Annotated in this window: 50 protein-coding genes (2 of these 50 running past the window's edge); 22 read left to right on the top strand and 28 right to left on the bottom strand. The window is 74.2% G+C overall.

What is annotated here, in order from left to right; translation table 11 throughout:
• The 4 genes from IG88_RS0108570 to IG88_RS0108585 form a co-directional block, all read left to right on the top strand.
• A protein-coding gene (locus tag IG88_RS0108570) for a CehA/McbA family metallohydrolase (RefSeq protein ID WP_031036927.1) crosses the window boundary here: on the top strand, window positions 1–456 show its final stretch. It extends 1,065 nt beyond the left edge of the window; the window shows 456 of its 1,521 coding nt (coding positions 1,066–1,521); its start codon lies off the left edge, out of view; it ends in the stop codon at window positions 454–456.
• Window positions 457–658: 202 nt separating this feature from the next.
• Entirely contained in the window at window positions 659–1,078 is a 420-nt protein-coding gene (locus IG88_RS0108575) for a nitroreductase family deazaflavin-dependent oxidoreductase (protein WP_031036930.1), read from the top strand.
• 93 nt (window positions 1,079–1,171) lie between these two features.
• The gene (locus IG88_RS0108580) at window positions 1,172–4,144 is read left to right on the top strand and encodes an AfsR/SARP family transcriptional regulator (protein WP_031036933.1); all 2,973 of its coding nucleotides are present in this window, start codon (window positions 1,172–1,174) and stop codon (window positions 4,142–4,144) included.
• Between the two features lie 213 nt (window positions 4,145–4,357).
• Window positions 4,358–4,549 (top strand): hypothetical protein, encoded by a 192-nt coding sequence (locus tag IG88_RS0108585; RefSeq protein WP_031036935.1) that lies wholly within the window; start codon window positions 4,358–4,360, stop codon window positions 4,547–4,549.
• A gap of 167 nt (window positions 4,550–4,716) precedes the next feature.
• Here IG88_RS0108585 and IG88_RS0108590 read toward each other — a convergent pair whose 3' ends face one another.
• The 3 genes from IG88_RS0108590 to IG88_RS0108600 all read right to left on the bottom strand — a co-directional run bounded on the left by IG88_RS0108590 (window position 4,717) and on the right by IG88_RS0108600 (window position 8,716).
• Window positions 4,717–5,262 (bottom strand): hypothetical protein, encoded by a 546-nt coding sequence (locus IG88_RS0108590; RefSeq protein WP_031036938.1) that lies wholly within the window; start codon window positions 5,260–5,262, stop codon window positions 4,717–4,719.
• A 56-nt stretch (window positions 5,263–5,318) separates the two neighbouring features.
• Entirely contained in the window at window positions 5,319–7,721 is a 2,403-nt protein-coding gene (locus tag IG88_RS0108595; protein ID WP_031036939.1) for a PQQ-binding-like beta-propeller repeat protein, read from the bottom strand.
• Between the two features lie 212 nt (window positions 7,722–7,933).
• Window positions 7,934–8,716, bottom strand: coding sequence for a VOC family protein (locus IG88_RS0108600; protein ID WP_063760601.1), 783 nt, complete (start codon window positions 8,714–8,716; stop codon window positions 7,934–7,936).
• Window positions 8,717–8,850: 134 nt separating this feature from the next.
• On the opposite strand from IG88_RS0108600, the gene IG88_RS0108605 reads away from it, so the two are divergent.
• From IG88_RS0108605 to IG88_RS0108615, 3 genes are all read left to right on the top strand, one after another.
• Entirely contained in the window at window positions 8,851–9,486 is a 636-nt protein-coding gene (locus IG88_RS0108605) for a TetR family transcriptional regulator (protein ID WP_031036945.1), read from the top strand.
• 264 nt (window positions 9,487–9,750) lie between these two features.
• Window positions 9,751–10,176 (top strand): pyridoxamine 5'-phosphate oxidase family protein, encoded by a 426-nt coding sequence (locus IG88_RS0108610; RefSeq protein ID WP_031036947.1) that lies wholly within the window; start codon window positions 9,751–9,753, stop codon window positions 10,174–10,176.
• A gap of 51 nt (window positions 10,177–10,227) precedes the next feature.
• Entirely contained in the window at window positions 10,228–10,893 is a 666-nt protein-coding gene (locus tag IG88_RS0108615) for a pyridoxine/pyridoxamine 5'-phosphate oxidase (RefSeq protein ID WP_031036950.1), read from the top strand.
• A 7-nt stretch (window positions 10,894–10,900) separates the two neighbouring features.
• Here IG88_RS0108615 and IG88_RS0108620 read toward each other — a convergent pair whose 3' ends face one another.
• Entirely contained in the window at window positions 10,901–11,518 is a 618-nt protein-coding gene (locus IG88_RS0108620) for a GNAT family N-acetyltransferase (protein WP_031036953.1), read from the bottom strand.
• A gap of 99 nt (window positions 11,519–11,617) precedes the next feature.
• Between IG88_RS0108620 and IG88_RS0108625 the strand changes: the two genes are divergently transcribed.
• Entirely contained in the window at window positions 11,618–12,823 is a 1,206-nt protein-coding gene (locus tag IG88_RS0108625; protein ID WP_031036955.1) for a flavin-containing monooxygenase, read from the top strand.
• 22 nt (window positions 12,824–12,845) lie between these two features.
• Here IG88_RS0108625 and IG88_RS0108630 read toward each other — a convergent pair whose 3' ends face one another.
• Together IG88_RS0108630 and IG88_RS0108635 are read right to left on the bottom strand one after the other, a co-directional pair.
• Window positions 12,846–13,805: a hypothetical protein gene (locus IG88_RS0108630; RefSeq protein WP_234332081.1), complete on the bottom strand. Its 960-nt coding sequence runs from the start codon at window positions 13,803–13,805 to the stop codon at window positions 12,846–12,848.
• 20 nt (window positions 13,806–13,825) lie between these two features.
• Window positions 13,826–15,136 carry an MFS transporter gene (locus IG88_RS0108635; protein ID WP_031036960.1) on the bottom strand — a complete coding sequence of 437 codons (1,311 nt, stop codon included), beginning with the start codon at window positions 15,134–15,136 and terminating at the stop codon, window positions 13,826–13,828.
• Window positions 15,137–15,207: 71 nt separating this feature from the next.
• On the opposite strand from IG88_RS0108635, the gene IG88_RS0108640 reads away from it, so the two are divergent.
• Window positions 15,208–16,233: a GlxA family transcriptional regulator gene (locus IG88_RS0108640; RefSeq protein ID WP_031036963.1), complete on the top strand. Its 1,026-nt coding sequence runs from the start codon at window positions 15,208–15,210 to the stop codon at window positions 16,231–16,233.
• Window positions 16,234–16,537: 304 nt separating this feature from the next.
• Here IG88_RS0108640 and IG88_RS0108645 read toward each other — a convergent pair whose 3' ends face one another.
• Both IG88_RS0108645 and IG88_RS0108650 read right to left on the bottom strand, forming a co-directional pair.
• A complete protein-coding gene (locus tag IG88_RS0108645) occupies window positions 16,538–17,005 on the bottom strand; it encodes an ATP-binding protein (RefSeq protein WP_031036966.1) in 468 nt (155 codons plus the stop codon).
• 495 nt (window positions 17,006–17,500) lie between these two features.
• Window positions 17,501–17,881 (bottom strand): STAS domain-containing protein, encoded by a 381-nt coding sequence (locus tag IG88_RS0108650; protein WP_031036969.1) that lies wholly within the window; start codon window positions 17,879–17,881, stop codon window positions 17,501–17,503.
• Between the two features lie 320 nt (window positions 17,882–18,201).
• On the opposite strand from IG88_RS0108650, the gene IG88_RS0108655 reads away from it, so the two are divergent.
• A complete protein-coding gene (locus IG88_RS0108655) occupies window positions 18,202–18,783 on the top strand; it encodes a sigma-70 family RNA polymerase sigma factor (RefSeq protein ID WP_031036972.1) in 582 nt (193 codons plus the stop codon).
• Window positions 18,780–20,042, top strand: a complete 1,263-nt coding sequence (locus IG88_RS0108660; RefSeq protein WP_031036974.1) for a zf-HC2 domain-containing protein — start codon at window positions 18,780–18,782, stop codon at window positions 20,040–20,042. Before IG88_RS0108655 ends, IG88_RS0108660 begins: the two co-directional genes overlap by 4 nt.
• A 192-nt stretch (window positions 20,043–20,234) precedes the next feature.
• Here IG88_RS0108660 and purU read toward each other — a convergent pair whose 3' ends face one another.
• Window positions 20,235–21,128, bottom strand: a complete 894-nt coding sequence (gene purU / locus IG88_RS0108665; RefSeq protein ID WP_031036977.1) for a formyltetrahydrofolate deformylase — start codon at window positions 21,126–21,128, stop codon at window positions 20,235–20,237.
• A 47-nt stretch (window positions 21,129–21,175) separates the two neighbouring features.
• Window positions 21,176–21,676 (bottom strand): SCO4402 family protein, encoded by a 501-nt coding sequence (locus IG88_RS0108670; RefSeq protein WP_031036981.1) that lies wholly within the window; start codon window positions 21,674–21,676, stop codon window positions 21,176–21,178.
• Between the two features lie 116 nt (window positions 21,677–21,792).
• Between IG88_RS0108670 and IG88_RS0108675 the strand changes: the two genes are divergently transcribed.
• A complete protein-coding gene (locus IG88_RS0108675; protein ID WP_031036984.1) occupies window positions 21,793–23,112 on the top strand; it encodes an ABC transporter substrate-binding protein in 1,320 nt (439 codons plus the stop codon).
• A 50-nt stretch (window positions 23,113–23,162) separates the two neighbouring features.
• Here IG88_RS0108675 and IG88_RS0108680 read toward each other — a convergent pair whose 3' ends face one another.
• Window positions 23,163–24,863, bottom strand: a complete 1,701-nt coding sequence (locus IG88_RS0108680; RefSeq protein ID WP_031036988.1) for a hypothetical protein — start codon at window positions 24,861–24,863, stop codon at window positions 23,163–23,165.
• Between the two features lie 201 nt (window positions 24,864–25,064).
• Complete coding sequence (locus tag IG88_RS0108685; protein WP_031036989.1) at window positions 25,065–26,450, bottom strand: hypothetical protein; 1,386 nt, start codon at window positions 26,448–26,450, stop codon at window positions 25,065–25,067.
• Window positions 26,451–26,754: 304 nt separating this feature from the next.
• On the opposite strand from IG88_RS0108685, the gene IG88_RS0108690 reads away from it, so the two are divergent.
• The 3 genes from IG88_RS0108690 to IG88_RS0108700 all read left to right on the top strand — a co-directional run bounded on the left by IG88_RS0108690 (window position 26,755) and on the right by IG88_RS0108700 (window position 29,957).
• Window positions 26,755–27,408: a bifunctional DNA primase/polymerase gene (locus tag IG88_RS0108690; protein ID WP_031036991.1), complete on the top strand. Its 654-nt coding sequence runs from the start codon at window positions 26,755–26,757 to the stop codon at window positions 27,406–27,408.
• 132 nt (window positions 27,409–27,540) lie between these two features.
• Entirely contained in the window at window positions 27,541–28,317 is a 777-nt protein-coding gene (locus tag IG88_RS0108695; RefSeq protein WP_031036995.1) for an ABC transporter ATP-binding protein, read from the top strand.
• Window positions 28,314–29,957: a hypothetical protein gene (locus IG88_RS0108700; RefSeq protein ID WP_051851838.1), complete on the top strand. Its 1,644-nt coding sequence runs from the start codon at window positions 28,314–28,316 to the stop codon at window positions 29,955–29,957. Before IG88_RS0108695 ends, IG88_RS0108700 begins: the two co-directional genes overlap by 4 nt.
• A gap of 27 nt (window positions 29,958–29,984) precedes the next feature.
• Here IG88_RS0108700 and IG88_RS0108705 read toward each other — a convergent pair whose 3' ends face one another.
• Window positions 29,985–30,881 (bottom strand): alpha/beta fold hydrolase, encoded by an 897-nt coding sequence (locus tag IG88_RS0108705; RefSeq protein ID WP_031036998.1) that lies wholly within the window; start codon window positions 30,879–30,881, stop codon window positions 29,985–29,987.
• 358 nt (window positions 30,882–31,239) lie between these two features.
• Window positions 31,240–31,932 (bottom strand): metal-dependent transcriptional regulator, encoded by a 693-nt coding sequence (locus tag IG88_RS0108710; protein WP_030399315.1) that lies wholly within the window; start codon window positions 31,930–31,932, stop codon window positions 31,240–31,242.
• 233 nt (window positions 31,933–32,165) lie between these two features.
• Here IG88_RS0108710 and IG88_RS0108715 point away from each other — a divergent pair, with 233 nt between their 5' ends.
• Both IG88_RS0108715 and IG88_RS0108725 read left to right on the top strand, forming a co-directional pair.
• A complete protein-coding gene (locus tag IG88_RS0108715; RefSeq protein ID WP_031037000.1) occupies window positions 32,166–32,921 on the top strand; it encodes an SIS domain-containing protein in 756 nt (251 codons plus the stop codon).
• A gap of 164 nt (window positions 32,922–33,085) precedes the next feature.
• On the top strand, window positions 33,086–34,552 hold the full coding sequence (locus IG88_RS0108725) for a PAS domain-containing protein (RefSeq protein WP_051851839.1): 1,467 nt from the start codon (window positions 33,086–33,088) through the stop codon (window positions 34,550–34,552).
• 401 nt (window positions 34,553–34,953) lie between these two features.
• Here IG88_RS0108725 and IG88_RS0108730 read toward each other — a convergent pair whose 3' ends face one another.
• The gene (locus IG88_RS0108730) at window positions 34,954–36,054 is read right to left on the bottom strand and encodes a citrate synthase 2 (protein WP_031037022.1); all 1,101 of its coding nucleotides are present in this window, start codon (window positions 36,052–36,054) and stop codon (window positions 34,954–34,956) included.
• 239 nt (window positions 36,055–36,293) lie between these two features.
• On the opposite strand from IG88_RS0108730, the gene pdxH reads away from it, so the two are divergent.
• Window positions 36,294–37,007 carry a pyridoxamine 5'-phosphate oxidase gene (gene pdxH, locus IG88_RS0108735; RefSeq protein WP_031037024.1) on the top strand — a complete coding sequence of 238 codons (714 nt, stop codon included), beginning with the start codon at window positions 36,294–36,296 and terminating at the stop codon, window positions 37,005–37,007.
• 109 nt (window positions 37,008–37,116) lie between these two features.
• Here pdxH and IG88_RS0108740 read toward each other — a convergent pair whose 3' ends face one another.
• The 9 genes from IG88_RS0108740 to IG88_RS0108780 all read right to left on the bottom strand — a co-directional run bounded on the left by IG88_RS0108740 (window position 37,117) and on the right by IG88_RS0108780 (window position 49,159).
• Entirely contained in the window at window positions 37,117–37,785 is a 669-nt protein-coding gene (locus IG88_RS0108740) for a TetR/AcrR family transcriptional regulator (protein ID WP_051851840.1), read from the bottom strand.
• Window positions 37,761–38,516: an enoyl-CoA hydratase family protein gene (locus IG88_RS0108745; RefSeq protein ID WP_031037028.1), complete on the bottom strand. Its 756-nt coding sequence runs from the start codon at window positions 38,514–38,516 to the stop codon at window positions 37,761–37,763. The genes IG88_RS0108740 and IG88_RS0108745 overlap by 25 nt, the downstream gene beginning before the upstream one ends.
• The gene (locus IG88_RS0108750; protein ID WP_031037030.1) at window positions 38,513–40,081 is read right to left on the bottom strand and encodes a 4-coumarate--CoA ligase family protein; all 1,569 of its coding nucleotides are present in this window, start codon (window positions 40,079–40,081) and stop codon (window positions 38,513–38,515) included. Before IG88_RS0108750 ends, IG88_RS0108745 begins: the two co-directional genes overlap by 4 nt.
• A 28-nt stretch (window positions 40,082–40,109) precedes the next feature.
• Window positions 40,110–41,258 carry an acyl-CoA dehydrogenase family protein gene (locus tag IG88_RS0108755; protein ID WP_031037032.1) on the bottom strand — a complete coding sequence of 383 codons (1,149 nt, stop codon included), beginning with the start codon at window positions 41,256–41,258 and terminating at the stop codon, window positions 40,110–40,112.
• 43 nt (window positions 41,259–41,301) lie between these two features.
• On the bottom strand, window positions 41,302–43,146 hold the full coding sequence (locus tag IG88_RS0108760; protein ID WP_031037034.1) for an acetyl/propionyl/methylcrotonyl-CoA carboxylase subunit alpha: 1,845 nt from the start codon (window positions 43,144–43,146) through the stop codon (window positions 41,302–41,304).
• 8 nt (window positions 43,147–43,154) lie between these two features.
• The gene (locus IG88_RS0108765; protein ID WP_031037037.1) at window positions 43,155–44,753 is read right to left on the bottom strand and encodes an acyl-CoA carboxylase subunit beta; all 1,599 of its coding nucleotides are present in this window, start codon (window positions 44,751–44,753) and stop codon (window positions 43,155–43,157) included.
• Window positions 44,750–46,420 (bottom strand): acyclic terpene utilization AtuA family protein, encoded by a 1,671-nt coding sequence (locus IG88_RS0108770; protein ID WP_031037039.1) that lies wholly within the window; start codon window positions 46,418–46,420, stop codon window positions 44,750–44,752. The genes IG88_RS0108765 and IG88_RS0108770 overlap by 4 nt, the downstream gene beginning before the upstream one ends.
• Entirely contained in the window at window positions 46,417–47,211 is a 795-nt protein-coding gene (locus IG88_RS0108775; RefSeq protein ID WP_031037043.1) for a TIGR03084 family metal-binding protein, read from the bottom strand. Before IG88_RS0108775 ends, IG88_RS0108770 begins: the two co-directional genes overlap by 4 nt.
• 136 nt (window positions 47,212–47,347) lie before the next feature.
• Entirely contained in the window at window positions 47,348–49,159 is a 1,812-nt protein-coding gene (locus IG88_RS0108780; RefSeq protein WP_031037051.1) for a serine/threonine-protein kinase, read from the bottom strand.
• Window positions 49,160–49,347: 188 nt separating this feature from the next.
• Between IG88_RS0108780 and IG88_RS0108785 the strand changes: the two genes are divergently transcribed.
• Window positions 49,348–49,758, top strand: a complete 411-nt coding sequence (locus IG88_RS0108785; RefSeq protein ID WP_031037054.1) for an SRPBCC family protein — start codon at window positions 49,348–49,350, stop codon at window positions 49,756–49,758.
• A gap of 24 nt (window positions 49,759–49,782) precedes the next feature.
• Here the strand turns inward: IG88_RS0108785 and IG88_RS0108790 are convergent, their stop codons facing one another.
• Window positions 49,783–50,472: a TetR family transcriptional regulator C-terminal domain-containing protein gene (locus IG88_RS0108790; RefSeq protein ID WP_031037057.1), complete on the bottom strand. Its 690-nt coding sequence runs from the start codon at window positions 50,470–50,472 to the stop codon at window positions 49,783–49,785.
• A 92-nt stretch (window positions 50,473–50,564) separates the two neighbouring features.
• Between IG88_RS0108790 and IG88_RS0108795 the strand changes: the two genes are divergently transcribed.
• The 3 genes from IG88_RS0108795 to IG88_RS0108805 are packed head-to-tail and all read left to right on the top strand — an operon-like array spanning window position 50,565 to window position 54,542.
• Window positions 50,565–52,058 carry an APC family permease gene (locus IG88_RS0108795; protein ID WP_037835564.1) on the top strand — a complete coding sequence of 498 codons (1,494 nt, stop codon included), beginning with the start codon at window positions 50,565–50,567 and terminating at the stop codon, window positions 52,056–52,058.
• Window positions 52,058–53,158 (top strand): alcohol dehydrogenase catalytic domain-containing protein, encoded by a 1,101-nt coding sequence (locus IG88_RS0108800; protein WP_031037061.1) that lies wholly within the window; start codon window positions 52,058–52,060, stop codon window positions 53,156–53,158. Before IG88_RS0108795 ends, IG88_RS0108800 begins: the two co-directional genes overlap by 1 nt.
• Before the next feature lie 49 nt (window positions 53,159–53,207).
• Window positions 53,208–54,542 (top strand): NAD-dependent succinate-semialdehyde dehydrogenase, encoded by a 1,335-nt coding sequence (locus IG88_RS0108805; protein ID WP_031037065.1) that lies wholly within the window; start codon window positions 53,208–53,210, stop codon window positions 54,540–54,542.
• On the opposite strand, the gene IG88_RS0108810 is transcribed toward IG88_RS0108805, so the two are convergent.
• The 3 genes from IG88_RS0108810 to IG88_RS0108820 all read right to left on the bottom strand — a co-directional run.
• Complete coding sequence (locus tag IG88_RS0108810) at window positions 54,535–55,440, bottom strand: nitroreductase/quinone reductase family protein (protein ID WP_031037068.1); 906 nt, start codon at window positions 55,438–55,440, stop codon at window positions 54,535–54,537. The two genes, IG88_RS0108805 and IG88_RS0108810, sit on opposite strands and share 8 nt — an antisense overlap.
• A gap of 275 nt (window positions 55,441–55,715) precedes the next feature.
• Window positions 55,716–55,949 (bottom strand): hypothetical protein, encoded by a 234-nt coding sequence (locus tag IG88_RS0108815; protein WP_031037071.1) that lies wholly within the window; start codon window positions 55,947–55,949, stop codon window positions 55,716–55,718.
• A gap of 174 nt (window positions 55,950–56,123) precedes the next feature.
• Window positions 56,124–56,816 carry the final stretch of a uroporphyrinogen-III synthase gene (locus IG88_RS0108820; RefSeq protein WP_031037074.1) on the bottom strand. Its footprint extends 1,005 nt past the window's final position, so only the last 693 of its 1,698 coding nucleotides appear in the window; its start codon lies beyond the right edge, outside the window — the gene reads right to left on this strand; its stop codon occupies window positions 56,124–56,126.

Consider the following 56,816-nt stretch of genomic DNA (forward strand, 5'->3'; position numbering starts at 1 on the left):
GGCAGCAGCGACTCCCACCGCTCCCCCGACGTGATCGGCCGCCCGCAGACCGTCGTCCTCGCCGACGACCTGACCCGGGAGGCGATCCAGGAGGGCATCCGGGCCGGACGGTCGTACGTCGCCGAGTCCTCGAAGGTGGCCCTGTCCCTCACCGCGTCCGGCGGCCGGGGCGAGCACGCGGGCATCGGCGAGCGGCTGCGCGTGGACCGCGACACCCCGGTCACCGTCCGCCTGGAGGTCACCGGCGCCCCCCGCTGCACGGTCCGGTTCGTCACCGACCAGGGCGTGCTGTTCACCGGCGACCCCCTGCCGGTGTCGGGCGCGGGCACCGTGGAGTGGCGCACGACCGCCTCGTACGCGGCCTACGTCCGGGCGGAGGTGCGGCACGAGACGGCGGCGGGCCCGCTGCCGGGCGCCCTTGCGGCGTTCACCAACCCGGTGTTCCTGGGACGTTAGGGGAGTGTCGTTCGGATCAGGCCGACTCCGGGCGACGGTGCCCTGTGTGCGGACCCCGCGCCCCCGGGACGATCCGAACGACCCCCCCAGGGCCGGCGCGGGTCCGCCCGCGCCGCCATCCGCCTCCCGGCCCCGTTCTCCCCTCCCCCGCGGGGTTTTCCGGGGACGATGGAGGCAACCGAGACAGGAGCGTGAACGACCGATGCCATCCTCGTCCTACGCCGAGACCAAGTACCGCGCCGTCACGGCCTTCCAGCGGCGGCTCAACGCGCTCGTGCGCCGGCTGCCCGGCCAGACCCTGCTGGAGACCACCGGCCGCGTCTCCGGCCGGCCCCGCCGCACCCCGGTCGGCGGCCGCCGCACCGGCGACACCTTCTGGTTGGTGTCGGAGTTCGGCGAACGCTCCCAGTACGTGCGCAACATCAAGGCCGACCCGCGGGTCCGGGTCCGGCTGCGCGGCCGCTGGTACCCGGGCACGGCCCACCTCCTGCCCGACGACGACCCGCTCGCCCGCCTGCGCCGCCTCCCGCGCTACAACAGCCTCGCGGTACGGGCGATGGGCGTGGGGGAAGGGCTGCTGACGGTACGGGTGGAGCTGGAGGGGCCCGGGACGAAAAGCTGATGGAGAACCTGTGATCGGCGTCTCCCACGGCTGACGCGGTCGCCATGCACAAGGCAAACTGGCCTGGTTGCTCAGGATGTCTAGGGGGACGGCATGGACGGTGGACCGCGGGTTCCGCAGCAGCGGCGTCCCGGACACCCGGCGGAACCGGACGGATCGGCCGCGCTCCGCTTCGGCGTGCTCGGTCCGGTGCGCGCCTGGCGGGGCGAGGAGGCGCTGGCCACCGGCTCGCCCCAGCAACGCGCCCTGCTGGCCGCCCTGTTGCTGCGCGAGGGCCGCACGGCGACCGCGGCCGAGCTGATCGACGCCCTGTGGGGCGACCGGCCGCCCTCGCAGGCCCTGGCGGCGGTACGGACGTACGCCTCCCGGCTGCGCAAGGTCCTCGACCCCGGCGTGCTGGCCAGCGAGTCGGGCGGGTACGCCGTACGGGGCCTGGCCGAGGGGGCGTTGGACCTGGCGCGGGCCCAGGACCTGGCCGCCGAGGCCGAGAAGGCCAGGAGCTCCGGGGACCTGTGCCACGCCCGTGACCTGCTGCGCCGCGCGCTGGCGCTGTGGGACGGCGAGGCACTGGCCGGCGTGCCGGGGCCGTACGCCGACACGCAGCGCGCCCGGCTGGGCGAATGGCGGCTCCAACTCCTGGAGACCCGCCTCGAGATGGACCTCGAACAGGGCTGCCACGCCGAGTCCGTCTCGGAGCTGACGGCGCTCACGGCGGCCCACCCGCTGCGCGAACGCCTGCGCGAGCTGCTGATGCTGGCCCTGTACCGCAGCGGCCGCCAGGCGGAGGCCCTCGCCGTCTACGCGGACACGCGCCGCCTGCTCGCCGAGGAACTGGGCGTCGACCCGCGCCCCGGCCTCCAGGAACTCCAGCAGCGCGTCCTCCGGGCCGATCCACAGCTCGCCGAGCCCCCGGCCCCGGCCGAGCAGACGGCGGCGCCCAGGGTGCGCCCGGCGCAACTCCCGGCCTCGGTACCCGACTTCACCGGACGCGCGTCCTTCGTCCGCGAGCTGAGCGACGTCCTGTCCTCGGCGTCCGAGGGCGCGGCGGCGGGCCGTGTGATGGCCGTCTCGGCGCTGGCCGGCATCGGCGGCGTCGGCAAGACCACCCTCGCGGTGCACGTCGCCCACCAGGCGCGCGCCGCCTTCCCCGACGGGCAGCTCTACGTCGACCTCCAGGGCGCCGGAGCGCGGCCCGCCGAGCCGGAGACGGTCCTGGGCTCCTTCCTGCGTGCCCTCGGCACCGCCGACTCGGCCATCCCCGACTCGCTGGAGGAGCGGGCCGCCCTGTACCGCTCGGTCCTGGACGGCCGCCGTGTCCTCGTCCTCCTCGACAACGCCCGTGACGCCGCCCAGGTGCGGCCCCTGCTGCCGGGCACGGAGGGCTGCGCCGCGCTGGTGACGGCACGGGTGCGGATGGTGGACCTGGCCGGGGCGCACCTGGTCGACCTGGACGTGATGTCGCCCGAGGAGGCGCTGGACCTCTTCACGAGGATCGTGGGCGCGGAGCGGGTCGCCTCGGAGCGGGAGGCGGCACTCGACGTGGTCGGCGCGTGCGGTTTCCTGCCGCTGGCGATCCGCATCGCCGCGTCCCGGCTGGCGTCCCGCCGTACGTGGACCGTGTCGGTGCTGGCCGCGAAGCTGGCGGACGAGCGGCGCCGGCTGGACGAGCTGCAGGCCGGTGACCTGGCGGTCGAGGCCACCTTCGAACTGGGCTACGGCCAGCTCGAACCGGCCCAGGCCCGTGCCTTCCGGCTGCTGGGCCTGGCCGACGGCCCGGACATCTCCCTCGCGGCCGCGGCGGCGGTCCTGGACCTCCCGGCGCAGGAGACGGAGGACCTCCTGGAGTGCCTGGTGGACACGTCGCTGCTCGAATCGGCGGCGCCGGGCCGCTACCGCTTCCACGACCTGGTCCGCCTCTACGCGCGTGCCTGCGCGGAACGCGACGAGCAGCCCCCGGGCGAGCGGGCGGCGGCGCTGTCGCGGCTGCTGGACTTCTACCTGGCCACGGCGGCGCAGGTGTACGCGATCGAGCGGCCGGGGGACCGGCTGGTGGACGGTCTGGAGCCGACGGAGTACCCGGGACTGGCGTTCACCGAGGGCTCCGCGGCGCTGGACTGGCTGTACACCGAGGCGGCCCCGCTGCTGGCGTGCGTGCGGCAGTCGGCCGGGACGGCGCGGCTGCGACGAGCGGTGGACCTGCTGTGGGCGGCCAAGGACCTGACGGAGTCCGGGGCCAACTCCCACCAGTACGAGACGACGGCCAGGGCGATGTGCGACGCCACCGCCGCCGCGGCGGACACCCGCGCCGAGGGCCGGGCCCGCACCGTCCTCAGCGACGTGCTCCTGGTGTCCGGCCGCATCCGGCACGCGGAGGAGGAGGCACGGCTGGCCATGCGGCTGGCCGGTTCGGTGGCCGACTCGGCCGCCGTGAGCTGGGTGGCCAACAACCGGGGCCTGGTCCGGCTGCACCAGAGCCGCTTCGCCGAGGGCAAGGACTTCTTCGACCGCGCCATCGCGGGTTTCCGGGCGACGGACAACCGTGCGGGCGAGGCGTCCGCGCTGTCCAACCTCTCCCGCGCCCAGCTCGGCATGGGCAACGTCGCGGCGGCCGTGGACATCGCCCGGCAGGGGCTCGCGGTCTACGCGGAGCTGGGCCGGACCATGCGCCTGGCCAACGGGCACTTCGCGGTGGGGGTCGCACTGACCCGGGCGGGCCGCCACGAGGAGGCGCTGGGCGAGTTCACCGAGGCGCTGGACATCTTCGGCGACCACCGGCAGCGCCTGTGGCAGGGGGCCACCAACTTCCGCCTCGCCGAGGTGCACCTGGACGCCGGACGGCCCTCGGCCGCGGCCCAGCACGCCGAGCAGGCACTCGCCCTCGGGAGCATCGGCGGCGACCGGATGCGGGGCAACGTCCTGGCCCTGCTGGGACGTGCCCTGTCGGCCCTGGGGCAGGCGGACCGCGCGCGGGCGTGCTGGCGCGAGGCGCTGAGCCTGTACGAGCAGCACGACGCCCAGGAGGCGGGCGAGGTACGCGCGCTGCTGGCCCGCACCGCGGCGCGCTGACCCGGTCGCGGGCCGGCGCGGCCGGGTGCGTTCAGCGTTCGTTTATCCGCGCCTGGCACTGTCGTCTCCGTCAGACCGTCGCGTCGGGGGGCAGACGGATGACGAACCGAGCCCACCAGTTAGTGTGCGGCTCCGCACGCCCGTCCGGCGGCCCACGGGGGAGCCGTCGGACGGGCGTTGCTACCTCGTCACGACCCATGAGGAGCGAAGTCCATGAGCGACAAGATGAAGGACGCGGACGCCACACCGCAGGACAACCACATGCCCGCTCCGCCGGCCGCGGAGGAGCCCGTCACGACGCTCGACAACCACATGCCGAGCGAGCCGGCGAAGGACACGATCACCACGATGGACAACCACATGCCCGCCCCGCCCGCCCTGGGACGGGACGGCGACGGCAAGTAGACCTTCCTCCGCACGGGGAACGGCCGCGGCGGCGCGGAGGGGAGCCGCCGCGGCCGACGTGTGTCCGGGGCCGGGCCGGAAGGGCCCGGTGATCCGCCGGGTGGTCCGCGCGCCGGCCTACCGTCCGACCGGCGTCGCGTCGGCGCGCGGACCGGTGTCCGCCGGGGTCACAGCGGCGCCGCCACGGAAGGGTCCAGCTCGCAGTGGTCCGGGTCGGCGGCGCCGTCGTAGGGGACGCGGACCGGGGTCACGCCCTGCGCCGGGACGGTGACCTCCTCGGTGCCCTCGCCGAGCGTCGTGCCGTCGGCGTCCTTGAAGAGGACCGTGACGGGGAACGTGTACTCCCTGGCGTTCGGGTTGCCGACCTCGACGGTGGCCCACGGCTGGGCCTCCGTGGCGCAGGTGACGACGGACAGGGTGGCGGCCTCCACGCCGTCGGTGCCGCCGGTGCCGCCCGTGTCGTCGTCGTGGGTGTCGTCGTGGTCGCGGTAGCCGCTGCCGCCACTGCCGTAGGTGTCGTCGTCGTCCTTGTAGGCGTCGCCGCCGCCCGACGCGGACGACGACGAGTCGTGGTCCTGGCCGGAACTGCTGCAGCCGCCGCCCCCGTCGCCCCCGTGACCGTGGCCGTGGCGGCCGGTCGAGAAGCCGGTCAGGCCGAGGACCACCAGTGCCGAGACCGCCGTGTACCTGAGTGCCCGCCCCCGTGTCGTCATGATGATCACGCTAGTGCCCGCATGTCACGGACACGTCACCGGCCGGGCACGGCCCCTCACGTCGTACGGGCCGTTCCCGTGCCCTTCTCCGCGTCCAGCGCGTACACGCAGCGGTCCTTGCTGCACGCGTACACGATGCCGTCGCGGACGACCGGGGAGCCGGTGATCTCGCCGCCGGTGGCGAGCTTCCAGCGCAGGCGGCCGTCGTCGGCCTTCAGCGTGTAGAGCAGGTGGTCCGTCGAGCCGAAGTGGATGCGGCCCTCGGCGACCGCCGGGGCGCCCACGATGTCGCCGCCCGCCTGGAAGCGCCACTTGGGGGTGCCGGTGACCGCGTCCAGCGTGTACAGGCCCTTGCCGCTGCCCACATGGACGTGGCCCGCGGCGACCAGGACCGGGTCGGTCGAGGAACGGGCCTCGGTCGCGATGCGCCAGCGGTCGCGGCCGTCGGTGGCGTCCAGGGCGTAGACGGTGCCCAGGTAGTCGGCGAGGTAGACGCCGCCGCCGGTGACGGCCGGGCCCGGCACGAAGGCGGGTGGGGCCAGGAAGACCGCCGGGGCCTCGAAGTGCCAGCGGACGTGGCCCGAGGCGACCTCCAGGGCCAGGACCCGGGTGCCGGCCGCGACGTAGACGTAGCCGTCGGGCGCCTGGGTGAGGCGGACGGGGACCCCGCCGCAGGAGGCCGCGTCGCCGATCGGGTACGACCATCTCTCGTCGCCGGTACGGGCGTCCAGGGCACGAAGGCGGGCGTCCTGCCAGACGTACGCCGTGCCGTCGTGGAGGGCGGCGCCGGCCTCGGGGGACTCGAAGTCGGTCTGGGCGCCGGTGATCTCCCACAGCTTCTGGCCGGCCGACGCCTCCCACGCCTGGACGCCGCCGCCGCGCGTGGCGGTGAGGACGGTGCCGCGCTCGGCCTGCAGCGAGTACACCCAGGCGTCGGTCTGCACGCGCCACAGGTCGGCGCCCTCGCGGGCGTCCAGGGCGAAGAGGGTGGGCCCGTCGGAGGCGTGGACGCGGCCGTCGGCGACCGCCATCGACCAGGCGACGTCCCGGGTCTTGAAGCGGCGCCGTCCGGTGCCCACGTCCAGGGCGTGCACCTCGAAGGAGGTGACGTAGACCAGTTCCCCGGCGACCCGGGGCGTGCCCCAGACGTCGTTGGACATGCGGAACCGCCAGGGCCGCCACCCGGCCGGCGAGGCCTCCGGGGAGGGGGCCGGCACGGGCGCGGGGGCCGGTACGGCCGGGTCGGCGCCGTTGACGCCGGGGCGCGGGCGGGACCAGGACGCGGCGAGGGCGGACTCCGGCGGGGGTGCGGCGACGGCGGCGGCGCGCATGTCGGCGACGCGCGGCCCGGGGCCGATGGGCACCGCCGCGCCGGGCAGCCGGACCGGCCCGCCGTCGGGGGCGCCGACGGGAGCGGGCACCGCCGGACCGTGCGCGGGCGGCGCCGGTACGACGGGGTCGTGTGCGGGCGGGGGCGGCAGCGGGGGCGCCTGGACGGGAGCGCGGGCGCCGGACGGGCCGCCGCCGCGGCCACCGCCCGTGGTGGCGGGCCTGACCGCGGGACGGCCGCCCCGGCGGCCCTCGATCAGGCTCACGGCCCGCTCGGGCAGCCACGCCGAGGCCGTACCGCTGTCGTCGGAACCCGAGCCGAAGAGGTGCGGGGCGAGCTGGGCCTGGAGGTCGGCCGGGTTGGGGCGGGCGGTGGCCTCCATCTGCATGCAGGACTCGATGAGCGGGCGCAGCTCGTCGGGCAGGCCCTCCAGGTCGGGGCCCTCGCGCAGCAGCATGAAGACCGTCTCGACCGGGTTGGCGCCGTGGAAGGGCGGGTGCCCGGTGGCGGCGAAGACCAGCATGGAACCGAGCGAGAACACGTCGCTGGCGCCGGTGACGCTGCGGGAGTCCTTCGCCTGCTCCGGGGACATGTAGGCGGGGGTGCCGACGGCGACGTTCGTCATGGTCAGCCGGGTGTTCGAGACGCCGGACGCGATGCCGAAGTCGATCACGCGGGGCCCGTCCTCGACGACGAGGACGTTGGAGGGCTTCAGGTCGCGGTGGACCAGGCCCGCGCCGTGGATCGACTGGAGGGCCTCCGCGACCCCCGCCGCCAGCCAGCGCACCGCCTGGGCCGGCAGCGGTCCGCACTCGTTCACTATCTCCTCGAGGGAGGGTGCGGGCACGTAGGCCGTGGCCAGCCAGGGCACGGCGGCGCGCGGGTCGGCGTCGACCACGGCCGCCGTGTAGAAGCCGGACACCGCGCGGGCCGCCTCCACCTCGCGGGTGAAGCGCACGCGGAAGAGCTGGTCCTCGGCCAGTTCCGTGCGCACCGTCTTGATCGCCACGCGCCGCCCGGACGCCGAGCGCGCGAGATAGACCAGCCCCATGCCGCCGGCGCCCAGCCGCCCCAGCACCTCGAACGGCCCGATCCGCCGCGGATCGTGCTGCGTCAGCTGATCCACCACTTGCCTGCCACCTCCCCGTACGGGCCGCGCCACCCACGAATGTGCGCGACCGAAGTGCAGCGTCTCACCACCGCACCTCCGTGGCGCCACGCACCCCGATTCTTCCTGTCCGAAGCGCTGGTGGCGAACCTGGCGACAAACGGGGTGTCCTGCCCGATTACGGGCAAAGGGTTGGGGCCACGGCACCCGCCGTCCGCGCCGGTCCGGCCCCCTCAGCGCTGCAGCAGCGCGAACGAGGCCCCCTGCCCGTCGGAGACCACGGCCACCCGCCCGTACGACGTCTCGAAGGGCGGGACGCGCACCCGTCCGCCGAGCCGGGCCACCGCCGCGAGTCCGGCGTCCACGTCCTCGACCCGGAAGTGGACGAGGAAGTGCGGCGGCATCTCGGCGGGGAACACGTCCGAGACCCGGGCGCGACCGAAGTCGGGAGAGGCGCCCGGGCCGAAGAGCGCGTCGCGGAAGAGGCCGCCGTAGAAGGCGTTGGCGGCCTCCGTGTCCCGGGTGTACAGCTCCGCCCAGGCGAAGGTGCCCGGTGCGCCCCGACGCCCGAAGCCGGTACGGCGGCCCGGCTGCCAGAGCCCGAAGACCGCGCCGTCGGGGTCGGCGGCGAGAGCGGCGGTGCCCAGCCCGCCGACCGGGTGGGGCGGGGTGACGAGCTGCCCGCCGCCCGCCCTGATCCGCGCGGACAGGGCTACGGCGTCGGGGGTGTGGAAGTACACGGACCACACGGTGGGCATCCGGCCGTCCGTCTTGCGGACCAGCGCCGCGACCGGCTCGCCGTCCAGGCACGCCCGCACCGACTCCCCCTCCGCCTCCGGCTCCTCCGGGTCCCGGAAGGTCCAGCCGAACAGCTCGCCGTAGAAACGCCTGCCCGCCTCCACGTCGGAGAGCTGTGCGTCCACCCAGCAGGGATCGCCCTCCCGGCGGGCGGGCGCACCGTCCGCCGAATCCGACGACTGAGACGTCCTCTTCTCGAATGCCCCGTTTTCGGCCATGCCGTCAAAGTAACCGTGCCGACCGCGCCCCGCAGAGCGGGCGCACCCGCCTCTCTTCGCCCCCGCACCCCATTTGCAGTCGGCCGAATCGCGCTCGGATCCCCCGTCGGTAAGCTGACGGCATGACAGGACAAGTGCGTACCGTCGACGGCCGCGTGGCCGGTCGACGTGGGCAGGCGACCCGGCAGAAACTGCTCGACTGCCTCAGCGAAATGCTCAGCTCCTCCCCCTATCGCGATGTCAAAGTCATCGATGTCGCCCGCCGGGCGGGCACCTCGCCGGCGACCTTCTACCAGTACTTTCCGGACGTCGAGGGCGCCGTCCTGGAGATCGCCGAGCGCATGGCCGCGGAGAGTTCCTCGCTCGGCGAGCTGACCGCGGGCCGCTCGTGGACCGGCAAGGCCGGCTGGCAGACGGCACAGGAACTCGTCGACGGATTCCTGGAGTTCTGGCGGAAGAACGACGCGATTCTGCGCGTTGTGGATCTCGGTGCGGCGGAGGGCGACAAGCGGTTCGCCAAAATCCGCATGAAGATCCTGAATTCGGTGAATTCCTCCCTCGCGGATTCCGTCGCGGATCTCCAGGCAAAGGGCAGGGTCGACAAGGACGTGAACCCCGCGGCGATCGCCGGGTCGCTCGTCGTCATGCTCGCCGCCGCCGCTTCGCACCAGAAGTCGTTCTCCTCCTGGGGCGTGAAACAGGCCGAACTCAAGCCGCATCTCGCTCTGTTGACGTATCTCGGCATCACCGGGAAGAAGCCCTCCAAGTAGGAACCACGCGGCAGCCTGTCATCTTCGTTCCGCCGCGTCGCCGCCCTCGCACTCCGGCATTCCGCCGCACCCGCGACCCCCTCCCCCCTTCGCCGCTCCGCCGCCCGCCCGGCCCCGGCGACCGCGCCCCGGCCCTCCCGCGCCCCGCGCGTCATCGCGTCCGGCGCCGCGCGTTCCGGCCACGGTGGCCCCGGACGGGAACAGCCGCCCGTCCCCTCGTCGTTGAGCACAGCACCCGTACCCGCACCGCTGGAGGAGACCGTCGTGGCCCTGACCCGCGAAGAGCGTGAGACGTTCCTGGCCGAGCCGCACATCGCCGCGCTCGCGGTCGACGCGGGAGCGGGCCGCGCCCCGTTGACCGTGCCGATCTGGTACCAGTACGAGCCCGGCGGCACGGTGTGGGTCCTGACGGGCCGCGACAGCCGCAAGAACCGGCTGATCTCCAGGGCGGGCCGGTTCTCCCTGATGGTCGACCGGCTGGAGCCCACCATCCGCTACGTGTCGGTGGAGGGACCGGTCGTCGAGACGGCCACCGGGACCGAGGAGCACCTGCGCGAGATGTCCGCGCGCTACCTCCCGGCCGAGAAGGTCGAGGGCTACGTCGCCTTCGCCTCGGCCGAACACGGCGAGCAGGTCCTCCTGCGGATGCGGCCCGAGCACTGGGTCTCCTCCGACCTCGGCTCGGTGTGAGCGCCGGGCGGAGCAGGGCGCCGGACGCGCGCGGCACAGGACAATCGGGGCATGGGAACCGATCTCCACGAACTGCTGAGGTCGCTGCGGGTGTGGGACCCCGCGGTCACCGCACTGCCGCCCCTCGACCCGGACGCCGCGCCCGGCGACCCCCTGGAGCTGTTCACCCGCTGGTTCGCCGAGGCGGCGGCGGCCGGTGAACGCGAGCCGCACACGGTGTCGCTGGCGACGTCGGACGCCGAGGGCCTGCCGGACGTCCGCGTCGTGATGCTGCACGGCGCCGACGCGGACGGCTGGGCCTTCGCCACCCACGCCGACAGCCGCAAGGGCCGCCACCTCGCCGCCCGTCCGTACGCGGCGCTCGTCTTCTACTGGCCGGTGCTGGGCCGCCAGGTCCGGCTGCGCGGCCCGGTCGCCGTCGCCCCGGCCGACCAGGCACGGGCCGACCTGCACGCGCGCTCCACCGGGGCGCTGGCCGCGGCCCTCACCGGCCGGCAGAGCGCCCCGCTGGGCTCCACCGAGGAGCTGGCCCGGGCCTCCGAGGCGGCCTGGGAACGGGCCGGCCGGGAGCCGGACGCGCCGGTCCCGTCCTGGACGCTGTACCGGCTGCGCCCCGACGAGGTGGAGTTCTTCCAGGGCGAGGCCCGCCGGCGTCACGTACGGCTGGCCTACCGGCGGACGCGGGAGGGCTGGGACCGTCGGCTGCTGTGGCCGTGAACCGCGCTCACCGCGCGGCGGGCGGCGCGGGCTCCTCGTCCGTCGCCAGGCGGGCGTGCAGGTGGACGTCCCGGAACGCGTCGTGCCGCCCGGCCTCGAACATCGCCCCGCGCAGGGTCCCCTCGGCGCGGTAGCCGCCGCGTTCGGCGACCCGGCAGGAGGCGTCGTGGCCCAGCGCGTGGCCCAGTTCCAGGCGGTGCAGGCCGAGTTCCGCGTGGGCCCAGCGGGAGGCGAGCAGCAGGGCCCGGGTGGCGACGCCCCGGCCCCGGGCCTCGGGGAGCACCCAGTAGCCGATCCGGGCCACCTTCATCCGCGTGCTGATCTCGCCGACGCCGATGTGCCCCAGCGTCGCACCGCTCGCCTCGTCGGTGATCCGGAACGACACCGACCTGCCCTCCGCCGCGTCCCGGGCCCGTCCGCGCAGCGACTCGCGGGCCCCGGCGAGGTCGGTCCACAGCTTGAGCGGTGTGTTCCAGCGCCGGAAGTCGGGGTCCAGGTGGCCCCGCAGCCACGCCTCGGCGTCGGCGTCCGAGCCGGCGTCCCAGGCGCGCAGGCACAGGCCGTGTCCCCGGGGTCCGGGGCGGGAGCGGGAGGGGTCGAGCGGGGGTACGCGTGTATCGGCCATCCGGCCATTCAAGCCCACCGGGTCCCGTCGTGACCCATCCGCAACCGATTCCGGTCTTGACCGAGACCCATCAAGCGAGGGCGCGATTACGCTCGCCGCATGGCCGACTCCACCGCGTCCGCTGAACCGCAGCGGCCCGCCCACCCCGCGGACCGCCCCGTGTACGTCATAGGCGCCGGTCCCGGCGGTCTCGCCGTCGCCCACGCCCTGCGCGCCCGCGGTCTGCGGGCCGTGGTGCTGGAACGCGCCGACCACGTCGGCTCCTCCTGGCGGCGCCACTACGACCGGCTGCGGCTGCACACCACCCGGCGCCTCTCGGCGCTGCCCGGCCTGCCGATGCCGCGCCGCTTCGGACGCTGGGTGGCCCGCGACGACGTGGTGCGCTACCTGGAGAAGTACGCCGAGTACCACCAGTTGGAGATCGTCACCGGTGTGGAGGTCTTCCGCGTCGAGCGCGCCCGGGACGGGGAGGGCTGGCTGCTGCACGCCTCCGGGGGCCGGGAGCTGACCGGCGCCGCGGTGGTGGTGGCGACCGGCCACAACCACACCCCGCGGGTCCCCGACTGGCCGGGCCGGGACACCTACACCGGCGAGTTCCGGCACGCCGCCGAGTACCGCTCCCCCGCCCCGTACGCCGGCCGGGACGTCCTGGTGGTCGGGGTGGGCAACACGGGCGCCGAGATCGCCGTGGACCTGGTGGAGGGCGGGGCCGCCCGGGTGCGGCTCTCGGTGCGCACGGCGCCGCACGTCGTCCGGCGCTCGACCGCCGGGTGGGCCGCCCAGTACACCGGGATCCTGTGCCGGCGGCTGCCGGTCGCCCTGGTGGACCGGCTGGCCCGGCCGCTCGCCCGGATCAGCGTGCCCGACCTGTCGGCCCAGGGGCTGCCGCGTCCCGGCACCGGGCTCTACAGCCGGGTGGCCGAGGGTGCCATCCCGGTGCAGGACGTGGGTCTGATCGACGCGGTGCGCTCCGGCCGGGTGGAGGTCGTCGCCGCGACGGACGGCTTCGAGGACGGCAAGGTGCTGCTGGCCGACGGCACCCGCGTCGCCCCGGACGCGGTGATCGCGGCCACGGGGTACCGGCGGGGCCTGGAGGGGCTGGTGGGCCACCTCGGCGTCCTGGACGGCACCGGGCGCCCGGTCGCCCACGGGGGCCGCTCCCCGGCCGGCGCCCCCGGCCTGTACTTCACCGGGTTCACCAATCCGATCAGCGGGATGCTGCGGGAGCTGGCGATCGACGCCGGGCGGATCGCGGGGGCGGTGGCGAAGCGGCAGGCGGGGAGGGTGTCGCGGCTGCCGGGCTAGGGGGCGCCGTTTGCCGTTCGGATCACGCCGGGGTCGCGGGCGGCCCACCGGGCACCGTCGCCCGGAGCCGGCCCGATCCGAACGACACCCCCTGGTCACGGGTGAGGATGCGCAGGTCACCGGTGTCCGGGTCGCCGAAGAGCACGAAGAGTTCGGGGTCCTGCTCGGTGCCGCCGACCGTCCAGTACGTCTCCTGGCCGCAGCCGCCGCCGGGGCGCACGAGGATGCCGTCGCGGTCGGGGTCCGGGAAGTCTCCGCCCTGTTCGTAGGTCCACGTGCCGGTTCCGTCGCACAGGGCGAAGTCGCCCTCCTCGTCGACGCCGCCGTGGGCCGGCAGGCGGGTCAGCTGGGCCCGGCCGCCCGGCGAGAGCCGCAGCGAACTCCCGTGCGCACCGTGCCAGTTCCCGGTGAGCTGTGCGGCGGACAGCCGAGGGGGTTCGTAGTCGCCGGCCAGGGAGGCGGCCGTCACCCCCAGCACCACGAAGAGCACGAGACCGGCGCCCGCCGAACGGAGCCAGACGCCCCCTGCCGACCACGGTCGTCCGCGCAGGGCGTGCAGGACCAGCACCGGCAGGACACCGGCCCCGGCGAACCACGGGAGGGTGTCGCCGGCCGGCCACCCCCACAGCACGCGGCCCAGCACCGACCAGCCGGCCCCGATCAGTACGGACGCGGCCAGGTGCCAGGCCCACCCGGGGCCGGGAGCGCCGCCGGGCCGCAGGCGGGCCAGGAACGCCGCGGGCGCGATCTGCACCGCCGCGTGCAGGAGGCCGGCGAACGGCACGAGCAGCGGCACGCAGCAGATGCCCAGGTAGCCGCCGCCCCCGTAGCCGTAGTCGTCCCCGCCCGCCTCCATGGTGAACCACCAGGCCAGCCACACCAGCGGCGCCTGCCCCGCGCACAGCGCGATCGCGCGGCTCCCCGCGTCGTCCGTCCCGGCCGGCCGCCGGCCACCGGGTCTCCCGGCCCTCCCCCGCCCCATGCCCGCAGCCTACGACCTGCTCATGACAGCGCCGTCCCCGCGGCCGGCCCCCGCCGGATCACCAGCGCCATCAGCGCCGCCGCGGCGCACAGGGCACCGGAGGCGATCCACACCACGTCGTAGGAGCCGAAGTGGTCGCGGGCCACGCCGCCGAGGAAGGCGACGAGGGCGGCGCCCACCTGGTGGGAGGCGAGCACCCAGCCGAAGACGATCGCGCTGTCGTCGCCGTAGTGCTCGCGGCACAGGGCGAGGGTGGGCGGGACGGTGGCGACCCAGTCGAGGCCGTAGAAGACGATGAAGAAGACCATCGGCGGGTGGACGCTCGGCGCGAGCAGCATGGGGAGGAAGAGCAGCGAGACGCCGCGCAGGGCGTAGTACACGGCGAGCAGGCGGCGCGCCTCGAAGCGGTCGGTGAACCAGCCGGAGGCGATCGTGCCGACCACGTCGAACACCCCGATGACGGCGAGCAGCGAGGCGGCGGCGGTGATCGGCATGCCGTGGTCGTGGGCGGCGGGCACGAAGTGGGTCTGGATCAGGCCGTTGGTGGAGGCGCCGCAGATCGCGAAGGTGCCGGCCAGGAGCCAGAAGGGGCCGGTGCGCAGGGCGGAGAACAGGACCGTCAGGGCGCGGCGGGCGGCGCCGCGGACGGGAGCGGGCTTGGGTACGAACTCCTCGGCGCCGTAAGGGTTCTGGCCGACGTCGGCCGGATGGTCGTGCAGGAGGAGCCAGACGAAGGGGACGACGGCCAGGGCGGCCAGGGCGACGGTGACGGCCGCCGGGCGCCAGTCGTGGGTCTCGACGATCCAGGACAGCAGGGGCAGGAAGATGAGCTGCCCGGAGGCGGAGGCGGCGGTGAGGACGCCGGTGACCAGACCGCGCCGCTCGGTGAACCAGCGGTTGGTGACGGTGGCGGCGAAGGCCAGGGCCATCGAACCGGAGCCGAGGCCGACCAGCAGGCCCCAGCACAGGATGAGCTGCCAGGCGGAGTTCATCCACACGGTCAGGCCGGAGCCGAGGGCGATCACCATCAGGGCGACGGCGACGACCCGCCGGATGCCGAAGCGGTCCATCAGCGCGGCGGCGAAGGGCGCGGTCAGCCCGTAGAGGGCGAGGTTGACGGAGACGGCCGCCCCGATCGTGCCGCGCGACCAGCCGAACTCCTGGTGGAGCGGGTCGATGAGGATGCCGGGCAGGGAGCGGAAGGCGGCGGCACCGATGATCGTCACGAAGGTGACGGCGGCGACCCACCAGGCGCGGTGCACGCGCCGGCGGCGGGGGGCCGGCGCCCGCCGGTCCTCGGGTACTGCGGTGGTGTCGGTTGTCTGGGTCACGTCATCGAGTCTGCGCAGCGGCCGACGCACGGGCGAGTGGCCCGGAGGACATGGTTCGCTAGGATCGGGCCATGCCCCAGGAGCACACCGAGTCCGGCACCGGCACCTCCCCACGCCCGCACCGCGTCGTCGTGCTCGCGCTCGACGGCCTGCTCCCCTTCGAACTGGGCATCGCCCCGCGCATCTTCGGCCTCGCCCGCGACGAGCGGCGGCGCCCGCTGTACGAGGTGATCACCTGCTCGGTCCGGCCACCGGGCCCCGTCGACACGGACGCGGACTTCGCGATCATGGTCGAGAACGGTCCCGAGGCCCTGGCCACCGCCGACACGGTCGTCGTCCCGGCCTCCTACGAGCTGGGCCCGGTGTACGAGCAGGGCGTGCTGACCGGGGAGCTGGCCGCCGCGCTGGCCCTCGTGCGGCCCGGCACCCGGCTCGTCGCGATCTGCACGGGCGGCTTCGTGCTGGCCGCCGCCGGGTACCTGGACGGCCGCCCGGCGACCACGCACTGGGCCTCGGCCGAGCACTTCCAGCGGCTGTTCCCGAAGGTGCGGGTCGACGCCGACGTGCTGTTCGTCGACGACGGGGACGTGCTCACCTCGGCCGGGGTCGCGGCCGGGATCGACCTGTGCGTGCACATCGTGCGCCGCGACCACGGCACCGCCGTCGCCAACGAGGTGGCCCGCCGCACCGTCGTACCGCCCCACCGGGACGGCGGGCAGGCGCAGTACATCGAGCGGCCGGTGCCCGATCCGCAGCAGTCGTCCACGACGCGGGCCCGCGCCTGGGCGCTCGGACGCCTGCACGAGCCGATCCAGTTGCGGGACATGGCGGCCCAGGAGTCGATGTCGGTCCGCACCTTCACCCGCCGTTTCCGCGAGGAGGTCGGCGTCAGTCCCGGCCAGTGGCTCACCCGGCAGCGGGTCGAACGGGCCCGGCACCTCCTGGAGTCCACCGCCCTGTCGGTCGACGCGGTCGCCCGGGAGGCGGGGTTCGGCACGGCCCAGTCGATGCGGCAGCATCTGCAGGCGGTGCTCGGGGTCACGCCGACCGGGTACCGGCGGACCTTCCGCGCGGAGTTGTCCACAGCCTGTGGATGATGAGCCTCGTCGGCCGGCGGCGCGGCGCTGTCCGCCCCGAGCACGGCATCGCGCGCCGCCACCCGACTCCGGCGCTCCCGCCCGGTTCCCGCCGCCCCCGGGGGAACCGCCGCCGACACGACCCACACTCGTCGAGGGCCCTCCGTCACCGGACCCTCGTCGTCCCCTCGCGGCGAATCGTGGCTACAAGCGTGAGGAAACGGTCACGATCCGTCAACCGGCACGTGGGGGTTCCTCACCCTTGCACCGTTTCGCCGGGGACGCGCACGGAAGCACACCCCGGCGCACGGCCGTTCCGCCGTTGTCACACGGCTTCGAAGGCGAACCCCTCGTGCAGCACCGCGCCGCCCCCGCTCCCGCAGGCGGGTGCGGTGTCCGCGCCCGCGGGCCCGCGGTCCAGCTCGCACCAGATGCGCTTGCCGGTGCCCTCGCGGCTCCACCCCCAGCGGTCGGCGAGGCCGTCCACGAGGGCGAGGCCCCGGCCACCCGTCGCCTCGCCGCCGGCGCACCGGGGCACCGGGACCCGGTCACTGGCGTCGTCGACCTCGAGGCGGACGGTGGCCCTGCCGGCCGCCGCGGCCGGCAGCACCAGCCGCAGCACCGCCGAACGCCCGGTGTGCACCACGGCGTTGGTGACCAGCTCGGACACGAGCAGGACCAGGGTCTCGGCGAGTGACTCGTCGGCCCGTATCCCCGACCCGGCGAGGCGGGAGCGGGCCCAGCGCCGGGCGCGCCCCACTTCCGAGGGGTCTGGACGGACCTCCAGCTCCAGTTGAAGAACCTGCACCGCTCACACCATCCGAACCGGCGGACACAAAGGCTCACGCCTCATGAGGGCCACGATCGTAGCCATTTCCAGCATGGCCAGAACAACGGCCGGGACAGGGATCACCGAACGTGAATCCCTTGTGGCACAGCATGGTTGACGGACAGTCACGTCAACAAGCGCTTCAGGCATATTCCAGCGCGAAGGAGTACGCGTGCGCCATACTGTGCGACGCACGTCCCGAGGAGTCGAACAGGCGGCGGCCGGCGGCCGTTCCGCCCCGCGGGGCCGGGTGCGCACCCTCGGCCGCGGGACCGCCGCAGGGGCGGCTCCGGCACGGTCGGCGCTCGGGACCACTCGCATCCCCCACAAGGTACCGGAGCGTGGCACCGACTCCGGGCCGTAACGGGTCGGGCCGCGGGTGCGCGCCGATCTCCACGCTCCGTGACACCGTTCCGCCACGATCCGCGACATGCGCGGGCGGGCGCCCCGCGGGCGCGGTTACGCGGACAGCGGGCGCGGTTCGTCGCCGGTCGCCGAGGCGAGGTCCGGGTGGCAGTCGAAGAGCCGGCGCACGCCCAGCGCGCCGAGGACCCGGTTGACGTGGGAGCCGTCGACGGCGCCCTGGGCGGGCAGTATCAGGCGCAGGCTCCCCTGGCAGGAGCGGATGAGCCGCCGGGAGGCGATGAGGACGCCGACCCCGCTGGAGTCGCAGAACAGGACCTCGGACAGGTCCAGGACGAGGCTGTGCCGCCCCTCGGCCACCGCGTCGTGCACGCGCTGGCGCAGCACCGGTGACGTCACCAGGTCCAGTTCGCCCGACACCTGGAGCACGGCCCACCGGCCCCGCTCGCCGCCGGTCACGTTGAACGTCACCACCATGCCCTTCATCCGTCGGTACGCCTGGTTCCCCCCGAAACGGAAGCCCTACTTGCGTTTCCTGGCGGCGCGCCTGCCCACCGGCCGTTCCCGCAAACGCCGGGGCGGAAACGGAGACCGGTCACAAGAGGCTTGTTTCAGACGCTTTCGATCCTGTTCGATCGAATTCGGTCACTCTGTAGAGGATAGGGGAGGCCCATACCACCTCCGGCCCGCCGGGGGCGCACATTGCCGCAAAGGGGCGTGCACGGCAGGAGGTGCCGACTACATTTCGGGGAACGCGTAGGTCGCGGGCCGGTCCGAGGAGGGGGTGGAGGAACCGCATGGCGAAGAGGGACGTGCCCCTGCGCTGGGACCGCAAGATGCAGCAGCGGCTCGCTCGCGGGGAGGCCGCCGCCCTGGGCGAGCTGTACGACCGTTTCGCCTCCCTGGTGCACGGCCTGGCCCACCGCGTCCTCGACGACGAGCGGGCCGCCGACCACATCACGCGCGACGTCTTCGCGCACGTCTGGGAGCACCCCGACGCCTACGACCCCCGGCAGGGCCCGCTGCGCACCTGGATCGCCACGCTCACCCACCGGTTCGCCGTCCAGCGGCTGCGGGCCACCGAGACGGCGGCGCTCGCCCGGGGCGGGCCGGGCACCGCGGAGGAGCTGGAGACCAAGGTGCGGCACGCCTCGGTCGCCGCCCGCGCCGACTACATCGTCCAGTCCATGCCGGCCCCGCTGCGCGCCGCCCTGGAGCTGGCCTACTTCCAGCGCCGCGACTACCGGCAGACCGCCGCCGACCTCGGCATCACGGAGGACGAGGCCCGTCGCCGCCTGCGCCTGGGCCTGCAGCTCCTGGCCACGGCCCGCGACGCCGGCACCGCCCCGGGCCCGCCCGGCTACAGGGGTGCGACATGAAGGCGTACGACGAGGACGACGGCGACGACGAGGCCGGCACCAGGGGGACCGACGGCGACACCGGCACCGGCACCGGCACCGGAGCGCGGATACCGCTGCCCCGCGCCTCCGTGGAGGACGACGGGCGTGCGCTGCCCGCAGCGGCACCGGCCGCGCTGGAGCACCAGGTGCTGACCTCGCTGCTCGGGGCGTGGGCGCTGGCGGCCTGCTCGGCGCAGGAGGCCGCGGCCGTCGAGGAGCACCTCGGGGAGTGCGAGACCTGCGCCGACGAGGCACGGCGGCTGCGCGAGGCGGTCACCCTGCTGCAGCGGCCGGAGAGCCTCGACCTGGACCCCGCCCTGCGCACCCGGGTCCTGGACGGCTGCCTGGAGCGGCGTCCGCCCCGCATCCCGGTGCCCGAGTGGGCCACGCCCTACGACGCCGAGACCGCGCGCCTGGACGCCCTGCTCCAGGACTTCGGTGACGCCGAGTGGCACGCGCCGGTCCGGCTGCGCTGGTACGAGGACGACGGCGCCGCGAGCCGCCGCACCACCGTCGCCGGGGTCATCGCGCACCTGCTCGCCGTGGACGGGACCGTCGCGACCGCCCTGGGCCTCGACGACCCGCTGGGGGACCTCAGGGCGCCCGGCGGGACCCCGGCCGCCCGCACGGAGGCCTACTGGCGGGCCTCCCACTTCCCGCCCACCCGCGCGGTGCGGACCCCCTGGCGCGAGCAGGGTCACGGCATCGTGCGGACGGTGGCGTTCACCGGCGCCGCGGGCGGGATGCCGGTCTCCTACGGCGGCTTCGAGCTGCCCCTGCGGGACGCGATGCTGGACCGGGCGTTCGAGTGCTGGGTGCACGCGGAGGACATCGCCGACGCGGTGGACTACCCGTACGACCCGCCGTCCGCGCGTCACCTCAACGGCATGATCGACCTCGCGGTCCGATTGCTGCCGGGCGTCCTCGCGGCCCGCCGCCGGGCCGGGCTGGCCGCGCCCGGGGACCGTCCGCGCCTGGTCGCCGCCGGCCGTCCGGGGCGCAGCCTGCGGCTGGAGATCGAGGGTTCGGGCGGCGGCGAGTGGCTCGTCCCGCTGGACTCGCCCGGCGCCGTGGGCTCCCCCGAGCACGAGGTGGCCCACGTGGCCCTGGACGGCGTGGAGTTCTGCCGGCTGGCGGCGGGCCACGTGCCCCCGGCCGAGGCGGCGGCCGGTCAGGTGGGCGACCGCGAGGCGATCAGGGACGTCCTGTTCGCGGCGGCGAGCTTGAGCCGGATGTAGGGGGCGGTGAGTGTTCCGCGGCGGCTGAGGGTGTGTCGTGGCTGGTCGCGCCCACGCGGCGGAGTCGCGTATTCGACACAGCCCCGCGCCCCTGAAGGGGTGCTCACCGCACGCCCCCAAGGGGCCGCGGGGAACGGCGCGAGCAACCCCCACGCACCCGCAGCCGCCGACGAACCAGAACGCCCCGTCCCGCTAGGCGAAGACGACCGTGCGGCGGCCGTTCAACAGAATCCTCCGCTCCGCGTGCCACTTCACGGCCCGCGCCAGCGCCTGGCACTCCACGTCCCGCCCGACCGCCACGAGCTGGTCCGGGGTGACGTCGTGGCCGACCCGCTCGACCTCCTGCTCGATGATCGGTCCCTCGTCGAGGTCGGCCGTCACGTAGTGGGCGGTCGCGCCGATCAGCTTCACGCCCCGCGCGTGCGCCTGGTGGTACGGCTTCGCACCCTTGAAGCTCGGCAGGAAGGAGTGGTGGATGTTGATGATCCGGCCGCTGAGCGCCTTGCACAGGTCGTCGGAGAGGACCTGCATGTAGCGGGCCAGCACGACCAGTTCCACGTTCTCCTCGCGCACGATCTCCAGGACCCGGGCCTCGGCCTCCGGCTTGGTGTCCTTGGTCACGGGGACGTGGTGGAAGGGGATGTCGTAGGACCCCACCAGCTCGGCGAAGTCGGTGTGGTTGGACACCACGGCCGCGATCTCCACGGGCAGCGCGCCGGTCCGCGCCCGGAAGAGCAGGTCGTTCAGGCAGTGCCCGAACCTGCTCACCATGAGCACGACGCGCATCTTCGCGTCGGCCCGGTGGATCTGCCAGTCCATGTGGAAGGCGTCGCCGATCGCGGTGAAGCTGGCGCGCAGCTTGTCCACGGTCACCGGCTCGCCGGCCGAGAAGTGGACCCGCATGAAGAACAGACCCGTGTCGTGGTCCCCGAACTGCTGGCTGTCCTCGATGTTGCAGCCGGTCATGAACAGATAGCTCGACACGGCGTGCACGATGCCCTGCTTGTCGGGGCAGGACAGGGTGAGGACGTACTGGTCGGCCGGGGCGTCGGCCGAGGGGACGGCGGCGGAGGACTGCGCGTTCATGCAGCACAGGGTCCCATATCCGGCCCCCCGGTCCGCGTGCCGTCCCGTCAGGCGGACCGGGTCAGGATCCGCAGCAGCTCCAGCGTGCGCGGCGGCGCCTCCGGGTCCTCGCCGTCGCTGGTGGCCAGCCGTACGTGCGCGTCGCGCGCCGCCCGCACCGCCTCCGGCCAGTCCGCGTGGTCCAGGTACGCGCTCACCGGCGCGTCCGGCCCGACCTGGTGCATGATCCGCAGGACCCGCAGCACGGCGGTGTCGACCAGCGCGGCCTCCTGCGAGTCGCGGAAGACCGTGCCCACGTACTTCTCGGCCGACCAGTGGTCCAGCCAGGTGTCCTCCACCAGGCGGTACACGGCGTCGGTGACGTCCCCGTAGCCGTCGACGCCGGCCAGCCAGACGTCCCGCTGGAAGGCGGGGGCGGAGAGCATGTGCAGCGCGGAGCGCACCTGACTGCGCCAGCGCCACCACGGCATGTCGTTGAGAGGCATGCCGCCCATGGTGGTGGAGCGACGGCCGCGACGGGAAGAGTTCTCCGAACCTTGCACGGTCATCGATCCTACGTTCCTCCCCTCCGCGTGCCGCCGGCCCCCGCAATTCACCTCCGCGTCACCGTGTGTTGACCGCGGGTCACTCCCCGGTTGGCCGTGTGAGGGAATCGTGCGGGCACATGACCGGCAGGCGACCCACCCGCAGCACGTCCCCCGGCGGCCCCCGCGACCGCTCGCGGGCCACCCGCACCGGAGCCCTGACGGCCGGTGCGCTGGTGGCGTGCGCGTCACTCGCCGTCGGCTGCGGGGTCGTCCCCGGTGCCACGGGGGGCTCCGGGGACGACAGCCCGATCACCGTCATGACCTGGGCCCCGCAGGACACCGGTGCGACCAACAAACCCGGCATGCCCGCGCTCGCCCAGGCCTACGCCCGCCGGCTCAACGCCGACGGCGGCATCGGCGGACGCAAGATCGACGTCCTGACCTGCAACGACCACAACAACAGCGTGGCCGCCGCGAAGTGCGCCCGCCGTGCCGTCAAGGAGAACGTGGTCGCCGTGGTGGGCTCCTACAGCCAGCACGCCGACGCGTTCTTCCCCGTCCTGGAGGGCGCCCGCATCCCGTACATCGGCGGATACGGCCTGACCAACACGGAGTTCACCAGTCCGCTGTCGTACCCGGTCAACGGGGGCCAGCCGGCCCTCCTCGCGGGACTCGGCAGCGCGCTCGCCGACTCCTGCGGGCCGGTCACGCTGGTCCGGCCCGACACGATCGCGGGCGACCAGCTACCCCCGCTGCTGGACTCGGGGCTGGTCTCGGGCGGGCACGAGCGGGCCCACGACCAGCGGGCGGCCGAGGACGCCACCTCGTACGACGACCAGTCCGCGCAGGCACTGGCGCGGGAGGGCACCTCGGGGACGGGGCCGGGGTGCGTCGTGCCCGTCCTCGGGGACCGCACCGGCACCTTCATGGACTCCTTCCGGCGTGCCCGCGAGGACCGGCCCGGCGTACGTACGGCCACCGTGCTCGGCAGCGCCGACCAGACGGCGGTCAACGCGAGCGGCGAGGCGTCCGGACCCTACGAGGGGGCGTACGTCACCGGCTGGTACCCGGCGGTGGGCGATCCGGCCTGGGACGGGCTGAAGAAGCTGATCGAGGAGGAGGCGTTCGGCGACAACGACGTGGACGCGGCGGACGCCGGGGTGCAGACCACCTGGATCGCGTACACGGTCTTCCGGCAGGTCGTGGAGTCGCTCGGCGACGGCGAGGTGAGCGCCGACACCGTGCGGCGGGCCCTCGACGGGGGCCTGGAGGTCGGCACGGACGGGCTCACCCCCGACCTGCGGTGGACCTTCGCCGACAAGCTGGCCTCGGTGGGCTTCCCGCGCCTGGTCAACGCCGAGGTCACCCTCCAGGTCGTCCGGGACGGCCGGCTGGTCGCGGCCCGCGAGGGCGCCGTGGACACCACCGGCACCCTGCGGAACGCGGACGTGGCCTAGGGGGCCTGATCCGAACGGCATCCCGCAGGAAGCTCCCGGGACGGCCCGGCTCACAGCTGGGTCGGCTGGCGTTCGGTCAGGCCGTACTTCTTGGCGATGGCGTTCCAGAGTTTCGCGGCCTTGGCCTTCTCCCTGCTGGCCGTGCCGCTCTCCCGGTTGGCCGCCGACGGCTGGGTGGTGGCCTTGCCCTTCTTGCAGCCCTTCTTGCCTGCCGTCCGGTCGGCCCAGGCCGCGTAGTGGTTGTCGGCCGACGCCGAGGCCTGCCACGCCTTGGTGAGGGCGCTGGTCAGCTCCGCGTTCCGGGGCAGCTTGTCCACGGAGAGCTTGCCGAGGCTGTCGACGAGTCCGTTGCGCTGCTTGGCGGCCTCGCGCAGGTCCGCAGCCGCCTTCGACAGGTTGTCGCAGGTCTTCACGTCGGCCACGGCGTTGATCACGGTGGTGCGTCCGGTGCCGCTCTCGGCCAGCAGCTTGTCCAGCGCGACGGCCTGCTGCTCGGCCGGGTCGGCGGACGGCGAGGGCGAGGCGGACGCGGACTCGGAGACGGGGGCCGTGGCGGACACCGGCTGGTTGGCGGCCTTGTCCCCGTCCTCTCCCCCGCCGGCCATCATGGCGCCGGCGCCCACGCCGACGACGGCGATGCCCACGCCCACGGCGGCGAGCAGCGGCACCCGCGTGCCCGTACGGCCGCCCCGGCCGCCCCGGCCGCCGCCGTCTCCGGCGCCGCGCCGCCTGCCGCCGCCACCGCCCGGCCCCTGCGGGGCGTAGCCGGGCCCCTCGCCGGGGTACTGCGCCTCGGGGGCGTCGAGGCGGGGCATCTGCTGGGTGGCCGAGGCCGGGCCGTCGGGGCCGGGGGCGCCGCGGAAGAGGTTGTCGAACTCGGCGGGCGGCTGACGGCCCTCGTCGGCGCCGGGCCCGGCGCCGAACGGGGCACCGGCGGGGCCGCCGGGCACGGGCGCGATGAACTGCGTGGCCTCCGCGTCGGGGTGCGCGGCGGCGGGCGCCTGCTGCGCGGAGTACCGCGGCGCCTGGCCGAGGTACTGGGTCGACTCGGCGGCGTGCGGCTGCGCGGGGGGTGTCTCCGGGGGCAGGGCGCCCGGCCCCCCGGGCGGTATGTGCGGGATGTACTGGGTGGCGCCCTCGTCGGCGGCCGCCGCGACCGGCGGCAGGTACTGCGTGGCGCCCTCGTCGGCGGACGGCAGGGGCGCGGAGGGAAGCGGCGCCGACGGAAGGGGCGCCGCCGCCCCGCCGTACTGCTGGTGCTGGTGCGGCTGGTGGTCCTGGTGATGCTGCTGGTGCTGCCCGCCGTACGGCTGCTGCGCGCCGTAGGACTGGCCGCCCGCCGGTGCCCCGTAGGAGGGCGGCGCGCCCTCCGGCGGCAGCGGGCCGGGGCCGGCCTGCGGCGGCAGCGCCCCGGGCGCCTGGCCCCGACCCTGGCCCGGGTCGCCCTGCACGGGCGGCCAGGCCTGTGTCACGGGCGCCTGCGGGGCATGCGGATCACCCCAGGGCTGGGCGTCGGGCGGTGCGGGCCAGCCCTGTCCGGCGCCGGCCGGGGCCTGCTGCTGCTCGGGGCCCCAGGGGCGGTCCCAGGCCTGGCCGCCGGGCGGCGCCGACGGGGGCGGACCACCGGCCTGCGGACCGACGGGCACGTCGGTCCGGCCCGGCAGCAGGGGTTCGCCACCGTCCGAGGGCAGCACGATGCCTTCGCGCGCTTGCCGCGCCGAGGGCTCCTCGCCCTGTCCACTCTGCGTCACCGGGACTCCTACGAATGGGGGACCTTCGGAATCGTCGGCTCACGCTACCGGGTCCCCCGAGCCCGCTGCCACGCCGCCCGGGGCGCCGACTCCTTCCCTGTGACAGCGGTAACAAAACCGGGCCGCAGCACGCTGTTGATGTCCCCTTCCTCTCATCACGGCGCGGATTCGGGCCAGTTCACTCACCCGCGCCCCACCCGCTCACGCGGCGGCCTGGAGGTCGAGCCGGGCGCCGAACTCCCTGACCACGGCTTCTTCCCGGTACGGCTCGAGCCGGGCCTGAAAGTCGTCCAGGTATTCCGCGCCCCGGTTCGAGCGCAGCGTCTCCAGGAGCTCCACGGCCTTCGTCGCCGTGTGGCAGGCCTGTTCGATCTCGCGCTGCTGCACCTGGGCCGTGGCCAACAGCACATGACCGATGGCCCGCCTGCGCGCCCGTGACTCGGGGTGGCCGTCCAGGGACTGCCGTGCGTAGCGCGCCGCCGCGTCGGCCTGGCCGAGGTCCCGGTGGCAGTGCGCCAACTCGTCGGCCAGGTAGGCGTCGTCGAAGTGCGCGATCCACACCGGGTCGTCCCCGGAGGCCGGATCGGCCGACTCCATCGCCCCGACCGCCCGCCCGGCCGCCTCGTGCGCCGACCGCACGTCGCCGAGGAGCGCGTGTCCGCGGGCCTCGGCGGCGTGGAACATCGACTCCGCGCGGGGCGTGACGCGCCCGCGTGCGCCCTCCTGCGCCGCCCGCGCCAACTGGGCGATCTCGCGCGGGTTCCCGAGCTGCGCGGCCAGGTGGCTCATGGAGGCGGCCAGCACGTACCCGCCGTAGCCGCGGTCCCCGGCCGCCTGCGCCAACCGCAGGGACTGGATGTAGTACCGCTGGGCGAGGCCCGGCTGGCCGGTGTCGACGGCCATGTACCCGGCCAGCTCGGTCAGGCGCGCCACCGTGGCGAACAGCTCCCGTCCGACCGCCTCCCGGTAGGAACCGGCCAGCAGTCCGGAGACGACGCTGTTCAGGTAGTGCACGAGGACCGGGCGCACGTGCCCGCTGCCGTACTGGTGGTCCAGGTCCACCAGCGCCTGTGTCATCGCCCTGACGGCCGCCACGTCGGACTGGCCCACCCGCGGCCCCGCCGAACGCGACACCTGCGGGTCGGGGGCGGAGATCAGCCAGTCCCGGCTCGGCTCGACGAGCGCGGAGGCGGCGACGGACGACCCGGACAGGAAGTCCCGGCGCCCCACGTCGCTGCGCCACAGCTCGCAAACCTGCTCGATGGCCCCCAGCACCGTCGGCGAGAACTGGAGGCCGACGCCGGAGGCGAGGTTCTTGCCGTTGGCCATGCCGATCTCGTCGATCGTGACCGTGCGGCCGAGCTTGCGTCCGAGCGCCTCGGCGATGATCGCCGGTGCCCGGCCCCGCGGTTGCTGTCCGCGCAGCCAGCGGGCCACGGAGGTCTTGTCGTACCGCAGGTCGAGCCCGTGCTCGACCCCGCACACGTTGACCCGGCGGGCGAGGCCCGCGTTCGAGCAGCCCGCTTCCTGAATGAGCGCCTGCAGTCGTTCGTTCGGCTGCCGCGCGACGAGCGGCCTTGCGGCCATGGCGTAACCCCCATGCGGTCTCTTGCGGTCTCGATGCCGTTCCGGCGGATTCTGTGGACGCATCGGATCCGGCCGTGAAGATCAATGCCCAGTCGATGTGCCGAAAATGCGAGAGGTGCGAAGTTTGCGAGGATTGCCGGGGTAACGGCCGTTGCCGGCCCCAGTCGTGGCTACCCAGCTCCCGCGCCGAATCCTCCTGCGCGCCCCCGTATGTGCACCCATGCGCCCCGAACTCCGTGCCGATGCACCTCCCCCGCGCGCGCCGGTCCCGTAACCCCTGGTGGGCCCGGGAGTTGAGGGTGACGTGGAAGAGACCATCCCCGGCACCGAAGCCGCCCAGATCCCGCAGCAGCGCGGCACCTCGCTGCTGGAGACCGCCGTTCGCTACGCCGAGGAGCGTCACTGGGACGTCCTTCCCGGCACCTGGCTGGTGCCCGCCGACGGGACGCACCGCTGCTCCTGCGGTGACCCGGCGTGCCGCGCGCCGGGCGCGCACCCGGCGCGCGAGGACTGGGCGGCGCACGCCACGGGCAGCGCGACCGTCGCCCGGCGGATGTGGCAGAAGCAGCAGTCGGCGTCGATCCTGCTGCCGACGGGACGGACCTTCGACGCGGTCGACGTGCCGGAGAGCGCCGGGTTCCTGGCGCTGGCCCGGATGCAGCGGATGGGGCTGACGCCGGGACCGGTGGCGCTGGCGCCGGACCGGCGGATGCGGTTCTTCGTCCTGCCGGGGGCGGAGGCGAAGGCACCGGATCTCGTACGGCGGCTGGGGTGGGCGCCCCAGGCCCTCGACCTGGCCGTGCTCGGGGAGGGGGCGTACGTGGTGGCGCCGCCCACGCGGTGCGGGACGTGGGGGGCGGTGCAGTGGGCCTGCCGGCCGAGCGCCGCGAATCGGTGGCTGCCGGATGTGGAGGAGCTGATCCCGGCGTTGGTGTACGCGTGCGGCAGGGATCGTTAGGGGCGCCTGTTCGTCCGCCGGGTGGCCGGTCTCCCGGCGGCTGCGGGCCGGCCCGTGGTGTTCACCCGGCTCCCCGCGCCCCTTGCCGGCGCTGCTCCCCCCGTAGGGTCGGAGCCGACGGAGGGAGACGTGATGGGTGGCAGCAGCGCCGTACGGGTGCAGGGGCTCTGGAAGCGGTTCGGGGAACAGGTCGCCGTGGCCGGGATCGATCTGGAGTTGCCCGCCGGGAAGTTCATCGGGCTCGTCGGGCCCAACGGGGCCGGGAAGACCACCACTCTCTCCATGGTGACCGGACTGCTGCGGCCGGACCGGGGGACGGTCGAGGTCGTCGGGCACGACGTGTGGCGGGACCCGGCCGAGGTGAAGGCCAGGATCGGGGTGCTGCCCGAGGGGCTGCGGCTGTTCGAGCGGCTGTCGGGGCGCGAACTGCTCGGCTACACGGGCCGGTTGCGCGGTCTGCCCGGCGACGAGGTGGACAGGCGGGCCACACAGTTGCTCGACGTGCTCGATCTCGCGGGGGCCCAGCACAAGCTGGTCGTCGACTACTCGACCGGCATGCGCAAGAAGACCGGGCTCGCCGCGGCGCTGCTGCACAACCCCGAAGTGCTGTTCCTGGACGAGCCGTTCGAGGGCGTCGATCCCGTCTCCGCGCAGACCATCCGGGGAGTCCTGGAGCGCTACACCGCCTCCGGCGCCACCGTCGTCTTCTCCTCCCACGTCATGGAGCTGGTGGAGTCGCTGTGCGACTGGGTGGCCGTCATGGCGGCCGGCCGCATCCGCGCCACCGGCACCCTCGCCGAGGTGCGCGGCGGGGCGGCCTCGCTGCAGGAGGCGTTCCTCGAACTCGTCGGCGCGGGCGGCCGGGACGCCGGGTCCGACCTGGACTGGCTGGGCGGCGGGGCCCGATGAGCGCGCCGGCCGCCGCACCGGACGCATCGGCTCCGTCCCCCGCGAACGGGGCCGTCCCCTCCCTCACCTCGGTCTTCGTGCGGCTGAAGCTGTCGCTCCTGCGCAACGGGCTGCGCCAGTCCGGCGGGCGGCGGGCCGCCTACATCGCCTCGGCCGCCGTCGTCCTGCTCTTCACCGCGCTCCAGCTCCTGGGCCTGATCGCGCTGCGCGGGTACGCGCACGTGGACTCCCTGGTCGTCCTGCTGGCCGCGGTGCTCGCCCTCGGCTGGGCGGTGATGCCGCTGTTCTTCCCGGGCGGCGACGAGACCCTCGACCCGACCCGGCTGGTGATGCTGCCGCTGCGGCCCGGCCCCCTGGTGCGGGCCCTGCTCACGTCCTCGCTGATCGGCATCGGACCGCTGTTCACACTGTGCCTGTTCGCCGGTTCCGTGGTCGCGGTCGCGCACGGCGGGGCGGCGTACGCCGTCGGGGCCGTCGGGGCGGTCCTCGCGCTGCTGGTGTGCGTGACCCTGGCGCGCGCCGTCGCCGCCGCCAACGTACGGCTGCTGACCAGCCGCAAGGGGCGCGATCTCGCGGTGCTCAGCGGGCTGGTCGTCGCCGTCGGCGCGCAGCTCGTCAACTTCGGCGCGCAGCGGCTGGGCTCCTCGGGGCTCGGCGAGCTGGACCCGGTGGCCGACGTGGTGCGCTGGGTGCCGCCCGCGTCGGCGGTCGGGGCGATGGACGCGGCGAGCGACGGGGCGTACGGCGTCGCGGTGGCGCAATTGGCGCTGACGGCCGCGGCGCTGGTGCTGCTGCTGCGGGTGTGGGCGGGGCACCTGACGCGGCTGATGACGGCGCCCGACGGCTCGACGCTGCGGAGCGACACCGGTGCCGTGCGCGAGCGCGGCCCGGCCGGGTCCGCGCGGTGGCTGCCGGCGGGCCGTACCGGCACCACCATGGAACGCGCCCTGCGCTACGTGTGGCGCGACCCCAAGACCAAGGCGGCGTGGGTGACCTCGCTGGCCATCGGCTTGATCGTGCCGGTGTTCAACGCCTGGCAGGGCACCGGCTCGGTCTACTTCGCCTGCTTCGCCGCCGGGATGCTCGGCATCCAGATGTACAACCAGTTCGGCCAGGACACGTCCGCGTTCTGGATGGTCGCCATGACCATCTCCTCGACCAGGGACGCCTACGTCGAACTGCGCGCCCGCGCACTGGCGCTGCTGCTGATCACGCTGCCGTACGCCACCCTGGTGACGGTCCTGACCACCGCGATGCTCGACGACTGGCGGACCCTGCCCGAGGCGCTCGGCCTGTCCTACGCGCTGCTCGGGGCGATGCTGGCGACCGGGGCGTGGACCTCGGCGCGCTTCCCGTACTCCATCCCGCAGGAGGGGTACAAGAACGTCGCCCCTGGGCAGGTCGGGCTGGCCTGGATCTCGATCTTCGGCGGGATGGCGGGCGCGGCCCTGCTGTGCGCGCCCGTGATCGCACTGACGATCTGGGTGCACGTGAGCGAGGGCGCCGGGGACACCGGCTGGGTGCTGCTGCCGGCGGGCGCGGTGTACGGCGCGGCGCTGACGCTGCTGGGCCTGCGGCTGGCCGCGCCGCGCACGGCACGGCGGCTGCCGGAGATCCTGACGGCGGTCAGCAAGGGGTGACCGGGCCGCCCTGGGGCGCTGGGGGTGTCACGCGTCCCGGAGCGTGTCCAGGAAGGGTTCGATGGCCGCCCGCCACGCCTCCGGCTGGTCGTAGTGGACGAGGTGGCCGGCGTCGGCGACCTCCGCGTACCGCCCGTCCGGCAGGACGCGGACCATCTCCTGGGCCTCGGCGCGGCCCAGCTCGCCGTCGAGGCCGCGCACGACCAGGGTGGGGCAGCGCACCTGGGCCAGCTCCTCCCAGTGGGCGTCGTAGACCCAGGTCTCGCGGGAGCGCAGCATCTGCCCGGGGTCGAAGACGGGGCGCCAGCCGTCCGGGGACTCGGCCATCACCTCGGCGTAGAACTCGCCGCGGGCCGGGTTCGGGCGCTCCACCCACGGGTCGTCCTCGCCGAACCACTTGCGGACGTCGGCGAGCGTGGCGAAGGGGACCGGCCAGGCGCGGAACCACTCGGCCCAGGTGTGCTGGGAGGCGGCGCCGAGGGCCGAGGCGCGCATGTCGCAGATGACCAGACCGCGGACCAGGTCGGGGCGTTTCGCGGCGAGCTGCCAGGCGGTCAGCGCGCCCATGGCGTGGCCGACGAGGACGGCCGGGCCGAGGCGGAGCTGCTCCAGGGCGGCCTCGACGTCTCCGACGTAGGCATCGCGGGTGTAGGCGGCCTGCGGGGGCTTGTCGCTGCGGCCGTGGCCGCGCTGGTCGAGGGCGACGGCACGGTGGCGGGCGGAGAGCCAGCGGGCCGTGGGCGCCCAGTGCGAGGCGCGGCCCATCAGGCCGTGCAGTAACAGCACACCGGGCAGGTCGTGCGTTCGGCCGGTCTGATCGGGCCGGTCGGTCTGATCGGGCCGGTCGGTCTTGGGAGGGTCGCCGAACTCCCAGGCGGCCAGGCGTACGCCGCCCGCGCCGGTCACGTCGATGCGCCGCGCCATTGGTCCTGGCACCCCCAAGCTCCGCTCGGACCCGCCCACCCTCGCGGACCGGCCGGTCCTGTGAACCGTGTCCTGCCTGCCGTGCAGAGTACCGAGATTATCGAATAACCATTCGAAAAAGCCCGCTCGCCGAACAACACCCCTCATTCGAGTGACACCGGTCAGGGATTGATCGACGTCGCCCAGGGGAGATCTTCAACGGGAGGCGGACCGCTCGGGGAAACCGGTCCGACGGGATTGACCTTGAGAGCTCGGGGCTCCAGGTCAGTACAGGGGAGGACAGGCCCCGGCGCCCTGTGGCGCCGGGGCCCTCTCCGTCTCTCCGGCATGTCCGCCCCCCTGTCTCCGGCCCCGCCGGTCAGCGCTTGGCGACGAACACGTGGGAGGCGGTCTCCGCCTCCAGCTCGGCGGCCTCCCCGCTGCTGCCCACCAGCACACCGCCCGCCGACTCGGTCACGCTCACCACCGAACCGGGCTGCACACCCGCCCGGCGCAGCGTGTACATGAGCTGCGCGTCCGTCTGGATCGGCTCGCCGATCCGGCGCACGACGACCGTCTTGCCCTCGGCGCCCGGGTCGAGGTCGGCGAGGGACACCATGCCCTCGTCCAGGAAGGGATCGGCCCCGTCCGTCTCGCCCAGCTCCTCCAGGCCCGGGATCGGGTTGCCGTACGGCGACTCGGTCGGGTGCCGCAGCAGCTCCAGGACGCGGCGCTCGACCGCCTCGCTCATCACGTGCTCCCAGCGGCACGCCTCCGCGTGCACCTGCTCCCACTCCAGGCCGATCACGTCGACGAGCAGACACTCCGCGAGCCGGTGCTTGCGCATCACGCGCGTCGCCAGCCGCCTGCCCTCGTCGGTCAGCTCGAGGTGCCGGTCGGCCGCCACGGAGACCAGGCCGTCACGCTCCATCCGCGCCACCGTCTGGCTGACCGTCGGACCGCTCTGGTCGAGCCGCTCGGCGATCCGGGCGCGCATCGGGACCACACCTTCCTCCTCCAGCTCCAGGATGGTGCGGAGGTACATCTCCGTGGTGTCAATCAGTCCGGACATACGTGCCCCTCGATGAGATTGCCGGAGGCTGCGGCCCACCGGCGCGTGCGCTGGCCCTGTCACCAATTCTGACGCATACCACCGACAACCGTGCCTCGCCGCGGAAAGCCGGGCCCGGCCGCCCCCGCTCGGGCCCCCGCCGCCGCGTCGACGCCGCGTCGACGCCGTATTGACACCGCGCTGGTCCAGACCGCACCGTGATCCGCGACGCAGCCACTCCGAAGGGGTCCCGCATGAGCGACCGCAAGCCGGCCGGACAGTTCCTCGACGCGGCGATCGACCTCCTGCGACGCGTCCGCGACGAGGAGGCGGAGAGCATCGAGGCGGCCGGCACCCTGCTCGCCGACACCGTGCAGAGCGGGGGCCGGCTCTTCGCCTTCGGCGCCGGGCACTCCTCCCTCGCCGCCCAGGACGTCGTGTACCGCGCCGGCGGTCTCGCCCTGATGAACCTGCTCGCCGTGCCCGGCGTCGTCGGCGTGGACGTCATGCCGGCCACGCTCGGCTCCGCCCTGGAACGCGTCGACGGCCTGGCGGGCGCCGTCCTCGACTCCTCCCCGCTCCGCGCGGGCGACGCCCTGGTGATCGTCTCCCTGTCCGGGCGCAACGCCCTGCCCGTGGAGATGGCCGTGAACGCCCGCGCGCTCGGCGTCCGGGTCATCGGCGTGACCTCGGTGGCGTACGCCTCGGAGACGACGTCGCGGCACGCCTCGGGCACGTTCCTCAAGGACCACTGCGACATCGTGCTGGACTCCAAGATCGCCGTGGGCGACGCGGAACTCACCCTGGACACCGTCCCCGCCCCCTTCGCCCCCGCCTCCACGGTCGTCACCAGCGCCCTCATGCAGGCCGTGACCGCCACGGCGGCCGCCGCCCTCGCCGACCGCGGCATCGAACCCCCGCTGCTCCGCTCGGGCAACGTGGACGGCGGCCACGAGTGGAACGGCCGCGTGCTGGACCGGTACGGCGACCGGATCTTCTACCGCCGCTGAGGCGGTCGGCGGTCGGGGGACGGCCTTCGTCGAGCGGATCGGACACGGCCCGGGCGTGCCCCTTCGTGCCGCCGTCATGACGGAGGCGTATGCCGTGTTTCCGCAGTACAACGATTTCGCGAACTTGCGGGAACTCGACGTGCGCTGCGTCACGTTCGAGTTGAATGAAGGCCAGTGAGCGAACCGACGTACGGAACGGCGGACGCAGCCTGCAGGGGGTCCAGGTGAGTGCTTCCCGGCGTAGTGGGACCACCGACGAGCTGGGGCCGGACGAGCCGGACCAGCCCGAGCGGGACGGCGCGGACCTGCTGGCCGCGCTCCTCGACGGCATGGACGCGGCCCTGTGCGCCTTCGACGCGGAAGGGGTCGTGACGCACTGGAACCGCGAGGCGGAGCGGATCCTGGGCTGGAGCGCGGCCGAGGCCGTGGGACGCCAGGGCTTCGCCGGGTGGGCCGTGCGCAGCGCGGACGCCGGGGAGGTGGAGGACCGGCTGCTGTCCGCGATGCGGGCACCGGGGCGCCAGGTGCACGAGTTCGCGCTGCTGACCAAGGACGGCGGCCGGGTGCTGGTGCGCACCCAGTCGGCGGCGGTCCGCGGCCCCGACGGGCGGCCCGCCGGGGTGTACTGCGCGTTCAGCGAGGTGCACGCGCAGATCGACCTGGAGCGCTCCATCGCCCTGAGCGAGGCCCTGCTGGAGGACGCGAGCTGGGGCGTGGTCCTCGTGGACGCCGATCTGCGGCCGGCCGTGGTCAACGCGCACGCGGCGCGGGCCCTGGGCGCCGGACGCACGTCCGTGCTGGGACGGCCGCTCGGTGAGCTGCTCTCCCAGGGCGTCGAGGAGCTGGAGAACGCGCTGACGCACGTCCTCGCCGAGGGCGCGCCGCCCGCACCGGCCGAGGTGTGGGTGAGCCTGCGCACGCCGGAGGGCGAGCGGCGCCGGTGCTGGCGCAGCGGCTTCGTGCGGCTGGCCTCGCCGCTCGCGGAGGAGCCGGTGCCGCTGGGCGTCGGCTGGCTGTTCCAGGACGTCACGGAGTCGAAGCAGGGCGAGCAGGAGGCGGCGCTGCTGCGCTTCCGGGCCAACCAGTTGCACCGGGCGGCCCGTGCCGCCGCCGAGTGCGAGGACCCTGCGGAGGCCGCGATCGTCCACCTGGACTTCGCGCTGGCCGGATTCGCCGACCACGCCCTGATCGACCGGGTCGTCGGGGGCGCGGCGGCGGACACCGACGCGGCCGAGCCGGTGCGGCTGGTGCGGGTCGCGGCCACCCCCTCCGGGGCGCCGGGACCGAGCGTGCCGTCCGGGGCCTCGGGCATGCCGGTCCGCTACGGCGAGGGGCACCCCGCCGTCCAGTGCGTCGAGCGGGCGGGCTCCGTGCGGGCCAGCGCCGGGGTGCGGACGGTGCCCGAGGAGCAGGTGCGGCGGTGGGCGGCGGCCCGGCAGTGGCCCGCGGACACGGTGCACGGCCTGTGCACGGTGCTGCGCAGCCGCGGCCGGACCCTGGGCGTCGTCACCTTCCTGCGGGGCGCGGGCCGCAGCACCTTCGAGCGCCCGGACGTGATGTATGCGGAGGACGTGGCGGTCCGCATCGCGACGGCGCTGGACCTGGCCGGCGAGGTGGAGGCGCGGCGGTGACCGGGACCCGGCCCCTGCGCGCGCCGCCTCCGCACAGCGCCCCGCCCGGGAGCCGGCCGGGGCTCGACCGGGGTTCGGCCGGGGCTCGGCCTGCGGTTCCCGTGCGCGGCGTCGTATCGGGAAAGCCCGGAAAGAAATGGGTTGATCCGCGGCCGACGGCTTCCTAGTGTGGGTGTCACTTCGGAAAGGAGGTGGTTCGGCAAATGTGTGAATACCGGACGGAAGAGGTGGCTGCGGGCTAGCGGCCCGTCACCACATCCTGTGCGGTGCCGGACCCGCGTGTGCGCAATGCACGCAGCCGGCCAATCCATCGCAGTCACCCGACCCGCGAGTCGCCGGTACGTCCGGCCGGCTCCTCCACGGAGGAACCAGACTCGCGGGTCGTCTGCGTTCCGTGGGCGTCAGCCCGCGATGTCGGCGTAGCCCTCGATCTCGCGCGGGTCGCGGGTGCCCGGGCCCACGTAGCGGGCGGAGGGGCGGACCAGGCGGCCGGTGCGCTTCTGTTCCAGGATGTGCGCGGACCAGCCGGCCGTGCGGGCGCACGTGAACATCGAGGTGAACATGTGGGCCGGGACCTCGGCGAAGTCCAGCATGATGGCGGCCCAGAACTCGACGTTGGTGGCCAGGACCCGGTCGGGGCGGCGGGCGTGGAGTTCGGCGAGGGCGGCCTTCTCCAGCGCCTCGGCGACCTCGTAGCGCGGAGCGCCCAGTTCGCGAGCGGTGCGGCGCAGGACGCGGGCGCGGGGGTCCTCGGCGCGGTAGACGCGGTGGCCGAAGCCCATGAGGCGTTCGCCCGCGTCGAGCGTCTTCCTGACGTAGGCCTCGGCGTCGCCGGTGCGCTCGATCTCCTCGATCATGTGCAGAACGCGCGAGGGGGCGCCGCCGTGCAGCGGGCCGGACATGGCGCCCACGGCCCCGGAGAGGGCGGCGGCCACGTCCGCGCCGGTGGAGGCGATGACGCGGGCGGTGAAGGTGGAGGCGTTCATGCCGTGCTCGGCGGCGGAGGTCCAGTAGGCGTCGACGGCGGCGACGTGCTTGGGGTCGGGTTCGCCGCGCCAGCGGATCATGAAGCGTTCGACCACCGACCGGGCCTTGTCGATCTCGCGCTGCGGAACCATGGGCAGGCTCTGGCCGCGCGCCGACTGGGCGACGTAGGACAGGGCCATGACGGCGGCGCGGGCGAGGTCGTCGCGGGCCTGGGCGGCGTCGATGTCCAGGAGGGGTTTGAGGCCCCAGGCCGGTGCGAGCATGGCGAGGGCGGACTGGACGTCGACCCTGATGTCGCCGGAGTGCACGGGGATGGGGAACGGCTCGGCGGGCGGCAGGCCGGGGTTGAAGGCCCCGTCGACGAGCAGTCCCCAGACGTTGCCGAAGGAGACGTGGCCGACCAGGTCCTCGATGTCGACGCCGCGGTAGCGAAGGGCGCCGCCCTCCTTGTCGGGTTCGGCGATCTCCGTCTCGAAGGCGACGACTCCCTCTAGCCCGGGTACGAAGTCGGACATCAGGCGGCTCCTCGTGATCAGTGGTCTGCGGCGACCTGGGCGGAGGCGGTGCGGCGCCTCCATGGATCCACGGTCCGTGTGCGACTCGCGGTCCCGGCGGTCACCCCTGTGATGCCCCGCGCGGCCGTCGCTCATCCGGCCGGAGCGGGACCAAGAACCATATCCCCGCCCGCCGTGCTTGGGGAGAGGGTGCGGCACCGGGTGCCATCCCGGCCGGCGGGCCGGGCGGATACGGCAGGATGGGCGGCGTGACCGAACGCGAAGCCGATTCAGCCGTGTCAGCCGTGTCCGCCGCCGCCCCAGTCCCCTTCGATCTCGCCTCGATGCGCAAGCAGTACCGCGCGCAGGGGCTGTCCGAGACCGAGCTGGCGGCGACGCCCGTCGAGCAGTTCGCGCGCTGGTTCCAGCAGGCGGCGACGGCGGGCGGGCTGTTCGAGCCGAACGCCATGGTGGTCTCCACGGCCGACACCGAGGGGCGGCCCAGCTCCCGCACGGTGCTGCTGAAGCACTTCGACGAGCAGGGGTTCGTCTTCTACACCAACTACGACTCCCGCAAGGCGCGCGAGCTGGAGGCGAACCCCCACGTCTCGCTGCTCTTCCCCTGGCATCCGATGGCCCGGCAGGTCGTGGTCACGGGCGTGGCGCGCCGCACCGGGCGGGACGAGACCGCCGCGTACTTCCGGACCCGGCCGCACGGCTCCCAACTGGGCGCCTGGGCGAGCGTCCAGTCCTCGGTGGTGGCGGACCGCCGTGCCCTGGACGGGGCGTACGCGGAGCTGGCGGCGCGCTATCCGGAGGGCGAGCAGGTACCGGTGCCGCCGCACTGGGGCGGGTTCCGGGTGGTGCCGGAGTCGGTGGAGTTCTGGCAGGGCCGCGAGAACCGGCTGCACGACCGGCTGCGGTACGTGGCGGAGGGCGGCGGGAGCTGGCGGGTGGAGCGGCTGAGCCCGTGAGCGCACGGGCACCCGGCGGACCGGGCGGCCGGTGTCCCCTGCGCCGGATCAGCCCTGCTCCGCAGTGCGTGCCGGGACGGCGGCCCGCCTCCTTTCCGCGCCATGGCTGCTACGGCGAGACGGAGCGGGGGTTTTGCTGTTCCGTCCCGTCGGCCCCCAGTGCCGCGTCCAGGAGCCGCGCCCACTGCTCCACCACCCGTTCACGGCGTGCCGCGTCGTCCGTGAGGAGGTTGGCCAGGCCCAGGCCGCGGGCCATGTCGAGGAGGCCCTGGACGGTTTCGCGGGTGCCGGGGCGGGTTTCGTCGGCGCCGAGGAGGTCGACGGCGATGCGGTGGGTCTCGCGGCCGACGCGGGCCTCCAGTTCGGTGACCCGGTCGCGCAGTTGCTCCTCGTTGGAGGCGGCCACCCACAGGTGCAGGGCGGCGCGGAAGAGCGGGCCGGTGTAGAGGTCGACGAGGGCGGCGACCACCGCGCGGCGGTCGCCCGCGGCCGCGCCCTCGGGGAAGAGGGCGCGCAGGGCGACGGAGCGCTCCTCCGCGACGTACTCGACGGCCGCGGTGAAGAGGTCCTCGCGGGTCGGGAAGTGGTGCTGGGCGGCGCCGCGGGAGACTCCGGCGTGTTCGGCGACGACGGAGACCGTGGAGCCGGCCCAGCCGCGTTCGGCGAGGCAGGCCACGGCGGCTGCCAGGAGCCGCTGCCGGGTGGCCCGGCTGCGGTCCTGCTTGGGGACGCGCTCCGCGCGGTCGGCCGAGGTCACGGCGCCGCTGACACCACCCATTCCGGATCCCGTCGTTCGAGGAAGGCCGTCATCCCCTCGCGGGCCTGCGGGGAGGCGAACAGCCGGGCCGAGAGCGCGGTCAGGTCGGCCGCGTCCCGGTCGAAGGCCTCCAGCACCCTAGCCGTGAGCAGCCGTTTCGTCTCGGCCAGGCCCTGCGGTGAGGCGCGGCGCACACCGTCGAGGACGGGTTCCAGTACGGCGTCCACGTCGTCGCCCGCGGCCGTGACCAGGCCGATGCGGGCCGCCTCGGCGGCGTCGAAGCGCTCGCCGGTGAGGTAGTAGCGGGCGAGGGCGCGCGGGTCGGTGCGGGGCAGCAGGGTCAGGGAGATGACGGCGGGGGCCACGCCGATGCGGACCTCGGTGAAGGCGAACGTCGACTCGGTGACCGCCGCCGCGACGTCGCAGGCGGCGACGAGGCCGAGGCCGCCCGCGCGGACGTGCCCGGCGACACGGGCGATCACGGGTTTGGGTACCTGGACGATCTGCCGCAGGAGGCCGACCAGGGCGTCCGCGCCGGGCGGGTCGCGCAGGTCGGCGCCCGCGCTGAAGGTGTTCCCGGTGTGGGTGAGGACGACGGCGCGCACGCCGGGGTCCTCGCCCGCCCCGGTGAGCGCGGCGGCGAGGTCCGCGACGAGGGCGGCGGAGAGGGCGTTGCGGTTGTGCGGGGAGTCGAGGACGAGGGTCTCGACGCCCCCCGCGCGCCTGCGGGCGACGTGGCCGGCCGGGGTCACTGCCGCCCCCTCAGTTCGCGCCGCAGGATCTTGCCGGAGGCGGCGCGGGGGACGGTGTCGACGAAGGTGACCCTGCGGACGCGTTTGTAGGGGGCGACGCGTTCGGCGACGTACGTCATGATCTCGCCCTCCGCGAGTACGGGTGCGGCCGGCCGGCGTACGACGAAGGCGTGGGGCACTTCGTTGCCGTCGGCGTCGTACGCGCCGACGACGGCCGCGTCGGCGACGCCGGGGTGGGTGAGCAGGAGGGCCTCCAGTTCGGCGGGGGCCACCTGGAAACCCTTGTACTTGATCAGTTCCTTGACGCGGTCGACGACGAACAGCCAGCCGTCGGCGTCCACGTGGCCGACGTCGCCGGTGTGCAGCCAGCCGTCGGTGTCGATCACCGCGGCGGTGGCGTCGGGGCGGCCCAGGTAGCCCTTCATGATCTGGGGCCCGCGGATGAGGATCTCGCCGGACTCGCCCGCGGGGAGGTCCTTGCCGGGGTCGGTGAGGGAGACGATGCGCATCTCGGTGCCGGCCACGAGTTTGCCGACGGTGCCGGGCGGCGCGTCGGTCATGGCGTCCAGGGGGACGACGTGGGTGCCCGGGGACAGTTCCGTCATGCCGTAGGCCTGGCCGACGGGCGGCAGGCCGAGCCGCTGGGAGCAGGCGGCGGCGAGCCGGGCGTCGAGGGGGGCGGCGGCGCTGACGACGTACCGCAGCGAGGAGAGGTCGTAGTCGGCGACCAGGGGGTGCTTGGCCAGGGCCAGGACGATCGGCGGGGCGACGTAGAGGCTGGTGATGCGGTGGTCCTGGATGGCGGCGAGGAACTGCTCCAGGTCGAAGCGGGGCAGGACGACGACGGTGGCGCCTTGCCTGAGCGGGGCGTTCATCAGGGCGGTGAGGCCGTAGATGTGGAAGAACGGCAGCACGGCGAGGACGCGGTCGCCGGGTGCGGCCGGCATGAGGGGCTGGAGCTGGGCGAGGTTGGTGGCGATCTGCCGGTGGGTGAGCATCACGCCCTTGGGGGTGCCGGTGGTGCCGGAGGAGTACGGCAGGGCGGCGACGTCCTCGGCCGGGTCGATCGCGACGGACGGTTCGGGGGCGGTCGAGGCCGCCATGCCGGCGAGCGAGCGGTGGCCGGGGGCGCTGTCGCAGACCAGGATCTCCTGGACGCCGCCCGCGAGTCCGGCGGCGCGGCGGGCGGTGTCCAGCAGGGGTGAGACGGTGACGATCCAGCGGGCGGAGCAGTCCCGGAGCTGCTTGGCGAACTCCTCCGCCGTGGCGAGCGGGTGCACCGTGGTGACGGAGGCGCCCGCGCGGGTGGCGGCGTAGAAGGCCAGGGGAAAGGCGACGGTGTTGGGGCTGTGCAGGGCCAGGACGTCGCCCTTGCGCACGCCGGTCTCGGCGAGGGCGGCGGCCACCCGCCGGTGGAACCGGTCCACCTGCTCGTAGGTGAGGGTGGTGCCGTCGGTGCCGTCGACCAGCGCCGGCGCGTCCCCGAAGGCGGCGGCCCCGCCGAGCACGGCGTCGTGGATGGGCAGGTCGACCGGCGGGACGTCGGCGTACTCGCTGCGGAACACGGTTCCTCCAACGCGGACTGGTGGCGGCCTAGTAGGACTTGGGCAGGCCCAGGGTCTGGTGGGAGACGTAGTTGAGGATCATCTCCCGGCTCACGGGGGCGATACGGGCGACGCGTGAGGCGGTGATCAGGCGGCCGAGGCCGTACTCGCGGGTGAGGCCGTTGCCGCCGAGGGTGTGCGCGGCCTGGTCGACGGCCTTCACACAGGCCTCTCCGGCCGCGTACTTCGCCATGTTGGCGGCCTCGCCCGCGCCCACGTCGTCGCCCGCGTCGTACAGGTGGGCCGCCTTCTGCATCATCAGGCGGGCGAGTTCGAGTTCGATGTGCGCCTGGGCGAGGGGGTGGGCGATGGCCTGGTGGGCGCCGATGGGGGTCTTCCAGACGGTGCGCTCGCGGGCGTAGTCCAGGGCGCGGGTCAGGGCGTGGCGGCCCATGCCGATGCCGAAGGCGGCGGTCATGACGCGTTCGGGGTTGAGTCCGGCGAAGAGTTGCAGGAGGCCCGCGTCCTCGTCGCCGACCAGGGCGTCGGCGGGCAGCCGCACGTCGTCCAGGGTCAGCTCGAACTGCCGCTCCACGGCGCTGAGTTCCATGTCGATGGGGCGGCGCTCGAAGCCGGGGGCGTCGCGCGGGACGATGAACAGGCAGGGCTTGAGCCTGCCGGTGCGGGCGTCTTCGGTGCGGCCGACGATCAGGGTGGCGTCGGCGATGTCGACGCCGGAGACGAAGACCTTGCGGCCGGTGAGGAGCCAGTCCCCGGTGGCCGCGTCGCGGCGGGCGGTGGTGGTGATGCGGTGGCTGTTGGAACCGGCGTCGGGTTCGGTGATGCCGAAGGCCATCAGGCGGGTGCCGTCGGCGAGGCGCGGGAGCCACTCGCGTTTCTGCTCCTCGGTGCCGAAGCGGGCGATGACGGTGCCGCAGATCGCCGGGGAGACGATCATCATGAGGAGCGGGTTGCCCGCGGCGCCCAGTTCTTCGAGGACGAGGGAGAGTTCGGTGATGCCGGCGCCGCCTCCGCCGTATGCCTCCGGCAGGTTGACGCCTATGTAGCCGAGCTTGGCGGCGGCCTGCCAGAGGCGTTTGCTGTCCTCGGCGTCGAGGGTGTGGGGCTGGGTCCTGGCGAAGGCCGCGACCGCTGCGCGGAGGGACTTGTGCTCTTCGGATTCGACGAGGGTGGTCACTGTGCTCCTTCGGGTGCCGGGTTCGTTGTGGTCTGTCGCGCCCCTAGGCCACGTGCACCACCGCCAGCACGGAGCCGACCGTCACCTGCTGCCCCGGTACGGCGTTCAGCTCGGCCAGTGTTCCCGTGGCCGGAGCCGTGATCCTGTGCTCCATCTTCATGGCCTCCAGCCACAGCAGCGGCTGGCCCTCCTGGACGGTCGCGCCCTCCGTGAGGCCCTCCGCGACGCGGACGACGGTGCCCGGCATGGGGGCCAGGAGGGAGCCGGGGGCGTGGTGGGTGGTGGGGTCGGGAAAGCGGGGGAGGGCGGTGAGGGTGGTGGTGTTGACGTGGATGCGGTCGCCGTAGCGGGCGATGTCGAAGCGGCGGCGTACGCCGTCCGTTTCGAGGACGACCCTCTCGGCGTCGGCGTGGACGACACGGACGCCGTCGGCGGTGAGCCCGGTGCGGGTGTGCGCGTAGCGGACCTCGTGCTCCTCCCCCGCCATCGCGTACCGCTTGACCTGCGGCTGCGAGGGCAGGTTCCGCCAGCCGCCGAAGCGTCCCGCGCGGGTGCTCGCGTCGGCGAGGGCGGCGGCGAGCGGGGCGAGGGGGTCGGGGGCGGGCCGCGTCAGGGCGGCGAGGTGGCGGTCGTAGAAGCCGGTGTCCATGCGGCCGGAGGTGAACTCCTCGTGGCGCAGGGAGCGGACGAGCAGGTCGCGGTTGGTGACCGGGCCGTGGACGGCCGCCCGTTCCAGAGCCCCGGCGAGGCGGCGGACGGCTTCCGCGCGGGTGGGCGCGTGGGCGACGGCCTTGGCGAGCATCGGGTCGTAGTGGACGCCGATGTCGTCGCCGTCGGTGTAGCCGGTGTCCAGACGGATGCCGTCGGGCACGGCGAGGCGGTGCAGGCGGCCGGTCTGCGGGGCCCAGCCGTTCGCCGGGTCCTCGGCGTACAGGCGGGCCTCGACGGCGTGGCCGTGCGGGGGCGGGGGGTCGGTGTCGAGGGCGTGGCCTTCGGCGACGCGGAGCTGGAGGGCGACGAGGTCGATGCCGAAGACGGCTTCGGTGACGGGGTGTTCGACCTGGAGGCGGGTGTTCATCTCCAGGAAGTGCGCCGTGCCGTCGGCGACGAGGAACTCGACGGTCCCGGCCCCGACGTAGTCCACGGCGCGGGCCGCGCGTACGGCGAGGTCGTGGAGTTCGGCGGTCAGTTCGGGGGTGAGGCCGGGTGCCGGGGCCTCCTCGATCACCTTCTGGTGGCGGCGCTGGAGGGAGCAGTCGCGGGTGCCCAGCGCCCACACGGTGCCGTGGGTGTCGGCGAGGATCTGCACCTCGACGTGGCGGCCGTTCTCCAGGTACGGCTCGACGAAGACCTCGCCGTCGCCGAAGGCGCTCGCGGCCTCCGCGCGGGCGGCGGTCAGCGCGGCGTCGAGGTCGGCGAGGCGGCGTACGACGCGCATGCCGCGTCCGCCGCCGCCCGCCGCCGCCTTCACGAGCACCGGCAGGTCGGCCTCGGTGACGTCGGTGAGGGGCGCGATGCCCATCAGTTCCCTGGCGCGGGTCTTGGACGCCATCGCCTCGATGGCCTCGGGCGGCGGCCCGATCCACACCAGGCCGGCGTCCCGGACGGCGCGGGCGAAGCCGGCGTTCTCGGACAGGAAGCCGTAGCCGGGGTGGACGGCGTCGGCGCCGGCGGCGACGGCGGCCTTCACGATCAGGTCGCCGCGCAGGTAGGTGTCGGCGGGCGACGCGCCCGGCAGGCGTACGGCGACGTCGGCCACGCGCGTGTGCAGGGCGTTCTCGTCGGCGTCCGAGTGCACGGCGACGGTACGGATGCCCGCGTCGCGGCAGGTGCGGAAGACGCGGCAGGCGATCTCGCCCCGGTTGGCGGCCAGTACGGAAGCAATCACGTGGTTCCTCACATCCGGAAGACGCCGAAGCCGCCGCGCGCGCCCTCGTAGGGGGCGGTGTGGATCGCGGAGAGGCACAGGCCGAGGACGGTGCGGGTGTCGCGCGGGTCGATGACGCCGTCGTCGTAGAGCCGCCCGGAAAGGAACACGGGCAGCGACTCGGACTCGATCTGCTGCTCCACCATGGCGCGCAGCGCTGCGTCGCCCTCGTCGTCGTACGGCTGCCCCTTCGCGGCGGCCGACTGGCGGGCGACGATGGACAGGACGCCGGCGAGCTGCTGCGGGCCCATGACGGCGGACTTGGCGCTGGGCCAGGCGAAAAGGAAGCGGGGGTCGTAGGCGCGGCCGCACATGCCGTAGTGCCCGGCGCCGTAGGAGGCGCCCATGAGGACGGACAGGTGGGGGACGCGGGAGTTGGCGACCGCGTTGATCATCATGGCGCCGTGCTTGATGATGCCGCCCTGCTCGTACTCCTTGCCGACCATGTATCCGGTGGTGTTGTGGAGGAAGAGCAGCGGGATGTCGCGCTGGTTGGCGAGCTGGATGAACTGGGCGGCCTTCTGCGACTCCTCGCTGAACAGGACCCCTCGGGCGTTGGCGAGGATGCCGACCGGGTAGCCGTGCAGCGCGGCCCAGCCGGTGGTCAGGCTCGTCCCGTACAGGGGCTTGAACTCGTCGAAGTCGGAGGCGTCGACGATCCGGGCGATCACCTCGCGCGGGTCGAAGGGGGTCCTGAGGTCGCCGGGGACGATGCCGAGGAGGTCCTCGGGGTCGTACTTGGGCGGTTCGGCCAGGGGCGGATCGCCGTACGCCTTGCGGTGGTTGAGCCGGGCGACGACGCGACGGGCCCGGCGCAGGGCGTCCGGTTCGTCGACGGCGAAGTGGTCGGCGAGGCCGGAGGTGCGGGCGTGCATCTCGGCGCCGCCCAGCGACTCGTCGTCGCTCTCCTCGCCGGTGGCCATCTTGACCAGGGGCGGCCCGCCGAGGAACACCTTGGCGCGCTCCTTGACCATGATCACGTGGTCGGACATGCCGGGGATGTAGGCGCCCCCCGCGGTCGAGTTGCCGAAGACGACGGCGACGGTGGGGATACCGGCCGCCGAAAGCCGGGTCAGGTCCCGGAAGATCGCGCCGCCGGGGATGAAGATCTCCTTCTGGGAGGGCAGGTCGGCGCCGCCGGACTCGACGAGGCTGATGCAGGGCAGCCGGTTGGCGAGGGCGATGTCGTTGGCGCGCAGGGCCTTCTTCAGCGACCAGGGATTGCTGGCGCCGCCGCGCACGGTGGGGTCGTTGGCGGTGATCAGGCACTCGACGCCCTCGACGACGCCGATGCCGGTGACGAGGGAGGCCCCGACCGCGTACTCGCTCCCCCAGGCGGCGAGCGGGGACAGCTCCAGGAAGGGCGTGTCCGGGTCGAGGAGCAGTTCGATGCGCTCGCGGGCGAGGAGCTTGCCGCGTTTCCGGTGCCGGGCGACGTACTTCTCGCCGCCGCCCGCGAGGACCTTGGCGTGTTCGGCGTCGAGGTCGGCGAGCTTGGCGAGCATGGCCTCGCGGTGGGCGCGGTGGTCGGGGGCGGCCGGGTCGACGGCGGTGGGCAGGACCGTCACAGCAGTACCTCCGGGATGTCCAGGTGGCGGGCGCGCAGCCACTCGCCGAGCGCCTTGGCCTGCGGGTCGAAACGGGCCTGCGCGGCGACGCCCTCGCCGAGGAGGGACTCGACGACGAAGTTGAGGGCGCGCAGGTTCGGCAGCACGTGCCGGGTGACGGGCAGGTCGCGGGCCTCCGGGATCAGCTCGCGGAACCGGTCGGCGGTCAGTTCGTGCGCGAGCCACCGCCAGGCGTCGTCGGTCCGCGCCCATACGCCGACGTTGGCGTCGCCGCCCTTGTCGCCGCTGCGGGCCCCGGCGACGAGGCCGAGCGGGGCACGGCGGACGGGGCCGGCCGGCAGGGGTGCGGGCAGGGGCGGTTCCGGTACGGGTGCGAGTACGGCGGCGTCCGGGGCGGGCGCGACCGTCGTCCGCCGCCCGTCGGGGAGGACGGCGACGTGCTCGACGGCCTCCCGGGGGACGTGGCGGGCTTCGAAGACCCCGTAGGGCGCGCCCTTCCCGGGAGGCGCGAGCACGTGGAAGCCCGGGTAGCCGGCGAGGGCGAGTTCGATCGCGGCGCCGCTCAGCGCCCGCCCCACGGCCTCCTGGCCGGCGTCGCGGACGACGAGCCGCAGCAGGGCGCTGGCCGTCTCCTCGGTCGGGGCGTCGGGCCGGTCGGTGCGGACCAGGTCCCAGCGGACGTCGGCGACCTTGCCCAGCACGGGCTCCATCTGCTCCCGCACCAGCGCGGCCTTGGCCTCGACGTCGAGGCCGGTGAGCACGAAGGCGACCTCGTTGCGGAAGCCGCCGAGGCGGTTGAGGCCGACCTTGAGGGTGGGCGGCGGAGCCTCGCCGCGCACACCCTCGACGCGGACGCGGTCGGGCCCGTCGGGGGTGAGCCGTACGGTGTCGAGCCGGGCGGTGACGTCGGGACCGGCGTACCGGGCGCCGCCCGTCTCGTACAGCAACTGGGCGGTGACGGTGCCGGTGTCGACGAAACCGCCGGTGCCGTCGTGCTTGGTGATCACCGAGGTGCCGTCGGCGTGCAGTTCGGCGAGCGGGAAGCCGGGGTGCCGTACGTCGCCGTCCCGGAAGAACGCGTAGTTGCCGCCGGTGACCTGCGCCCCGCACTCCAGCAGGTGTCCGGCGACGACCGCGCCCGCCAGCCGGTCGTACTCCGTGGGCCCCCAGCCGAAGTGCGCGGCGGCGGGCCCGGTGACCAGCGCGGCGTCGGTGACGCGGCCCGTGACGACGACGTCGGCCCCGGCCCGCAGGCAGGCGGCGATGCCGAAGCCGCCGAGGTAGGCGTGTGCGGCCAGGGCGCCCGGGTGGGCGGCGGTGAGGTCGTCGCCCTCGACGTGCGCGACGCGGACGGGGACGCCGAGCCGGTCCGCCAGCGCCCGTACGGCGTCGGCGAGTCCGGCGGGGTTGAGCCCCCCGGCGTTGGCGACGATCCTGACGCCGCGCTCGTGGGCGAGGCCGAGGCACTCCTCCAGTTGCCGCAGGAAGGTGCGGGCGTATCCGGCGCCGGGGTCCTTCAACCGGTCGCGGCCCAGGATGAGCATGGTCAGCTCGGCGAGGTAGTCGCCGGTGAGCACGTCAAGGGGGCCGCCGGTGAGCATCTCGCGCAGGGCGGAGAAGCGGTCGCCGTAGAAGCCGGAGGCGTTGCCGACGCGGAGCACGCTCACCGGGACTCCCCCCGCGGCGGGCGTCCGGCTCCGGGCGGCCCGGCGAACGCCTGGGCGATGTCCAGCCACCGGTCGGCGTCCGGGCCCTCGGCGGTGAGGGCGAGGTCGGCGCGGTGGGCGCGCTGGGTGGCCAGCAGGCAGAAGTCGAGCGCGGGGCCCGTGACGCGCTGCGGGGCGTCCTCGGGGCCGTACGTCCACAGGTCGCCGCCGGGGCCGGTGAGTTCGACGCGGAACGGCTCGGCGGGCGGGGTGAGTCCGCGGGCGGCGTGGGCGAAGTCCCGGGTGCGGACGCCGAGGCGGGCGACGTGGCGCAGGCGGTCGGTGGGCGGGCGGGACACACCGAGCGCCGCCGCGACGTCCAGGCCGTGCGCCCAGGTCTCCATCAGGCGGGCGGTGGCCATGGACGCGGTGGCCATGGGCGGGCCGTACCAGGGGAAGCGCGCACCGGGGGCGGCGGCGCGCAGGGCCTCGTCGAGGGCGGTACGGCCCTTGCGCCAGGCGGTCAGCAGCTCGGCGGGGGGCTGCTCGGCGCCCTCCTCGGCGGCGTCGTCGACGTACCGGTCGGGTGCGGCGAGGGCCTGTTCGACCAGCGTCCCGAACCCGTCCTCGTCGGTGACGGCGGCCAGGGCGGCGCGATCGGTCCAGTGCAGGTGCGCGATCTGGTGGGCGATCGTCCAGCCGGGCGCCGGGGTGGCCAGCCGCCATTCCTCGGGGCCCAACTCGGCCACCAGCGCGTCGAGTTCCTCGCTCTCCTCGCGCAGATCGTCGATCACGGGCGTCGGGTCGGACACGGGGCGCTCCCCTCGGGCACGGCGATGTGCGGGGCGGTGTGGGGAGGAGCATGGCAGGGGCGGGGATAACAATCAAGCGTGCTCGCATGATTTTTGGGGCGGTGGATGGGCGGGCGGGCGGCTCCGCGGGGGTGACTCAGTCCTTGTTCGCGGGCCAGACGGTCGTGTCCATGGTGACGAAGGCGGATTCCGGCATGGCGGTCGACTTCACCTGGACGACGAGCAGCGCGATGTCCCCGTTGTTCCGCCTGACGCAGATCTCCTGGCCGGCGGATGCGGCGGCCAGGGGAAGACGATGGGACGGCTCCCGGCCGGAGGTCATCCGGCGGCACTCCTCATAGGTGGCGCCCGGGTCGCCGAACAGCATCATGAAGACACTGGAGTCGCTCTCCAGGGCACAGCTCGTGTTCGCGCAGTCGAAGCGGATGTCCCCCTTGCGGTCCTCGCGCATCGTGCCTTCGGTGAGACTGATCGAGTTGTCGCCGTTCACCAGCAGGCCGCCGTAGGCGTGGGCCCGCGGCGGCGCCGTCCCGGCCGCGGAGCCGTCGGAGCCGTCGGAGCCGTCGGAGCCTCCGGCGGACGAGCCGGCCCCCGCACCGGTCCCCGACGCCGCGTCCCGGTCCCCCGCCGCCCCCTCCCCCGCCGGACGGGCCGCACCGGACGCGGACCCGGGCGCCGGGGCGGACTCCGAGGAAGAGGCGGAGGCGGACGCCGACGCGTCACGGGCCCGGTCTTGGCCCCGCCCCGCCGCGTCGAGGAGCGCCGAGCCCGCCAGGACCACCAGGCCGCACGCGACGACGACGGCGGCCGAGACCAGGGCGGCGCGCCGTCTGCGGCGCTTGCGCTCTTCCGGCCCGTCCGGCCGCTGCGGCACGAGCGGCCACCCGCCCGGTCCGGCCGCACCCGGCCAGGGCAGGGGAGCGGTCCCCTGCGAGGCGGCCCCCTGCGGTGCGGTCCACGGCGCCGTGTGCGTCGCGGTCCGCCCCGGAGCCGCGCCCGGAGCCGCACCCGGGGCCGCGACGGTCACCGGTCCGGTGGCCGCGACCGGCGGCGGAACCGTCACCGGCGGCCCGGCGATCTCCCGCCACACGGCCTGGCCCGCCGCCTCCCCGGCGTCGTCCCGGCCCAGCTCCCGGCGGCACCACTCGACGATCTCCGCCGGGGTGGCCCGTTCCCCGGGCTCGGTGGCCAGACACCGGCCGAGCACGTCACGCAGGCGCTCGGGCAGCCCGGACAGGTCCGGCTCGGAGTGGACGATCCGGTAGAGCACGGTGGCGGCGGGGCCGTCGCCGTACAGCGGCCTGCCCAGCGCCGCGTAGGCGGCGGTCTGCCCGAGGGAGAACACGTCGGTGGCCGCCGTGACGGCATCCCCGGTGGCCTGCTCGGGGGCCATGTACTGGGGCGTGCCGATGGTGGTGCCCGTGGCGGTGTGCGCGGTGCCGTCGGCGGCGAGCGAGATGCCGAAGTCGATGACCCGCGGCCCGTCGGCGGCCAGCAGGACGTTGGCGGGCTTGAGGTCCCGGTGCACGATCCCCGCGCCGTGGATGGCCTGCAGCGCCTCGGCGACGCCCGCCATCAGCCACAGCACCGCGGGCACCGGCAGCGGTCCGCCGCGGGCGACGGCGGCCGACAGGGCGGGGCCGGGCACGTACAGCGTGGCCAGCCAGGGCGGGGTGGCGTCCGGGTCGGCGTCGATCAGCTCGGCGGTGTAGGCGCCCTTGACCTTCCGGGCCGCCTTGATCTCCCGGCCGAAACGCCGCCGGAAGGTCTCGTCGTCGGCCAGTTCCGAGCGTACGACCTTGATGGCGACGGGCCGGCCGCCCCGGGTGTGCGACAGGTAGACCCGGCCCATGCCACCCGCCCCGAGCCGGGCCGCGAGCCGGTAGCCGGCCACGGTGCTCGGGTCGTCGTCCTGCAAGGGCTGGAAGACCTCGGCCGTGTGATTCACCGGTTCCCTCCCCGTGATCCCGATGAGCTGACCCGCCAGGCAGCCTATGCGGTGCGGCTGCCGCCCGGACCGGGCGGGGTGCCCGGGACGCCGGTCGGTCCCCGGCGTCCTCCGGCCGGGGCCCGTCCGACGGAGCCGTGTCCGATTCGTTCAAGAGAACGGCGACGGCGACCGCTACCGTCGGCCCCATGAACGGCTCCCGCAGTGAATCACGCCACCTGAGCATCCGCGTCGACCGCCCCGTCGGCGAGGTCTACGCCTACGCCTCGGACCCGGCGAACCTGCCCGCGTGGGCCCACGGCCTCGGCGGATCGATCGAGAAGGCCGGGGACGATTGGATCGCGGACTCCTCACCCCTCGGCCGGGTCAAGGTCGCCTTCGTCCCCCGCAACGACCTGGGCGTCCTCGACCACGACGTCACGCTCCCCTCCGGCGAGACCGTCCACAACCCGGTCCGCGTCATCGCCGACGGCACGGCGAGCGAGGTGGTCTTCACCCTCCGCCGGCAACCGGGCACGACCGACGCCGACTTCGAACGCGACGCGAGCACGGTGAGGGCCGACCTGGCCCGGCTCAAGGAGGTGCTGGACTCGGCGTAGGGCGCCGCGGGCGGCTCCCGGCCGTCACCCGGCGCCGGCCTCCAGCGCCCCCGCCGGCAGCCCCAGTTCCGCCTCCGCGACGGTGCGGGCCACTCCGGTCAGCGGACCGGCCCGGTGCTCCTCGCTGGTGTTGATGTACGCACTGGTGCCGTCGATGGCGACGAGAATGCGCACGGCCGCCGCCCAGGGGTCGCCGCAGCGGAAGTCCGCCGTGTCCACCCCCGCCGCGACGACCCGCTCGATGCGCCGGCACCACAGCAGTTCCTGCTCCACCACGTGCTCACGGAGCACCGGGCGGTACCGGGAGAGGTGCCGCGCGTTCAGCCACAGCCGGCTCACGTCGTCGAAGTCGTCGCTGGAGATGAGGCCGAAGAAGCGCCGCAGGGCGTCCAGCGGATCACGCGCGGCGCCCTCGCGCGGGTCCTCCGCGCCCCCCTCCTCGCCACTCGCCCCGGGCCCCGCGGGCCACTCGGGAAGCAACCCGTCGAGTTCCGTCATCGTGGCGCTCGTGAAGGCCTCGGCCACGAGTTTGTCGGCCGCCGGGAAGTAGTGGCCGACCAGGCCCGACTGGACGCCCAGTTCCTCGGCGACCCGGCGCAGGGTGATGCACTCCAGCCCCTCAGTGAGCCCGATCCGCGCCGCGGTGGTGACGATCTCGTGGCGGCGCTCGGCAGGCGTCTTGCGCACACGTTTTCCCGGACCCCTTGACGTCATGGGGGGAATGTTATTGAGTGTGCGACCAATTAAGCAATTGGTCAGGCGACCAATAGCGCCGCTCCGGCACGCACCATGGTCAGGGGACGCACGTGAACGACACTCGCACCGATGCCGGTGACCTCGCCGACTACGGCTACCAGCAAGAACTGAAGCGCACCCTGTCCGCCTGGGCGGTGTTCGCGATCGGCTTCGCGACCATCTCACCGGTCGTCGGGATCTACGCCGTCGTCCAGCTCGGCTTCGTCTTCGCCGGCCCCGCCTGGATCTGGGCGGTCGTCGTGGCCTTCCTCGGCCAGCTCCTGGTGGCCACCGTCTACGCCGAACTGTCCTCCCAGTTCCCGATGACGGGCGGCGTCTACCAGTGGGTGCGCCGGCTGGGCGGCCCCCGGCTGGGCTGGCTGGTCGGCTGGCTCTACCTGGCCTCCGCCGTCGCCTCCCTGACCACCGTGGCCTACCTGGGGGCGAGCTGGCTGCACATGCTCGTCGCCGACGGCACCCCCTCACCGGTGACCCATGTCCTGCTCGGCGTGGTCTTCGTCGCCGTGGCGCTCGGCATCAACCTGCTGGGCGTCAACCCGGTGAAGCACTTCCTCAACGCGGGCATCATCGCCGAGGGCGTCGCCTCCATCGCGGTCAGCCTGATCCTCCTCCTGTTCGTCCGCAACAACGGCTTCGGCATCCTCTTCGAGACCCTCGGGGCGGGCCGGGCCTCCGGCGGGTCGGTCCTGGCGGGCTTCCTGACCTGCCTCGCCGTGGCGGGCTGGGCCTTCCTGGGCTTCGACGCGACCACGCAGGTCGCGGAGGAGACCGAGCAGCCGCGCCGCAGCGTGCCGCGGGCCCTGCTGCGCGCCTACCTGTTCGTCGCCTTCACCGTGCTGCTCACCGGCATCGCGGTGACGCTGGCGCTCGGCAGGCCGCGCGACGCCGTGGCGGGTGCGATCGCGGACCCCGTCTTCACCGCCGTGACGGACGGGCTGGGCGCCTGGAGCGAGAAGCCGTTCATCGTCGTCGTCCTGATCGCGTTCCTCGCGTGCGCCATCTCCATCCAGACGTACATCGGCCGCGCCGTCTTCGCCTTCGCCCGCGACCGGCAACTGCCCTTCTCCACGACCCTGGCCACCATCGGCCCCCGCCAGATCCCGTACGTCTCCCTCATCGCGACCGCCGTGCTGGCCGTCCTGGGGCTCCTGCTGGGGCTGAACGGCAACGCCGCCGCGACCCTTATCTCGTTCGGCTCGGGCGGCTTCTACTTCATCTTCCTCACCGTCGCCCTCGTGGCGCTCGCCGCCCGCCTGAGCGGCCGGTGGAACCCGGCGGCCGGGCAGGTGCGCCTGGGCAGGCTCGGCCTGGCCGTCAACGTGCTCGCCGTTCTCTGGCTGCTCTTCGAGGCGGTCAACATCGCCTGGCCGCGCGCCGAACTGGCCCCGGCCGACGGCAGTTGGATCCAGACGTGGGCCGTGGTCCTCGTCTTCTCCGTACTCCTCGTCGTCGGCGCCGCCTACGTCGCCCTGGCCAGACCCCACACCCGGCTCCCGCACCACACCGGCCCCCGGCCGAACCCCGAAGAGGTGAACGCGTCCTGATGTCGTCGCAACTCTCCCCCGCCGTCGTCTTCGAACCCGGCTCGGGACTGCACACCCGTGAGGTGGCGCTGCGCCCCGCCGGCCCGGGCGAGGTCGAGATCGACGTCCGCGCGGCCGGGGTGTGCCACTCGGACCTCCACATCGTGACCGGCGACTGGCCCACCGACCGTCCCCTCGTCCTCGGCCACGAAGCGGCCGGCGTCGTCACGGGCACGGGGCCCGGGGTCACCGCCCTGCGCCCCGGCGACCACGTCGTCCTGTCCTGGTTCGCCCCGTGCCGGCGCTGCCGCAGGTGCGTGGCCGGGCAGGCGTGGCTGTGCACCGGCACCAAGGCCGTCGCCAACACCCTGCCCGACGGAGGCACCCCCTTCTCCGACGCCCGGGGCGAGGCCGTCTGGCCCTACCTCGGGCTGGGCGCCTTCACCAGCCGGCTCGTCGTCCCCGAGACGGCGGCGGTCAAGGTGCCGGCGGAGCTGCCGTTCGGCATCGGCGCGCTGCTGGGCTGCTCGATCACCACCGGAGTCGGTGCGGTCATGAACACCGCCGGGGTCCGCCCGGGCGAGTCCGCGGTCGTCGTCGGCACGGGCGGCGTGGGCCTGAGCGTCGTCATGGGCCTGCGTCTGGTGGGCGCCGACCCCGTCGTCGCCGTCGACCTCTCCCCCGAACGCCTCGCCGTGGCCCGGCGCTTCGGCGCCACCCACACCCTGGACGGCGCGGAGACGGACGTGGCCGCCTGGTGCCAGGAGCATCTCGGCGGCGTCGACTACGCCTTCGAGGCGATCGGCAGCCCGCGGGTCGTCGAGACCCTCCCCGCCATGCTCACCTCGGGCGGAGCCGCCGTCCTGGTCGGCATGGCCGCCACCGGCGCGAACGGCTCCTTCGACCTGTTCGACCTCGCCGACCAGGGCAAACGCATACTCGGCTGCAACTACGGCTCCAGCGTCGGGGAGATCGACATCCCGAAGCTCGCCCGTCTCCACCTGGCCGGCCGGCTCCCGCTGGACGAACTCATCGGCAGGGTCCGCCCCCTCTCGGAGGCGGCCGAGGCCTTCGCCGACCTCAGGGCCAACACCGGCGTCCGCACCATTCTGGAGCCCTGACCAGGGCGTCCGCCCCTGCCACCCGCCCCCCCCCACCCCCGGAGACCCGATGTACGCCGTGACCGACCCCGCCACCGGCGAAGTCACCGAGACCCACCCCACCGCCTCCGACGCCGACGTCGCCGCGGCCGTGTCCGCCGCCCACGAGGCCGCCGCCTGGGGCCGCACGAGCACGGTGACCGAACGCGCCGCGCTGCTGCGCCGCCTGGGCGACCTGCACACCGAGCACCGCGACCTGCTGGCCGCGAACATCGTCCGCGAGATGGGCAAACCCCTGGCGGAGGCCGAGGGCGAGGTCGACTTCTGCGCCGACATCTACCACTACTACGCCGACCACGCCCCGGAGTTCCTCGCCGACGAGCCGCTCCCCGTCACCTCGGGCCCCGGCAGCGCCGTCGTCCGGCGCTCCCCTCTCGGCGTCCTGCTCGGCATCATGCCGTGGAACTTCCCGGCCTACCAGGTCGCCCGCTTCGCCGCCCCCAACCTGGCCCTGGGCAACACCCTCGTGCTCAAGCACGCACCCCAGTGCCCCGCCACCGCGGCGCTGCTGGAGCGGCTCTTCACCGAGGCGGGCTTCCCGGCCGGCGCCTACGTCAACGTGTACGCCACCAACAAGCAGGTCGCGACGGTCATCGCCGATCCGCGCGTGCGGGGCGTCTCGCTCACCGGCTCGGAGCGGGCCGGTGCCGCCGTCGCCGAGATCGCCGGACGGCACCTGAAGAAGGTCGTCCTGGAACTCGGCGGCTCGGACCCCTTCCTGCTGCTCTCCACCGACGACCTGGACGCGGTCGTCGAGGCGGCCGTCGCCGCCCGCCTCGACAACACGGGCCAGGCGTGCAACGCGGCCAAGCGGTTCATCGTCGTCGAGGAGCTGTACGAGGCGTTCACCGAGCGGTTCACCGCCCGCCTCCTCGCGAGTGCGACGGGGGCACCGCTGTCGTCCGTCGCCGCCGCCGAGCAACTGGCCCGCCAGGTCGACGAGGCCGTCGCCCAGGGTGCCACCCTGCACAGCGAGGGCGAACGGCACGGGGCGTACTTCCCGGCCGGGGTCCTCACCGGCCTGACCACCGAGCACACCGCCGCCCGCCAGGAACTGTTCGGCCCGGTGGCGACGGTCTTCCCGGCGGCCGACGAGGACGACGCCGTACGCATCGCCAACGACACCCCCTACGGCCTCGGCTCCTACGTCTTCACCACCGACCCCGCCCAGGCGGCCCGCGTCGCCGACCGCATCGAGGCGGGCATGGTCTTCGTCAACGGCGTCGGCGCGGAGGGCGCGGAACTCCCCTTCGGCGGCATCAAGCGCTCCGGCTTCGGCCGTGAACTGGGCCGCGCGGGCATCGAGGAGTTCGTCAACAAGAAGCTCATCCGCACGATCAGGTGACCCGCGGCGCGGCCGGCGGCCACGGCACGTCGGCCAGCAGGGGCAGCAGAACCTCCTCCTCGTAGTCGAGATGTGCGTTCAACTCGGTGGACATGGCGGCCAGTTCCTGCCGGAAACGTTCCGGCTCGGTGACGGTGACCCGCACCAGCAGGGCGGCCAGCTCCCCCTGGATGCGGGCGACGGTGCGGTGTTCGCCGGCGAGCCGGTCGAAGACGCCGCCCAGGTGGGGATAATGACGGGCGATGCCGGGGAGCAGATGCCCGTCCTCGCTCGCGTGATGGAACTCCAGCGCCTGGCAGAACGCCAGGCACCGCTGCCGGATCTGCAGCCCGAGCCCGGGCGCCGCGCCGGCCGCCGCCTCCGGGGACGCGAAGTACGCCTCGGTCCCGGCCCGCACCTGCTTCAACTGCCCCCGCAGCCAGGTGTGCACCTCCAGCAGCTTGTCGGCGAGCGTCCGCACCTCGCGGGGCCGCCCCTCCCCCTCCTCGGGCTCGGCCCGCTCCAGCACCACGACCGGCAGCGGCCGGCTGGTGCGGGCCTGATAGTCCCCGTAGCCGGGCGCCACCCGCACGGCGTACGCGAACAGTTGCTCGCGCCGCTCCCCTTCGGCGGGCACCGCGAGCGCCTCGAAGTCGGCGGTGCCCACCTCCACGCGGACGACGGGACGGGCGAGCAGGTTGTGGTACCAGCCGGGATGCCGCGGACCACCGAGGTTGGACCCGACGACGAGCAGGGCCCCCTCGTGACGGACGTAACCGAGCGGCACGGTCCGCGAGATGCCCGACCGGGCACCGGTGGTGGTCAGCAGAAGCAGGTCACCGCCTGCGAAGGGGCCACCGACCTTGCCTTCGTTGGCGCGGAACTCGTCGATGACGGACTGATGGAACGACGTGGGCATGAAGTTCTGTGTCTCCAGGACGGCAGGCCGCGGCGACGGCACGTGCCGCGGCCTGCGGAGGAATGAGGGACGAGCACGAGAGGGACGCGCGGAAGCGCTGCGTCGGGAATCCCGGGATCAGGGCGCGGAGCAGGAACGCATCACATACCCCTTGGAGGAAGGGCGCTCGCCCGATCGCCGGCCGGCCCACTGCTCTTTGACCGGCGCCACGCGGCACCACCCTCATTACACGCACCGACCCGCAGGACTGTCAACGCGCTCGTCCCACGCCCCGGTCAGTGCACCCAGAGCTCGTACCAGTCCTGCCCGTTCTGCTGCCCCGTGTACTTGCACATGTACAGCGGCCCCCACAGGATCGCCCCGGCCTGCCCGGCGCGATCGCACTCGGCAGCGGTCGTGTAGTACCCGGCGATGCGCCACGTACTGGCCTCCGCCGCGGTGGCGCTGGACAGTGGCAGGGCGATGGCCGCGGCAACAGCGGCAGCGGCCAGGGCGATACGTCGCTTCATGTGCCAACTCCGTTTGTCCATGGACATCCCGACAAAACGCCGGATGTCAGGGGAGGTGGTGCGATGTCGATCGCATACTAGACCGCCTCGCATTGACAGGTCCAGACCAATGCACGGGGAGTCGGGGGAGAACGACGACGGGGCGCCCCCGAACCAGGAGCGCCCCGTCTCACCTCACGTGGAAGACCGCCGTCTCCGCGCCCCCGGCCTCCGCTCGCTCGGCCGCGTCACCGGGTCACCCGCCTCCAGCGCCGCCGCCCGGCGTCGCAGGCCGAAGTCGGCCAGGGCCTCCGCCAGCTTGTGGACGGACGGCTCCGGAGCCATGACGTCGACGCGCAGCCCGTGTTCCTCGGCCGTCTTGGCCGTCGCCGGGCCGATGCACGCGATCACCGTGACGTTGTGCGGCTTGCCCGCGATGCCCACCAGGTTGCGGACCGTCGAGGACGACGTGAAGAGCACCGCGTCGAAGCCGCCGCCCTTGATGGCCTCCCGGGTCGTGGCCGGGGGCGGCGAGGCGCGGACCGTGCGGTAGGCCGTGACGTCGTCGACCTCCCAGCCCAGCTCGATCAGACCGGCGACCAGGGTCTCCGTGGCGATGTCGGCACGGGGCAGGAACACCCGGTCGATGGGATCGAAAACGGGGTCGTAGGGCGGCCAGTCCTCCAGCAGACCCGCCGCCGACTGCTCACCGCTCGGCACCAGGTCCGGCTTCACGCCGAAGGCGATGAGGGCGTTGGCCGTCTGCTCGCCGACCGCGGCGACCTTGATGCCGGCGAAGGCACGGGCGTCCAGCCCGTACTCCTCGAACTTCTCGCGGACCGCCTTCACCGCGTTGACCGACGTGAACGCGATCCACTCGTAGCGGCC

The sequence above is a fragment of the Streptomyces sp. NRRL F-5650 genome, assembly GCF_000721365.1.
Taxonomy (GTDB): Bacteria; Actinomycetota; Actinomycetes; order Streptomycetales; family Streptomycetaceae; genus Streptomyces; species Streptomyces ardesiacus.

Coding starts and splice junctions, on each gene's coding strand:
- IG88_RS0108575 (WP_031036930.1), top strand. CDS start 659: ATGCCATCCTCGTCCTACGCCGAGACCAAGTACCGCGCCGTCACGGCC.
- IG88_RS0108580 (WP_031036933.1), top strand. CDS start 1,172: ATGGACGGTGGACCGCGGGTTCCGCAGCAGCGGCGTCCCGGACACCCG.
- IG88_RS0108585 (WP_031036935.1), top strand. CDS start 4,358: ATGAGCGACAAGATGAAGGACGCGGACGCCACACCGCAGGACAACCAC.
- IG88_RS0108590 (WP_031036938.1), bottom strand. CDS start 5,262: ATGACGACACGGGGGCGGGCACTCAGGTACACGGCGGTCTCGGCACTG.
- IG88_RS0108600 (WP_063760601.1), bottom strand. CDS start 8,716: ATGGCCGAAAACGGGGCATTCGAGAAGAGGACGTCTCAGTCGTCGGAT.
- IG88_RS0108615 (WP_031036950.1), top strand. CDS start 10,228: ATGGGAACCGATCTCCACGAACTGCTGAGGTCGCTGCGGGTGTGGGAC.
- IG88_RS0108620 (WP_031036953.1), bottom strand. CDS start 11,518: ATGGCCGATACACGCGTACCCCCGCTCGACCCCTCCCGCTCCCGCCCC.
- IG88_RS0108625 (WP_031036955.1), top strand. CDS start 11,618: ATGGCCGACTCCACCGCGTCCGCTGAACCGCAGCGGCCCGCCCACCCC.
- IG88_RS0108630 (WP_234332081.1), bottom strand. CDS start 13,805: ATGGGGCGGGGGAGGGCCGGGAGACCCGGTGGCCGGCGGCCGGCCGGG.
- IG88_RS0108640 (WP_031036963.1), top strand. CDS start 15,208: ATGCCCCAGGAGCACACCGAGTCCGGCACCGGCACCTCCCCACGCCCG.
- IG88_RS0108650 (WP_031036969.1), bottom strand. CDS start 17,881: ATGGTGGTGACGTTCAACGTGACCGGCGGCGAGCGGGGCCGGTGGGCC.
- IG88_RS0108655 (WP_031036972.1), top strand. CDS start 18,202: ATGGCGAAGAGGGACGTGCCCCTGCGCTGGGACCGCAAGATGCAGCAG.
- IG88_RS0108660 (WP_031036974.1), top strand. CDS start 18,780: ATGAAGGCGTACGACGAGGACGACGGCGACGACGAGGCCGGCACCAGG.
- purU (WP_031036977.1), bottom strand. CDS start 21,128: ATGAACGCGCAGTCCTCCGCCGCCGTCCCCTCGGCCGACGCCCCGGCC.
- IG88_RS0108670 (WP_031036981.1), bottom strand. CDS start 21,676: ATGACCGTGCAAGGTTCGGAGAACTCTTCCCGTCGCGGCCGTCGCTCC.
- IG88_RS0108675 (WP_031036984.1), top strand. CDS start 21,793: ATGACCGGCAGGCGACCCACCCGCAGCACGTCCCCCGGCGGCCCCCGC.
- IG88_RS0108685 (WP_031036989.1), bottom strand. CDS start 26,450: ATGGCCGCAAGGCCGCTCGTCGCGCGGCAGCCGAACGAACGACTGCAG.
- IG88_RS0108695 (WP_031036995.1), top strand. CDS start 27,541: ATGGGTGGCAGCAGCGCCGTACGGGTGCAGGGGCTCTGGAAGCGGTTC.
- IG88_RS0108700 (WP_051851838.1), top strand. CDS start 28,314: ATGAGCGCGCCGGCCGCCGCACCGGACGCATCGGCTCCGTCCCCCGCG.
- IG88_RS0108705 (WP_031036998.1), bottom strand. CDS start 30,881: ATGGCGCGGCGCATCGACGTGACCGGCGCGGGCGGCGTACGCCTGGCC.
- IG88_RS0108710 (WP_030399315.1), bottom strand. CDS start 31,932: ATGTCCGGACTGATTGACACCACGGAGATGTACCTCCGCACCATCCTG.
- IG88_RS0108715 (WP_031037000.1), top strand. CDS start 32,166: ATGAGCGACCGCAAGCCGGCCGGACAGTTCCTCGACGCGGCGATCGAC.
- IG88_RS0108725 (WP_051851839.1), top strand. CDS start 33,086: ATGAAGGCCAGTGAGCGAACCGACGTACGGAACGGCGGACGCAGCCTG.
- IG88_RS0108730 (WP_031037022.1), bottom strand. CDS start 36,054: ATGTCCGACTTCGTACCCGGGCTAGAGGGAGTCGTCGCCTTCGAGACG.
- pdxH (WP_031037024.1), top strand. CDS start 36,294: ATGGGCGGCGTGACCGAACGCGAAGCCGATTCAGCCGTGTCAGCCGTG.
- IG88_RS0108740 (WP_051851840.1), bottom strand. CDS start 37,785: ATGGGTGGTGTCAGCGGCGCCGTGACCTCGGCCGACCGCGCGGAGCGC.
- IG88_RS0108785 (WP_031037054.1), top strand. CDS start 49,348: ATGAACGGCTCCCGCAGTGAATCACGCCACCTGAGCATCCGCGTCGAC.
- IG88_RS0108790 (WP_031037057.1), bottom strand. CDS start 50,472: ATGACGTCAAGGGGTCCGGGAAAACGTGTGCGCAAGACGCCTGCCGAG.
- IG88_RS0108800 (WP_031037061.1), top strand. CDS start 52,058: ATGTCGTCGCAACTCTCCCCCGCCGTCGTCTTCGAACCCGGCTCGGGA.
- IG88_RS0108805 (WP_031037065.1), top strand. CDS start 53,208: ATGTACGCCGTGACCGACCCCGCCACCGGCGAAGTCACCGAGACCCAC.
- IG88_RS0108810 (WP_031037068.1), bottom strand. CDS start 55,440: ATGCCCACGTCGTTCCATCAGTCCGTCATCGACGAGTTCCGCGCCAAC.
- IG88_RS0108815 (WP_031037071.1), bottom strand. CDS start 55,949: ATGAAGCGACGTATCGCCCTGGCCGCTGCCGCTGTTGCCGCGGCCATC.